The sequence below is a fragment of the Brevibacillus sp. AF8 genome, from assembly GCF_021270385.1.
GTDB lineage: Bacteria > Bacillota > Bacilli > Brevibacillales > Brevibacillaceae > Brevibacillus.
Window position 1 is genome coordinate 57,672 of sequence record NZ_JAGQDN010000022.1, and the last position, 53,088, is coordinate 110,759.

Consider the following 53,088-nt stretch of genomic DNA (forward strand, 5'->3'; position numbering starts at 1 on the left):
GTTTTTCACGGCGTTATGGTTGGAGCATCGCAATGAATGGAGCCGATCTGTCCTGTCCAATCGCCCAGGTGGCTTTTGGCTATGAAGAGCAGCCAGCATTTTATACAGAGGGACATCTCGCCTGTGGAATGTATACAGATTCATTGGAAAATGGGGCGAAAAGTGAGCAGGATGTCCCGAAATTTTCAGCAGAAGAAAGCGGCTACTACGTATCGTTTCCGCTGGATCGGGCAGAAATTGAGCCAGATGTCGTCGTGATTTACGGCAATGCGGCTCAGGTCATGCGATTGGTGGCGGGGATGCTGTACAAGCGCGGTGGATCGATTCCGTCCACCTTTTCCAGTCGGGCCGACTGTGCGGACATTGCGATCAAGCCGATCCAGACGGGACAGCCGCAAGTGATCGTACCGTGTTATGGCGACAGATTGTTTGCCCAGACACAGGATCATGAGATGGCCTTCAGCTTTCATTTCCGCGATGCCGCCGAGCTGGTGGAGGGATTAGCGGGAACGCAAAAAGGCGGAATCCGTTACCCGATCCCGTCCTTCTTGCGCTATCAGGCTGAGTTTCCGCCGACCTATCAAAAGCTTGCTGGGATGTTTGGAGAAAAAAACTAACCCTTCAGTCGGTTGAGCTGGAGCAGATGATGGCGATAGTGCATTTCTACCACGGCAAACCATTCCTTTGCGGTCAGCGAACCGAAGGCTGGGTGAGCCACCGTGTGATGCACAGGAATTTCGTCCAGAGTCGGTTCCAGCTCTTTCATTTGTGCGAGCACGCTGATGAGTCCATCACGCAATTGCTCCTTACTCTCTGGTTGTGCAGGTGTGTACTCAGGGGAGGCAGGGACTTTCACGCGAACGGGAAGCAAGGAGCCTTGAGCAAATATCGTCTGCCCGATTTCAGATTTTTCGGTACCTGCTTCGGTGACAGCAGGTCCTCCTTGTCTGCACTTCTCGACATTTCCCAGATGAAAATACCGGGCAGATTGGATCAAGTGAAGGTACATTTGACCGATCGACCATTCCTCTTCACTTGGTTTTTGCAAGAGTTGTTCCATGGTGAAGCCTTCTAGTTCATGCAGATAGTGGTTTGTCACGTCTTCGAATTTGGTTACGATTTCTTTTGTATTCATGGGCGAATCAGCTCCTCTTGGTTTTCTTGCTTTTATCATATAAAAACGCTACTGACAGCAGTATGTCAGTAGCGTTCGAATAATTTTTTGGCTTCTTCGCGTATTCGGCTGCGCAAGGATTCAGGCGTAAGAACAACCGCATCTGCCCCCAACCCAAGTACCCAAGACAATATTTCTTCGATTTGTCTGACGCGCAATCTAACGAGAATGCCGTCCGGATGCTCCGTAATCTCTTCGATAAAAAAATTGCCCGATTCTTTTACCCGATCAGCGATAGCTGCGCTGATGACGATCTGCACCTCCAGTGACCGATCATCGAGAGGCTGGTAATCAGCAAAATGGAAATGGTCAGGGAGGATAAAGCGGTCTTCCAAAACGATCAGGCCGCTCATGCGTGACAGGCGGAATCGACGAATATCCTGTCGCAGATCGCAATGAGCGAGCAGTATCCAAGAACCACGAACCAGCACGAGACCATATGGAGCAACATCACGCACTGTTTCACGATCATCACCCTCCCCAGGCGTGCCCCTCCGATAGCGGAACCGCACCTTCTGCTCACTAATGATCGCATCGTGGAGGAGCTGCGCATGCGCTTTTTCCTGTTCGCGCAGATCGTTTGCTCTGGGGCTTACGAGGCGAAAGGTTGAACGGATACGTCTGGTTTGTTCGCCTACATCCGCCGACAGAATCGCTTCGACTTTGCGTTGTACGGCTCTTGCGCTATTTCCAAAGTTTTGGTCAAATGCTTGCTCGACCAAGTCTGCTCCGATTAAGAGTGCAACGGCTTCTTCTACGGAGAAGCTGACGGGCGGCAGAAAATACCCTTCCATTAACGAATATCCCTGACCCGGTGCCCCAACGATGGGGACGCCGGCTTCGCTCAATGCCTGCATATCACGATAAATCGTCCGGACGCTTGTCTCGAAAGTCGCGGCCAAATCTTCTGCGCGTAGCGTACCTTTTCGCTGCAGTTCCAGAACGATCGCCAATAGACGGTCTGTTTTATTCATGCTAGGCTACTGACCTCCTCTCTATCCAGTTAAGCAACTTTATAAAAATGAATGGACTTCTTTAAAATTATTTTAGATTTACCCTACTTTTTATTTTAACAGTTTTCCCTATCCTACATGTGTAAGTGAAGGAGGAAGCTGTCAATGAAAAAGAGGGTTTTTTGGCTTGTCATTTTAGCGCTGTTCGGATATATCGTTTTTCAAAAAATAACAGAAGGACCACCTAATGTTGGCGGATATATCGAAACAGTGGGAGAGGCTACCGGTGTGGGTGTGGAGTACCAATCGATACAAATAACAAAAGATCAAATTTATCAGGGAGACCTTCTCTTGGTCAATAAAGACTATCCGGTTCATGAGGCAGGGGTAAAAAACGATGTGGTTCGGTTGTCTGAGCATGAAGAACTGTTACAAGGCTATACTTTGCTCGACCATAGACTCGAAGTGTCGGAGCGTGTAGCCAAAGAATTTTTGGAGATGGTCAAAGCTGCGCAACAAGATAACGTGAGTCACTTTATCCTGAACAGCGGTTATCGAGGTAAGGAAGAACAAGAGAAGCTGTATGAAGAAATGGGGCCAGCGATCGCGATGCCAAGCGGTTATAGCGAACACAATGTAGGTTCCGCGCTGGATATTGGATCGACGCAAATGAAAATGGAGCACGCCCCTGAAGGCAAGTGGTTAGAAGATCATTCTTGGAAATACGGTTTTATTTTGCGCTACCCAAAGGACAAGGTAGCCATTACAGGAACGGTATTCGAGCCTTGGCACTTCCGATATGTCGGTTTGCCGCATAGCGCGATCATGAAGCAGAATAACTTTTCGCTGGAAGAATACCTGGATTACCTACGAGAAAAAAGAAGTATCTCCGTGACAAACGATGGGAAGATCTACGAAATTAACTACTACCCTGTCGATCAAGAGATGACGATCAAAGTACCGATTTCGAGCAACTATGAGATTTCGGGTGACAACATGGGCGGCGTGATTGTGACAAGCTACGTGAACTAAAGAAAGAAGGAGTGAATCTAATGAGGAAATTGACTGTCGCGATTTTGTTTGGGGGATGCTCCTCGGAGTATGAAGTATCCCTTAAATCTACGAGTTCGGTGCTGGAGAGCTTGTGTCTGGAAAAATACGAGGTGATTTTGCTAGGAATTACGAGGGAAGGGCAATGGCTTCGATATACCGGCAACATCGAAAGCATTCGGAATGACAGTTGGCATCAAAGTGAGAAGTGTGTGCCTGCCTTTCTCTCTCCTTGCAGACAAGTGCGGGGAATTGTTGCACAGGAGAACGACGCCATGACGGTCACAAAGGTTGATGTGGTATTCCCGATTTTGCATGGCAAAAACGGAGAGGATGGAACGGTGCAAGGGCTATTGGAACTCGCTGGAATTCCTTTTGTCGGTTGTCACACGCTATCCTCCGCGATTTGTATGGATAAGGATATCGCCCACACGCTGGCGGAAAGCTCCGGTATCAAAACGCCAAGATCCGTTACCGTTTATCCAAATACGGACCTTGCAACTGTTCAAGCTGCCACCGAACCACTGGGATTCCCTTTGTATGTCAAACCGGCAAAGGCAGGGTCCTCCATTGGAATTACGAAAGCATACAGCCCATCAGAATTGTTCTTCGGGATAGAAAACGCCCTTTTGCATGATGAAAAAGTGGTCATCGAGGAAAACATCGCGGGATTCGAGGTGGGCTGCGCGGTACTCGGAAATCGTGAGGTCATTGTGGGGGAAGTGGATGAAATCGAATTGTTCCAAGGCTTCTTCAATTACACAGAAAAGTACTCATTGGAGACTGCCCATATCCATGTCCCAGCAAGAATCGACGACGAACTCGCCCATAAAATCAAGCAAACAGCCACCCATCTCTATCAGGTTTTTGGCTGTCGTGGCTTTGCTCGCGTGGATATGTTTGTCACACCAGACGGAGATATTGTGTTTAACGAAGTGAATACGATCCCGGGCTTTACCTCGAAGAGCAGGTATCCAAGCATGCTGCGTGCTGCGGGGATTTCTTATAAAGAGCTTCTTGATACGTTGATTATGCTAGCGTTGGAGGAGGTCTAACCGATGGTACAATCTCATGTCTTTACGGTTACGTTGAACAGCGACAATCTGCATCACGGCCATCTGATATTGGTGAATCGCCAGTATCCGATCCGCTGGCAAACAGACGACGGTATCCTGCTGAACCGCATGCGGCTGATTGACGGAGCACACAGCAATATGATGATGGAAAACACGGCTGCCCAGATGTTTGCCAAGCTGCTGAAAGCCTGCAACGCAGAGCATACAATTGTCCCTGTTAGTGGTTTTCGCAGCAAGACGGAACAAAAGTATATTTATGATCAATCCCTGCTCGAAAATGGACGGGTGTTTACCAGTCAATATGTAGCGCGCCCGAATGAAAGTGAGCATCAGACAGGGCTTGCGATAGATGTTGGGGAGAAAAAGGAAGTAATCGATTTTATCTGCCCTTCTTTTCCCGACCATGGCGTATGCCGAATGTTTCGCCAACGTGCCAGTCAATATGGGTTTATCAAACGCTACGACAAAGACAAAGAGCAGCTAACAGGGATTTCGGATGAGCCTTGGCATTTTCGGTATGTGGGCTATCCGCATGCTGTTTTGATGGAAAAGCTCCAGCTTTGTCTGGAAGAGTATATCGAGTATGTGAAAAACTATGAATTCCATCAGGAGCATTTGCTAGTAGATGATGAGAGCATTGAAATCTACTATGTAAAAGCTATCGATACAGATACGCACATCCCAGTTGTGGCTGGTGAGAGCTACGAAATATCAGGCAATAACGTGGATGGCTTTATCATTACGGTGTTTCATCAGGAGGCACGTAATGAACGCGGGTAATGAAAAGCAGTATGGTGGGCTGGATCAATTCCGAATCATTGCGGCGATTCTTGTCATCGCAATCCATACTTCTCCGCTACTGTCTATAAGCGAATGGGCTGACTTTACACTGACACGAACAATAGCCAGGGTGGCGGTTCCGTTTTTCTTTATGTGCACAGGATTTTTCTTTCTGCAAAAGCTTGGCACAGATCGCGACAGAAATGCGTCTATGCTAAAGCAGTTTTTATGGAAAGTAGGAAAGCTATATTTGTTTTCGATCCTTCTCTATCTTCCTGTGAATGTGTATGCGGGGTATTTTACAGATGGATTTACCGTATTTTCAGCAGTGAAAGATCTCTTGTTTAACGGGACCTTGTATCATCTGTGGTATTTCCCTGGCATCATGCTGGGGGTGTGTATCAGTACTTTTTTGTATACAAGAATGTCGACATGGAATACGTTTTGGGTGACCTTGCTGCTGTATGGCATCGGGCTGTTGGGAGACAGCTACTTTGGCTTGGCACAGATGAGTTCGTATGTGGATAGCATTTATCAATCAATGTTTACTTTGTTTGATTACACGCGGAACGGCATATTTTTTGCCCCTGTGTTTATTGTCATGGGAGGCATGATTGCCAATACCCGCAGACGGAAAAAGAAAAAGGTCGCACCGTATGCCATCGGGTTTGTTTTGTTCGGAAGCATGCTGGTAATGGAAGGCTTGCTTTTGCACGCTTATCAGCTGCAACGCCATGATTGTATGTATATTTTTTTGATACCGTGCATGTATTTTCTCTTTCAACTTTTATTGTTCTGGAAAGGCAAAAATCGCCCAACGTTACGAAAGCTGAGCCTGTATGTTTATGTCATCCATCCGCTGTGCATTGTGCTCATTCGCGCAGCAGCCAAAGTAACGGGACTGACAGGGCCGCTTGTTGATAACAGCTTGGTGCATTTTACACTGGTCACAGTGCTGTCGTTTGTACTCTCGGTGATGGCGATTAAGATGATGAAGGTGATCCGGCGCTTTCGAGTTGGGAAACCAGATCAAACCGGGCGAGCATGGGCTGATATCCATCTTCCTCATCTCCAGCATAATGTCAGGGAAATCCAGCGGGTTCTTCCCAAGGATTGTTCGATGATGGCAGTCGTAAAGGCGCAGGCATATGGCCACGGCGGTTGGCAAATCGCGAGGTTCTTAAACAAGCTCGGAATTGATCACTTCGCAGTTGCCACAATCGATGAAGGAATCGAACTACGGAAGAAGGGCGTAAAAGGGGAGATTCTGGTGCTTGGCTATACCGATGAGCGTCGGATACGCCAAATCGCCCGTTTCAAACTGACGCAAACCGTAGTAGATGACGAATATGCCCAAAAACTGAACGGCTACAACGTGAAAATCTCTGTTCATGTCAAGATCGACACGGGGATGGCAAGACTCGGGGAATCTTGGGAACACACGGAAAAAATAGCGGCCATGTATCGATATAAAAATTTGCAGGTATGCGGTACCTTTACGCATCTGAGTGTGGCTGACAGTTTGGAAGCTTCGGATATCGCATACACGAAAAATCAAATCGCCCGTTTCCAAAAAGTGATCGAACAGCTGAAAGAAAAAGGGATCGATCCACAGAAGCTGCACGTTCAAAGCAGTTACGGCGTGCTGAATTATGGGGAGCTGCAATACGATTATGCTCGGATTGGGATCGCTCTCTACGGAATGTTGAGCAAGCAGGGAGACAAGGTGAAAACAAGCATCGACTTACGACCTGTGCTATCACTGAAAGCCAGAGTTGTGCAGGTGAAACAAGTGGAAAAAGGAGCATCCGTGGGTTATGGACGCGCCTATGCAGCGCAGAAAGACAGTAAGATTGCCATCGTATCCATCGGATATGCAGATGGGGTTCCACGCATGCTGTCACAGGCGGGGGCTACCTGCTTGATCAAAGGAAAAAGGCGACCGATTCTTGGCTTTGTCTGCATGGATCAGCTTATTGTAGATATTACAGATATGGAAGCAGTGCAAAAAGGAGATATGGTGACCTTTATCGGCAGAGATCAAGAAGAGGAGATCACTGCTGAGGAAATGGCCCAACAGTGCAAAACCATTACGAACGAGCTGGTCAGCCGTTTGGGAGAACGTGTCAAAAGAGCCTATCAAGATTGAGCCTTGGACGAAAACGAGTGTAGGGAGTGGTTCATTTTTCCATGGTGAAGAGGAGACATAGTTTTCGTGCCAAAATGCTTGGGCTTCTTGGGCTTGGCATGCTTCTGGCCGGTAGCGTAACCTATCTGCTCTATAAAGTGCTCCAGTTTTACTATAAGGCGGGGGTTAAGTACGAAGATCGGCTCGCCCAGGTTCGCCAATTCATCAGGGAGATGGGGGATATCAATTTCTTTTTGATTGTCTTTGCTCCCATCGCGATCTTGTTTTTCTATCTCCTGACCAAACGATATGCTGGCTACTTTCGGGAGATTTCTACGGGCATTCATTTTCTCGCGAGTGGAGACTTTACAAGGCATGTCCATATTCCATCCAATGATGAGTTCGCAGATATTGCCAAGGATATCAATCAAGCAAGCGAGATGCTGCAAAAGGCGGTAGAAAGAGGAGATTTCGCCGAAAGCAGCAAGGATCAGCTTGTTTTGAATCTCGCGCATGATTTGCGTACACCACTGACATCCGTACTGGGTTATTTAGATTTAGTTTTGCGAGATGGGCAGATGTCACAAAAACAGATGCGGCATTATGCGACGATTGCTTTTACCAAGTCGCAACGATTGGAAAAGCTGATTGATGAGCTATTCGAAATTACGAGAATGAATTATGGCATGGTCAATATCGAGCAAAAGGTCATTGATTTGAGTGAATTGCTTGTTCAGTTAAATGAAGAGATGTATCCCTCTCTTGAGAAAAATGAGCTGGTCTCGCGGTGTACAATTGCGGCTCAATTAGTGATCGTGGGAGATGGGGAGCTTTTGGCGCGCGTATTTGAGAACATTCTGACCAACGCGATACGCTATGGGGGCGATGGTCAATTTATCGATTTGAACGCTTATCGCGAGGGCGATGAAGTGGTTGTGCAAATCTTGAATTACGGTGACCAAATACCTGAGGAGGCGCTGCCGCATATTTTTGAAATGTTTTTTACGTGCGACAAAGCCCGAACGCATCAAGGGGGAGGCACAGGGCTCGGCTTGTATATTGCCAAAAATATCGTCGAGAAGCATCGGGGAACGATTTCTGTTCAAAGTGATTTGATTCGTACATGTTTTGAGGTCAGGTTGCCAAACGGAAGCAGGGGCTATCCAGAAAGTCAGTGAGTACGACTTTCTGTAGACCAAGTAAGAGCCGTAATTCCATTTATCACGTGTCACGTTAATGATTTGTTTGTTTTTCACAGAGATAGATAGAAAATGGGCTAGGGAACCTCATTCCCTAACCCATTTTTTCATTCACTGCACTTAAATCAAATTCTCCGGGTTCAAGCCTTCCAGCTCTGGCAACACAAAGCGCCCATCTTTTCTGATCAGCACATCGTCAAACCAGATTTCGCCGCCGCCGTATTCAGGGCGTTGGATTTGGACCAAGTCCCAGTGAACGGAGGAGCGGTTGCCGTTGTCTGCAACTGTGTAAGCATTTCCTGGCGTGAAGTGGAAGCTGCCCGCGATTTTTTCGTCAAACAGGATGTCCAGCATCGGGTGGAGGATGTGCGGGTTGAAGCCGATCGCGAATTCTCCGATATAGCGTGCGCCCTCGTCCGTGTCGAGGATGTCGTTCAATGCTTTGGTATTGGAGCTGGTCGCTTCCACGATTTTGCCTTCTTTGAAAGTGAATTGCACATCATTGAAGGTAATACCGTTGTAGATTGATGCCGCGTTGTAGAAAATCGTTCCTTCTACGGAATCGCGCACAGGAGCGGTGTATACTTCGCCATCCGGGATATTGCGTTTGCCGTCGCACTTGATGGCATTGATTCCTTTAATGGAGAAGCGCAGGTCTGTTTTTGGACCGACGATGCGTACACGATCAGTGCGCTCCATCAGCTCTTTCAACGGAGTCATAGCAGCGGACATTTTCGCGTAGTCCAGATTGCAGACGGAGTAGTAGAAGTCCTCAAAGCCCTCAAGACTCATTTTGGACAGTTGCGCCATCGACTTGTTCGGGTAGCGCAGTACAACCCAGCGTTTGTTCGGAACGCGCTCGTTCGTATGTACAGGTTGATACAGGACGCGAGCGTAAATGCCCATTTTGTCTTCTGGTACGTCGGCATACTCGTTGATGTTGTCGTAAGCGCGGATGGCGATGTAAGCGTCCATGTCCTTCATCCGGTCATACTCGTATTTTGCCATCAGAGCCATGTGTTCTTCGCTCGTGCCTTGATAGAGTGCACGCATGACTTCCTGGTCTTTCAAGGTGACCAGAGGCAGAGCCCCAACTGCAAATGATTCACGCACAAGTGCACGAACGAGTTCAGGCTGCAGGCCTGTATTTTCGATCAGAACTTTTTCGCCTTTTTGCAAATTAAGCGAGTAACGGACGAGACGGCTTGCCAGTTCATTAATGCGTGGATCTGCCATGGTGGTAACCTCCGTAGTAAAATAATTTTGATTAATGATTAATTTGTATTATTACATAACTGAACGTAGGCTCGCCAGTGTGTTTGATGCTCAATTACAGGCAAGCCTCGTAGATCGCGATGACATCGGCTTCATTCAATTTTCGTGAGCTAGGCAGATACCCGATTCCGCGTCCGCCGATGCGAACCGCTTCTTCGGCCATTTGGGTCAGCGATTGTTTGGTCACACCGAAGTCAGACAGACGCTCTGTGATTCCCATGCGCTCATACCAATGGCGAACGGCTTCAATCGTTGCTCGTGCTGCTTCGCCTTCGTCCTCCACGGTAACGCCAAAGCAATGACGTCCCATACGGGCTAGTCTCTCGGGACGATCTTGCAATATCACTTGTTCGAAATATGGAAGGGACAGGATCGCCAGTCCGCGACCGTGAGCCATATCGTAGATTCCGCTCAGCGGATGTTCAACTCCGTGCAACGGCATGCCAGCACCACGACCGCCAGCAGCGAATGGACTGATGCCCAGCGTGCTCGCCCACAAAAGGGTTGATCGTGCTTCTGCGTTGTCTGGTTGCTGGATCGCTGTGATGGAGTGCTCGACAACGAGACGAATGAGCGTTTCGGAAATACCGTCCTGAACGTGGGTTCCTTCCGCGCTGATCAAATAGTTTTCAAACAGATGGGAAAAGATATCCGCGCAAGATTCCGCTGTGACGCGAGCTGGAACGGTAAAGGTCACAGACGGGTCAAGAATGGCAATCTTCGGGTAAAGTGCTGGACCGTTGATCGAAGATTTTTCATGCGTATCCCAATGAGTCAGGACGCTGATATGGTTTGCTTCCGAACCTGTAGCGGCTACTGTCGGAACGGTCATGATCGGCAGTGCTTCCTGAACAGGTACCAGCAATTGACCAGAGCCGCTCGGATTTCCCCGCATGTAATCGTAAATCGGGCGTCCGGAAACGGCTGCTGCCGCAATCGCTTTGGAGGCATCCATCACGGAGCCGCCACCGATAGCGAGGATGAAGTCACACTGATGCTCACGAGCAAGAGCAGCTCCGGCATCAACCGTTGCCGTACGCGGATTCGGTTCGATTTTGTCAAAAACAAGATACGCCACTTGAGCTTCCTGCAACAGAGCCTTGGCGCGGTCCAAAAGTCCTGTACGTTTGGCCGCATTGCCGCCTGTGACGAGCAATGCTTTTTGGCCCATCGATTTTGCTTCTTGGCCCAAACGCTCCAGTTCGCCTATGCCAAAGTAAATTTTGGTAGGAAAAGACACTTCAAATGGAAACATCTGAAATTCCTTCTTTCACGTATTGGTTGTACCACTGTCAAGTTTATCATAAACAAAAGAAAAGAGCCTGCCCGGAGGGGAAGGCTCATCTTGTTCAGGCAACGCGAAAGCGATCACTGATCTCTTGCAGCCGCTCAGATAAGGATAGAAGCTCCGTTGCCAATTGACGAGATTTTTCAATGGAGGTGAGCTGTTCGCGCGAGGCGACCAGCATTTCTTCTGTGCTGCATTTGGTCTCTTGTGAAATGGCAACAAACGCATCCAATGCCATGTCTACGGTGTGCAAGCCTTCCGTTATGTCTGATAACCCCTCATTGGCTATATGCAGCTCTCCCGTAGTCTGATCGACAGCTTGTCGAAGCTCAAGAAAAGCAGATGCAGCGTCTGAGAGTTTTTGCAGGCTTTGCTGAAGTTGTTCGGATGCTTGTGAGGTTTCGGAGGAAATCTCATGGGTTTGTTCCTGAACAGCGTCCATCATGCGCGTAATTTCTAATGTAGCGTTTTCCGACTCGCTGGCTAGCTTGGCTACCTCGTTGGCCACGACAGCAAATCCGCGTCCGTTTTCTCCAGCACGGGCTGCTTCAATACTGGCATTTAAAGCGAGAAGCTTGGTTTGCTTCGCCACGTTTTGAATCAGATGAACAACATCTCCAATGGACTCTGATTGTCGACGCAGTTCAGTCATGCGGGTGTCGATCTGTGCGTACGTGTGGGAGAAGCGATTGATCATCGTGTTCAAATCATCGATACGATTTTGTCCATGATGGGTGACTGTCTGCATCTTTTTACCCGCTTCAATCACAGAGAAAATACGCGCAAACAGTCCATCCATCGATTGCTTGATGTGCTGAAAGGAGGCGCTGGCGCCATCTGTTGAGGCAGCCGTTTGTTCGACGCCTTGATTGACTGTATCGAGACGCAGAGACAGCATCGACGAACGATCGCCTGCTTCATCGGCTGTTTGCCTGATTGCGATGCCGCCTTTGTTCAGTTCCACAATCATGAGTTGGATCTCGGCAATAATCTCGCACATTTGTTCTACCATATGGTTGAAGCTGTTAGAAATCCCGCGAATCTCTGGACCCTCGTTTTGCAAAAGGGCACGATGGGTGAGATCGCCCGAGCTGACCTGTTGCATGGCCGCAATCAACGTCTGAAACGGCGCGGTTATCCCCTTCACAACCAGCAAGCACAGCAACAAGGAAAGGACCAGACTAGCGAGAATGGTCATCACGATGATTTTGGTTATCTCATAGAGAGGACCTAGATAGGACTCCTGCAAAACGTCTATGACGTATATGTAGCTCTCCTCAGGAGAATGGGTAAAGGCCAGTGTATGTATGTGGTCAGCGACAGGGACGTGAATCACGCCGAAGCGCTCCGCTTCCATCCGTTTCGCAATATCTTGCGGGATTTCAATAGCGCCCTTTGTCACTTTTTCAATAGGATAAAAAGCTCCATTTTTGACCAAATATTGCTGGAGTATCAAGCCTTCTTGAGACAGATTACTTTCTTGCTGTTGCAATTCGTATTGAAGACGCTTTTGATAGGATTGATCGTCGCTAGCGAAAGTGAACTTCAAAAGTGAAATTTTTTCGGTAGTCTTGTCCGTCTCTGAGTCAAGGCGGGACTCCATTTGTGAAATCATCACCTGTTTTGCCTGGGTGTAAAAGGTCCAGCCAATCATGCCAGAGGAAACGAGCAGGATGAACAGTAGTGGGATCGTCAGCTTGGTACGGAGCCGCACTTGCCTGTGTAAGCGAGAAAAGGGAGTGAGTAAATGGCGAAAGATAGCGTGCATCTCCAGTTGCCTCCTGATAAGTGGATGGTCGAAAAGTCCCGAGACTAAGGACTATTGTAATCAGGAGATGTAAAGCCAGTATGGAGAACATGTAAACGAATGTTAACATCTACCGTTCGAAAAACATACAGTAATTCCCGAACGTTTGTCGAAGTCTATTCCAGCATTTTTCGTTGATAAATGCGTATGTTTGTGTTTTAATGTATTTGAAACGTTCGTGAATTAACCTAAACTCAACCTTTTTGACTGGGAAGGTGACTCCTACAGTGGAAAAACAGGAACAACTCTACGAAGGTAAGGCAAAACGTATTTATCGGACATCTTTGCCTGATCAGTACTGGGTAGAGTACAAAGACGACGCAACAGCATTCAATGGAGAGAAACGGGCGCAAATCACCGGAAAAGGCGAGTTGAACAACCGCATTACGGCAATCTTTTTCACCATGCTGAAGGAGCGGGGCATCGACAACCATTTTGTCCGTCTGCTGTCCGCCACAGAGCAAGTTGTTCGCAAAGTGGAGATTATCCCTTTGGAGGTAGTCGTTCGCAATATCGCAGCAGGCTCATTGGCCAAGCGTCTTGGCATGGAAGAAGGAACTGTGCTTCCGCAGCCCGTTGTCGAGTTTTACTACAAGGATGACGCACTGGGAGATCCATTGGTGAATGCCTCCCATATCAAAGTGTTGGGGATTGCAAGCGAGAGTGACCAAGCGACATTGGAGCGCATGGGTCTTGCTGTAAACGAGGTCCTCGTGCCTTACCTACGCGAGCGCAACATTACTTTGGTCGATTTCAAACTGGAATTCGGAAAAACAGCGGACGGGGAGATTCTCCTCGCCGATGAAATATCCCCGGATACATGCCGTTTCTGGGATTCGGTAACGAATGAAAAGCTCGACAAAGACCGCTTCCGCCGCGATTTGGGTAATGTGGAGGAAGCTTACAAAGAAATGCTTACGAGACTAGGAGGAGACGTACATGTTTAAAGCTGTTGTTTATGTAACATTGCGCGAGAGTGTTTTGGACCCGCAAGGACACGCTGTAAAAGGTGCTCTGCACACCTTGGGTTTTGATGAAGTAAACAATGCACGCATCGGGAAGTACATGGAGCTGGAATTGAACACTGCTGACCGTGCGCAAGCCGAAGAGCGTGTACGTGAAATGTGCGAAAAGCTGTTGGCCAATACGGTGGTAGAAGACTATCGCTTTGATATCGTGGAGGGCTAAGGATATGCGAGTAGCCGTTATCGTCTTTCCAGGCTCGAACGCCGACATTGATTTGTTTAACGCAGTTGAAGATGTAATGGGAGTGCCAGTGGATTACGTATGGCATTCCGATACGGATCTTTCTAAATATGATGCGATTCTCTTGCCAGGCGGATTCTCTTATGGAGATTATCTGCGCTGTGGCGCCGTCGCTCGTTTTTCACCCGTCATGGAGCAAGTGGTGAAGGCAGCAGAAGAAGGCAAGCTGATCATGGGAATCTGCAATGGCTTCCAGATTCTGACCGAAGTTGGACTGTTGCCAGGAGCACTCTTGCGTAACCGTTCACTGAAATTCCGTTGCAAGCTGTCCGAATTGCGTGTGGAAAACAACGATACCTCCTTTACCCGAGATTTCGCGGCAGGGGAAGTCATCCAAATTCCGATCGCGCACGGCGAAGGAAACTACTACTGTGATGAAGAAACGCTGGCGAAGCTTAAAGCGAACAAACAGATCGTTTTCCGCTATCATGGCGAGAATCCGAATGGTTCACTGGAAGACATCGCGGGCATTTGCAACGAACGTGGAAACGTACTTGGCATGATGCCTCACCCGGAGCGTGCCGTCCACTCTTGGATGACTTCCGATGACGGACGCCGCATGTTTACCTCGATCCTGAAGACTTGGAGGGAGCAGAACAGTGTCACAACTCACGCATAAAGAACCGACAGCCGAACAAATTGCCGATCAAAAACTGTACAAAGAAATCGGTCTGACTGACGAAGAATACCAGCGTGTCGTAGAAATTCTCGGCCGCAAGCCGAACTGGACGGAGACAGGTTTGTACAGCGTCATGTGGTCGGAGCACTGCTCTTACAAAAACTCCAAGCCTGTCCTGCGTCGTTTCCCGACAAAAGGACCTCGCGTTTTGCAAGGACCAGGGGAAGGTGCGGGAATTGTCGACATCGGTGACAATCAGGCGGTTGTTTTCAAAATCGAAAGCCATAACCACCCATCTGCGATCGAGCCGTACCAAGGAGCTGCGACTGGCGTGGGCGGTATCATCCGTGACGTATTCTCGATGGGCGCGCGTCCGATTGCGCTGCTCAATTCGCTTCGATTCGGGGAGCTCAAGTCTCCTCGCGTCAAATATTTGTTTGAAAATGTAGTAGCTGGTATCGCAGGCTACGGGAACTGCATCGGGATTCCGACTGTGGGTGGCGAAGTGAATTTCGACCCTACGTATGAAGGCAATCCGCTTGTTAACGCCATGTGTGTCGGCTTGATCGACCACGAGAAGATTCAAAAAGGGGTAGCGTCCGGTATCGGCAACCCTGTTATCTACGTTGGTTCCAGCACAGGGCGCGACGGTATTCACGGGGCGACCTTCGCATCCGAGGAGCTCACGGAAGAGTCGGAGAAAAAACGCCCGGCAGTTCAAGTTGGCGATCCATTCATGGAAAAGCTCCTGCTGGAAGCGTGCCTGGAGCTGATCGACACAGGTATCGTCGTCGGGATTCAGGACATGGGAGCGGCAGGCTTGACGAGCTCCAGCTCCGAAATGGCCTCCAAGGCGGGCAATGGTATCGAAATGAATCTGGACCTGGTGCCACAGCGCGAAGCTGGCATGTCTGCATACGAAATGATGCTGTCTGAGTCACAGGAGCGTATGCTCGTCGTCGTGGAAAAAGGCAAAGAGGCAGAAGCGATAGCGATTTTTGACAAATGGGGTTTGGCGTCCGCTGTCGTGGGCAAAGTAACCGAAGACAGCAAGCTGCGCTTGTTGCACCAAGGTGAGGTAGTAGCAGAGGTGCCAGTAGACAGCTTGGCTGACGACGCGCCTGTGTACCATCGTCCATCTGCGGTGCCTGCTTACTACGAAGCAAACGCGAATGTAGATGTGTTGGCAGCGATCCAAGAACCGAAAGATCTGAATGGTACGCTGAAAAGCTTGCTGGCTCAGCCAACCGTGGCGAATAAAGCTTGGGTATATGAGCAATATGATCATATCGTGCGTGCAAACACAGCTGTAAAGCCTGGTTCTGACGCTGCTGTTGTCATGGTGCGCGGTACTCGCAAGGCCCTTGCTATGAGTACAGATTGCAACGGTCGCTATGTGTACCTCGATCCAAAAGTGGGCGGTGCCATTGCGGTTGCAGAATCTGCGCGCAACGTCGTCTGCTCCGGTGCAGAGCCGCTGGCGATTACGGACTGCCTGAACTTCGGAAGTCCGGAAAAGCCTGAGGTGTTCTGGCAATTTGAAAAATCGTGCGAGGGCATGAGCGAAGCGTGCGTAGCACTCGATGCTCCGGTCATCGGCGGAAACGTATCTTTTTACAATGAACGCAGCGGTGACGCGATCTATCCAACCCCAACGGTGGGAATGGTCGGCTTGATCACTGATGTTGACCATATTACGACCCAGGATTTCAAAAACGAAGGCGACGCGATCATCCTGTTGGGCGAGACCTTCGCTGAGCTGGGCGGCAGTGAGTATCAAAAGATGGCTACGGGCAGCATTTCCGGACGTCCTCCACAAATCGATCTGACCAAGGAAGCGGCAGTACAAAAGCTGGTTCTCACAGCGATTCGCCAAGGTCTGGTGAACTCCGCACACGATCTGTCCGAAGGTGGTCTCGGCGTCGCACTGGCTGAATCTTGCTTCGGCAAAGGCGTCGGTGCGCAGGTGACTCTTGCGTCCGAGCTGCGTGCTGACGTGCTCTTGTTCAGTGAATCTCAATCGCGCATTTTGCTCAGTGCATCTGCAGAGCATGCGGCGGCGATTCTCGCATTGGCAGGTGAACATGGCGTACCTGCTAAAAACATCGGTACGGTTGGCGGCGATCGTCTGGTAGTGAACGTGAACGGTACAGAAGCGATCAACGCTTCGACTCAAGAGGTGAAAGCAGCCTGGAAGGATGCGATTCCATGTTTGATCGGCTAATCTGGGACAAATTGAACGAAGAATGCGGCGTCTTTGGCATCTACAACCACAAAGAAGCATCCCAATTGACCTATTTGGGTCTGCACGCCCTTCAGCATCGCGGTCAGGAGAGCGCAGGTATCTGCGCCTCCGACGGCGAGAAATGGTATAAGCACCGCGGAATGGGTCTCGTGTCAGAGGCTTTTGGCAAGGGTGATTTGGAGAAGTTTAGCGGTCATATCGCGATTGGTCATACCCGTTATACGACTGCTGGCTCGAGCAAGATTGAAAACGCCCAACCGCTCTTTTTCCGCTATGCACAAGGCAGCATGGCAGTTGCCCACAACGGGAATCTCGTGAACGCCGCTGTGCTTAGAAAAGAGCTGGAAGCAAAAGGCTCCATTTTCCAGACGACCAGTGACACAGAAGTGATCGCACATCTGATTGCTCGTTCCGAGAGCAAAGATTTGCCGGGAGCGGTGAAGGACGCTCTGCAATACATCAAGGGAGCCTATGCACTTCTCGTCATGAACGAGAATCAGCTCGTGATCGCTCTCGATCCGAATGGCTTGCGTCCGCTGTCATTGGGACGACTCGGAGATGCGATCACTGTCGCGTCCGAGACTTGTGCGTTCGATATCATTGGCGCGCAGTACTGGCGTGATGTGCAACCGGGTGAGCTGATCGTCATCGACAAGAATGGTATTACCGAGAGCAAGCATACAGAAACGACACAGCGTTCGATTTGTACGTTTGAATACATTTATTTTGCCCGACCAGATAGCGACATCGACGGAATCAACGTCCACATGGCGCGCAAACGTCTCGGCAAGCAGTTGGCATTGGAATCCGCGATTGATGCTGATGTCGTCACAGGTGTACCGGATTCGAGTATTTCTGCTGCTATCGGATTTGCGGAAGCGACAGGAATTCCGTACGAAATCGGCTTGATCAAAAACCGCTATGTGGGACGTACCTTCATTCAGCCGAGTCAGGAGCTGCGTGAGCGCGCTGTCTATCTCAAGCTGTCTGCGGTTCGCAAAGTAGTGGAAGGCAAGCGCGTCGTGATGATTGACGACTCCATTGTACGCGGTACGACGAGTAATCGGATTGTTCGCATGCTGCGTGAGGCTGGCGCCAAAGAAGTGCATGTGCGTATCAGCTCTCCGCCTGTTATGAATTCTTGTTTTTACGGCATCGACACCTCGTCGCGTGAGGAACTGATTGCGTCGACCAAATCGGTAGAGGAAATTCGTCAAATCATTGAGGCTGATTCGCTGTCGTTCTTGTCTATTGAAGGAATGATCGATGCAATTGGCCGCAGCGATTCGGCTCCCAATAGAGGACACTGCCTCGCATGCTTTAACGGAGAATATCCGACAGAGATTGAGTTCGAAGAAGCGCTACCTGCGCTTAAATGCTAACAGTGCTACTTATGAACAACCGCTAATACAAGCACCTCTTGCTAGGGGGAGAAACGATGAGTGAAGCATATAAACAAGCTGGCGTAGACATCGATGCGGGCAACGAAGCCGTCGAACGCATGAAAAAGCATGTCAAACGAACATTCCGCCCCGAAGTTATGACTGATTTGGGTGGGTTCGGAGCGCTGTTTCGCCTGGATACCAAAAAATACGAGAAACCGATTCTCGTTTCTGGCACAGATGGGGTAGGAACCAAGCTGAAGCTCGCTTTTGCCATGGACAAACACGATACAATCGGTATCGATGCTGTTGCTATGTGCGTCAATGACGTAGTGGTCCAAGGGGCAGAGCCGCTCTTTTTCCTCGATTATCTGGCAGTAGATAAGGTCATTCCGGAAAAAATCGAAGCGATTGTCAAAGGGATCGCGGAAGGCTGCTCCCAGTCCGGCTGCTCGCTGATTGGCGGGGAGACTGCCGAGATGCCTGGCATGTACGCAGAAGGCGAATACGACATCGCGGGCTTTACCGTAGGTGTCGTGGACGAGAGCAAAATGATTACGGGAGCAAACGTGGCGGCAGGCGATGTGCTGATCGGGCTGGCTTCCAGCGGCGTGCACAGCAACGGTTTCTCGCTCGTTCGCAAGGTTCTTTTGGCAGACAAAGGCATGTCCCTGCATGATCATGTTGACGTATTGGGCAAAAAGCTCGGCGAAGAGCTGCTGACACCGACCCGCATTTACGTGAAACAAGTGCTATCCGTTCTTGCGTCGCATGAAGTGAAGGCCCTGGCACACATCACAGGCGGCGGCTTTACTGAAAACATTCCACGCGTGCTTCCAGAAGGAATGCAAGCTGTGATCAATGTTGGTTCCTGGCCGGTGCTGCCGATCTTCGAGCTGGTACAAGAGTCGGGTAACATCTCTTACCCGGATATGTACAAAACGTTTAACATGGGCATTGGCATGATGCTTGTCGTGAAGCCGGAAGACGCAGTGAGTGTTATGGAAAAGCTGCAAGAGCTGGGTGAACAGGCGTATTTGCTCGGACATATTCAAGCGGGAGAGCGCAAAGTCGTATACAACGGGGTGGAATGGTGAGAAAGCTGGCCATTTTCGCCTCAGGCAGCGGCTCCAACTTTGAAGCGATCGTGCAGGCTGTACAGGACGGCAGGCTCACAGGTGTAGAAGTTGCCTTGCTCGTGTGCGACAAGCCCGGCGCCAAGGTTTTGGAACGTGCAGAGCGTTTAGGGATCGACACCTTTGTTTTTCAACCGAAGGAATACGCAGACAAGGCAGCTTTTGAGCAGGAAATAGTGGCGCAGCTCCAAAAACGTGAGATATCGCTGGTTGTGCTGGCAGGCTACATGCGGTTGGTGGGCGACACGCTTTTGTCATCCTACGAAGGAAAAATCATCAATTTGCATCCGTCGCTTTTGCCTGCTTTCCCGGGAAAAGACGCGATTGGTCAGGCACTCGCTTACGGGGTAAAGATAACAGGGGTAACGGTACATCTGGTTGATGCCGGTCTGGACACAGGGCCGATCATTGCCCAGATTCCCGTAGCGGTGCAAGAAGCAGATACGGCTGAGACTTTGGCGGCTCGCATCCATTCGGTGGAGCATGAGCTTTTGGTGAAGGTCATTGGCTTTTTAGCAGAAGAGAGAGTGAAGCTGGAAGGAAGGCTCGTCCAGCTGACGTAAATCGAGAGATAAAGTAGAAACCGACATCCTTTTACGATGTCGGTTTTTTTGTCATCCGTTTTAGAAATACTTCTTTCTCCAAAACAAGAGAGCTGTTACAGACGTAATGGCGGTGGACATGATCATAATGATCGTGAATGCGTGCGGATGACCCTGAAAAGGAAGCGCGACGTTCATCCCGTAGAAGGTGCCGATCACCATAGGCAAGGTGATGACAATGGTAATGGCGGTCAACAGCTTTAATACGCGATTCAAATTGTTGGAGATGACGGAGCCAAAGCCATTCATGATGTTCCCTAAAATCGCCGTATAGATTTCCGTCATTTTGATGGCCTGCTTGGTTTCGATTTTTACTTCTTCCAGCAGTTCCTTATCTTCTTCGTACATTTTCAAATAACTGCCGCTCCGAAGCAGGGAGATCAACAGACTGTTCGTTTCCAGGGACGTCGAAAAATATACGAGACTTTTCTGCAATTCAAGCAAGGTAAGCAGTTCAATGTTTTTCGTCGATTGTCGCAATGATTTTTCCAGTGTTTCTGTCTGCTTGTTGATTTTTTTCAAGTAATGCAAATATTCATGCGACGTATTCGATAAAATTTGCAGAACGAACCGGTTGCGCATATGCGTGTGAAAACTTTTCACTTTCCCTTGGACGAACTCATTCATGACAGCCGTTTCTACCAGGCAAACGGTTAAGATGTAATCTTCCATCACCATGATTCCCAACGGAACCGTCGTATAGTTGTTCTTCGTCCCTTCCTTCGTGGAGACTGGGATGTCCACGTAGAGCATCACGCGGTTTCCTTCCTTGTCGATCCGTCCGATTTCTTCGTCATCAAGGGCATCCTGCAAAAAATGAAGGTCAATCGCCAACTCCCTGACGACTTGTAGCTTTTCTTGCTCAGAAGGATCTGTCAGATGGATCCAGCAGCCTTTTTCAAATTGTTGCAGTTCTTCTATTTTTCCCATGGCATTCGTTTTGTAAATGTTCAACATGGTTTTCTCATCCTTTCGCATATAAGGATCGGAGGGATACGACCATGTTGCGCAAGCATGTCTACATAATAACTACTTACATACACTCGTCCCATAAAAAGGGAGAATGTCAAATAAGGTATGGGGAACATGCCGCAGCGCCACAAGGCCGTAAAACTCTCCGTACACAATCTTGATTGCAGGTATTCATTCGGCAACTTGGACTACTGTCCATCAAAACGTTCCCCCCTTTCGAAAATGAAAACCCTCTAGCGGGAATCCAGAGGGTTAGAAAAGTGCACAAAATAACACCGTTTTTCTCCCCTACCAGAGCTTTGGCACTATACAACGTAAAGGAAACATTCCTTAGCCACCTTAAGAAAAGCCTTAGTTCGGCAGTTCCTGTTCTACCCATTGGCATCTTTCGATATTTCCGGGCAGTGGCCTATTTTTGTATAGGAGCCTCACCTAACGAGGATGAATGATTGACTTTGCCAATCACGTTTTCTCGTCCTACATGCATGTTATTCATGTCCTATCAGACGGTGTCGGCTTCTAACTATGACCGACTTACCCTATTTTGCTGCTATTCTTCCGCGATTCATGACAAACCAAATTGGTCCGTGTGACATACAGTAAGAGAGGGATATTCCCACAAAGGGAGGGGCCGACTTGAGCGGAGATTTTGTTTCGAACTTGCTCGATAAGCTAAGCCAAAAAACAGGGCGGCAATGGACGCTTAACGATATTATGAAGCTCGCGGAAAAAATGCCGAAGGGCGGAGCCAATGTAGATGCGCTGCTCGATGAGCTGGGAAATATGGGATTCGAAGTGCCAGAGGAGACGAAAGAGCGCGTCAGGGATCGTGTAAAGGACGGCAACTCCATCTCCATGGAAGAGTTAGGGAACTTAATGCCCAAAGAAGTAAAGGCGAAGAGCCGCAAGTCGAAGAAGCCGATCAAGCCAATCAGGGCGACTGCCAAAAGCAAAACAGACTTACTGTCAGATCGCATCAAAAAGCTATCAGGCAAAGGCAAGAAAAAACGATAATATCATCCAAGCAAATGCAGATGCATGCAGTCGCAAGTGCCGAACAGGCACGGGCGGCTGTGTTTGTTTTCCTGACGAAGTTATTGATAATAGCGTACAATTATTTTATAATATATAAGTATTGTTCGTGTTTTGGTCGTTAGTTACTCATGTTTTCACTAAAATTCAGGAGGTTCTATCCGTGAGTGTGAAAAAAGCGTTGATCAGCGTTTCTGACAAGACAGGATTGATTCCGTTTGCCCGTCGATTGGTAGCCGCCGGGGTACAGATCATTTCTACCGGGGGTACGGCTTCTCTTTTAAAAGCAGAGGGAGTTCCCGTCATTGGCATTTCTGAAGTGACCGGATTTCCAGAAATTTTGGACGGTCGCGTCAAAACGTTGCATCCCAATATCCACAGCGGCCTCTTGGCTGTAAGGGACAGTGAAGCACATGTGCAGCAACTAAAAGACCTGGGGATTGAAACCATTGATCTGGTTGTCGTGAACCTTTATCCTTTCAAGGAAACGATAGCGAAGCCAGACGTGACATATGAAGACGCCATTGAGAATATTGATATTGGTGGACCAACGATGCTGCGTTCTGCTGCGAAAAATCACGCGTTCGTCAGTGTAGTGGTCGATGCAGCCGATTATGAAAAAGTAGCAGAAGAAATTGAAGCAAATGGCGATACTACGCTAGAAACCCGTCGCAAGCTGGCTGCAAAAGTTTTCCGCCATACAGCAGCCTATGATGCCTTGATCTCTCGCTATTTGAGTGAGCAGGTGGGCGAACTGCTGCCTGAGAGCTACACGGTGACTTACGAGAAAGCACAGGATTTACGCTATGGGGAAAATCCACATCAACGTGCGGCGTTTTACCGTGAGCCGTTGTCCGATCAGTTGAGCATCGGGAATGCAAGCCAACTGCAAGGAAAAGAGCTTTCCTATAACAACATCAATGACGCAGATGCAGCGTTGGCGATTGTACGCGAATTCGCTGAACCTGCTGTCGTTGCGATCAAGCACTCCAACCCGTGTGGAGTAGGGATCGGCACTGATATTCGCGCCGCTTACCAAAAAGCGTACGAAGCAGACCCTGTCTCTATTTATGGTGGGATCGTGGCAGCAAATCGCCCGATTGACCGTGACACCGCACTCGCGATGAAAGAGATTTTCTTGGAAATCATTATCGCACCGGACTTCACCGACGAGGCGTTGGCTGTTCTGGCTGAGAAAAAGAACCTGCGTCTGTTGCGTATCTCGGCGCTGAATGAACCAGCCAAAAAAGTGGACAATCTGTTCCGCGTGGCTCCTGTAGCAGGCGGGGCACTCATTCAAGACTTCGACTACAAGCAGCTCGAAGAAAGCGAGATTCAGGTGGTCACAGACCGCAAGCCTTCGGAAGAGGAACTGGCACAGCTGAAATTCGCGTGGAAGGTCGTCAAGCACGTCAAATCAAATGCGATTCTCTTGGCAAAAGACAATATGACCATCGGCGTGGGTGCAGGCCAGATGAACCGCGTTGGGGCAGCGAAAATCGCCATCGAACAAGCAGGTGCATTGGCAAGTGGCTCGGTTATGGCCTCGGATGCGTTTTTCCCAATGGGAGATACCGTGGAGGCGGCAGCTAAAGCAGGGATTACTGCTATCATCCAGCCAGGCGGCTCCATTCGCGACCAAGAATCGATTGATGCTTGCAACCGAGCGGGTATTGCGATGATCTTTACCGGCACGCGTCATTTCAAGCACTAAAAGAGGCTATTCGGGAGTAACTTTCGCTTTTTTAACACGTATGAAAGAGTGGATTACCTCTCACACAGGAGGAAATACGATGAAAATATTAGTGATCGGTGGCGGCGGTCGAGAACACACGATTGCCTGGAAGCTGTTGCAGAGTTCTAAAGTGACGAAGGTATACTGTGCGCCAGGAAATGGGGGCACCGCCCAAATCGCGCAAAACGTACCGATCGGCGTCCATGATTTTGCTGCACTGGTTCAATTCGTCAAGGATGAAGGAATTGATTTGACTGTCGTTGGCCCGGAAGATCCTTTGCTGGCGGGGATTGTTGACTTTTTCCAGGAGCGCAATCTGCCGATCTATGGCCCGAATCAAAAAGCGGCAATGATCGAGGGAAGCAAGTCTTTTGCGAAAAGTTTAATGAAACGCTACGAGATTCCGACGTCTGCCTATGAATCGTTTCTGGATTACGAATCGGCGAGTGCATACGTGAGAGAGCAGGGCGCTCCTATCGTTGTCAAAGCGGATGGCTTGGCAGCGGGGAAAGGAGTCGTTGTCGCAGAGACGGTGGAGGAAGCAGAAGAGGCACTCCGTCAGATTATGCAGGAAAGCGTCTTTGGTGAAGCGGGAGCTCGCGTGGTCATTGAGGAGTGCATGTTCGGCGAAGAGCTGTCGCTGTTGTCTTTCGTCGATGGAGAGACAGTTAAGCCGATGATTACTTCTCAGGATCATAAGCGAATCTTCAATGATGACCGCGGTCCCAATACAGGCGGCATGGGAACATACGCCCCGGTACCGCAAATGTCTGCTGAGCTGGTGGACGAGATCGTCAAAACGATTGTCCAACCGATGGCGTCAGGGATGGCCAAGGATGGCATTCCGTTCAAAGGCATTCTCTACACAGGTCTGATGATTACGGAGCAAGGACCAAAAGTGGTGGAGTTCAATGCGCGTTTTGGCGATCCGGAGACACAGGTGCTCTTGCCGTTGCTCGAAACAGATTTGCTCGACATTTTTGTCGGAACAATCAATGGCGAGCTCGATGCAGTCGATGTGACATGGAAAAAAGGAAGTGCTGTCTGTGTCGTCATGGCAGCGCCGGGTTATCCGGGAGAATATCCAAAAGGTACGTTGATTCATGGACTGGGTCAGGCAAACGAGGGAGCTACGGTGTTTCACGCAGGGACGAAGGAAACCGAGGAAGGCATCGTTACTAGCGGTGGCCGTGTGCTTGGCGTCGTGGCAACAGGAACGGATTTGGCGCATGCACGTGAGACAGCGTACGCGAAGGTGCAAGGGATCTCGTTTGATGGGGCGCAGTATCGCACGGATATTGCGGCACGAGCGATGAAGTATCAGCAAAAGGGATAAAAAAACAAGCTGTTCCTTCGGTAGAAAATTCTACTTAGAGGGAACAGCTTTTTTGGTTATTACATACCCACGTTTTCACTAGCGATTGCCGCTTTTTCCGCTTTGGCCGCAGCCACCTGCGAAAGGAAATAAACAATCAGAAACAGCAGCAAGCAAGCCGCCGACCAGCGGTACATGACAGAGTAGCTCGAATGTGTCGCGATGACGCCGAGGAGCATTGAGCCGACCGCAATCCCCAGGTCGATGGAATTAAAGAACAGTCCATTCGCCATGCCGCGTTGCTCAGGCGTGACGACCTTCACCATCCACGCCTGGATAGATGGCTGAATCATGCCATAGCCAAGGCCGTAGAAGGCAGCAGAGACGAGAAGCAAGGACTCTGTCGTTGTCAGGGACAGGAGCAAGAGGCTGACCCCGACGAAAATCGCACCGGGAGGCAGGACGGCGATGTGCCCTTTGCGATCATACAGCTTGCCGGAAAACGGACGAATCAACACCATCGCCAGTGCGTTCGTAAGGAAAAACCAGCCGACATTCTCAATGTGGGCTTCTTTTCCGTACAAGGCCAAAAAGCTGAGAATCCCGCCATACGTAATGGACAAACAAAAATTCAGTCCAGCTGGAAGCAGCAGCTTTTTATCATAAAATCGGCGAATGCCTGTGACAGTTTGTACGTTCCCGGACGACACAGGAAGCTGATTGTAGGCACGGATAAAATGCATCAGCGGAAAAATAATAGCAACTAACAATACGAGAACCATGAGCATCGAGCCGAACCCAAACCCATTTAACACTCCAAGTCCAATCAACGGGCCGAGTGCCATAGCCAAGCTGGTCGATAAGCCGAAATACCCCATGCCTTCACCGATTCGTCTGGCAGGAATCACATTGGAGACAATCGTCGGAAAGGTCGTGCTGCCCATCCCAAAGCCAATGCCGACTAAAATTCGCAGCAGAAGAAAGAAAACAATGCTTCCCGCCCAGTAATAGCCTGCGCTAAAAATCGCGACGAATCCAAGTGCTACGATTGCCAAGAGCTTACTGCTTTTCGTTTTCAATGCTTCTCCGGTAAACACCCTTGCGATCACTGCTGCAAGTGAAAACAAGCTAATAACCAGGCTGACGACAAAATCATTGGCCTGATACGCTTCCTTCACATAAGCAGGGAATGTTGGGGTCTGCATTTGAACGGTGAGAAACAACAACAAATTGCATACAGTTAACAGGACAAAATCTCTCGTCCACAGTCTCTCTCTACTCTCTCCCAATGCTGTCACTCCTAGTCAGTCGTTTTTCTATTGATGTTCTCGTTAATCTCCAGCAAGATTTCTCGCAAGAAGGCCAGCTTTTCAGGAGAAATCCCCTCCAAAATGTCTGCAACGGCCTGAGCCTCTACAGGAATCGCTTGCTCAATCCATTCTCGTCCTTTCGGGGAAAGCGTAATGATGTACGCACGGCGATCTTGTTCGCTCAAAGTCTTTTCGATAAAGCCTTTTTTGGCGAGTGTGTCTAAAATGCGTGTCATGGAAGGTTGATCCTTGGCAGAGCGCTGGGCCAGCTCTTTTTGATTGATGCCCTCTTCTTTTCGTAGCCGATACAGGACGGCAAACTGCTCCGTGGTCAAATCAAACTCCTTTAAAAAAAGGGAAACATAATGAATCATTCTCCGGTATGTATTTCCGATAAGAAATCCAACCGGTTCTTTTTGCCAATGATCGATCAGGGGAATGACCCTCTTTCGTTCAAAAATACTTGCAATGACAATTATATGTATAACAATTATTTTTGTAAATGGAAAAAACCGCCCAATGACAGGCGGTTAGTTGCTGCTCCTTTATTGACGATATCTTCCTCTTTTTCGCGAGGTGCGAAAGAAGTAATAACCCATTACGCCGATGACGCCAATGATCGTGGCAATAACAAAGAAGTTATGGGACATCCATTCATACATCTGGGAGCCGACAAGCATATGCGGTGCCTCCTCTTCTTACGTGTACGTGGGGTAGCGAGTGTTGCTGTTGTTATTTTCCTGGGAGCGAAATGAAATGATCTCTCTTGCCGCTTTTTCGAGAAGTTGATCCTCGGGAGTAAGCTTCATGTTTTGTTGATTGTTGATTGAATGCTTTTCCTGGTTCCTTGATAATTGTGGGCTTGCAGAATACTGTATGTTTGCTTTATTCGTTGTGGCTGAAGTGTTGCTCTCGTCGTCTTGGCCGGTGTTCGAGTCTTTGATGGGGGCAATATTCATGGAGCGGGTAAACTGGTTGACTGCCATCTGTACGCCTTTTTTCTTGAGCTGATCCATCATGCCTTGAATGCCATTTCCTTTTTTCGTATTGATGCCCATCGCTGCGTACATCGGACAAAAGCGAGTAGCTCCTTCTGCTACTTTCATTGCTGAAAAAGCCATGAGCAGCCATGGAGTGTTGGATGGGCGACGGCTCATTTTTCCGATGCCGTACGCCAAGCCTAACAGACCGCCAGTTATTCGAATCATAGCATCAGTTCTACCTACGTTTTTATGCATGAGAGTTGTCCTCCTGTCGCTATTACGTCTATTCCCTAGTGTGTAATAAAGGGCGACAAGACACCCGTGGGAATTGTTACTACCATCATCAAGCTTGCAGGGGAATGAATGATGGGCGGAGAAGGTGTAGAGAGCGATGAACGACCGTTCATTTTGGAAAAACATCGGGAGACCAGCGAGGAGAGAAGAAATGATGCGTGTACGAGCCCTATCAGATCGTGATTACTTGAACATGATTCGCGTGAGCAGACGTCAAGCACCGGCAAGCCTCTGGATAAAAGGCGCAAGCGTTCTAAATGTGTACACAAAAGAATGGCAAGAGCATCACGTCGTAGTGGCAGGAGAACGTATAGCTTATGTAGGAGAAAAAGAGCCGCTGGTCGATGACCAGACCGTAATCATGGAGGCGGCTGGGCAATATCTCGTGCCGGGTTACATCGAGCCTCACGCGCATCCGTTTCAATGGTATAACCCTTACACGTTGGCTGACTTTGCTTTGCAAACGGGGACGACTGGAATGGTGTCGGACACGTTAATGCTCATGCATCTGCCCTTTTCGCAAACGGCAGCGATCATGGATTCTTTGGCAGCACATCCCGTGAAGCAATTTTTCTGGGGTAGACTCGATCCGCAGACAGGGAAAGCTCATCCGTCGTTCACGAAGGACAATTTGGCGCGAATGCTGGAACATCCACGCGTGATCCAGGGTGGGGAGTTGACAAATTGGGGCGGCGTTTTGCAAGAGGATGAGACGCTGCTTTTTGGTTTGAAGCATACGCGGGACTTGGGCAAAAGGATGGAGGGGCATCATCCGGGAGCTTCTTACGAGACATTGAACATTGCCGCAGCATCCGGCATAACAGCTTGTCACGAGGCTATCACCGCAGCCGATTTGCTGTCGCGTATCCGTTTAGGCATGTATGCGACACTGCGCCATTCCTCTATTCGTCCTGATCTGCCGGAGCTGGTGAAGGGCTGGCTGGAGTTGGGGGTGCCGTGGTCTTCACGAATGATGCTGACATCGGATGGAAGCACGCCCCCGATGCATCGTGACGGGTTCATGGATAGTACGATCCGTGTGGCCATGGAAGCGGGGATGCCGCCAGAGGAAGCGTATGTCATGGCGACGCTGAACCCGGCTGTCTATTATGGGCTGGACGCGGAGATCGGAGGAATTGCGCCGGGTCGAATCGCGGATATGCTGTTGTTGACGGCAATGGATCAACCGACTCCATCCATCGTGATTGCGAACGGACAACGAGTAGCAGAAAAAGGAAACCTGCTCGTCCCAACCGTTCAGCCACAATGGGAGGAAGCTTCGTTACGTTTGACAGATCCATTGAAAAAACAGGCACATCCCGATTGGTTCCGTTTGCGCCCAGATGAGGACGGCAAGGTACCTGTGCTACAGATGCTGAATGCCGTTATAACCCGGCTGTCGATGGAGAACATGCCCGTTGATCAGGATGGATACGTATCCTTGCAGCATGATCCGCAGTTGGCAATGATCGCTATTATTGATGCGACTGGAGGCAATCGAACAATGGCAGTGCTTCATGGCTTCGGTGAGCATCTCGAAGGGCTGGCCAGCACCTATTCAGCCTCTGGGGATTGGATCGTAATCGGACGCGATCCCCAAACGATGGCACAAGCACTGGAACGTATTCGGGAAATAAAAGGTGGAGTCGTCCTGATCGATAAAGGAAAAATTATTTGCGAATGCCCATTGCCTCTTGCTGGAAAATTCGCGTCTGCACCGATGGAAGAAGTAATCAGCATGGGTGAAAATTTGGTAAATCAGCTTCGTTCCAAAGGATATGTCCATCTCGATCCGATTTATTCGATTTTGTTTTTTACGGCTACCCACTTGCCCTTTGCACGTCTAACGGCAACAGGCATTGTCGACGTGAAGAGTGGGCAAATCGTCGTTCCGGCACTTCCTCTACCTTGAGGGAGTGTTTATTTTTTTGTTTGTAAATAAATGATATATGAATATAAAATATATTTTACTTCTTGTAAATTATCAGATTTATTTTAAAATAAAAACAACCAAGCCTCATCTATCTTTATCCCCAAAGAGTCATCGTTTTTGAAAGTCGCAACCTGGCTAGCAAGGTAGATGGACTGGGTAACAAGAAAAAAGAATGATAAAAGGGGGATTCATTCTTAATGAAAAAGCGTTCTTATGTGGGGGTTTTATCTGCGGTATTGGCTGCGAGTATGGCATTAACAGGTTGCGCAGGAAACGGTAATTCAAGCGGCGGAAGTAACGCAAGCGGGGGGCAAAGTCAGCCAGCTCCAGGAAACAGTGGTGGAGGAACGACCGAGGGTGGCCTCATCAAAATTGCCACACAATCCCCTCTGTCCGGGAGCAATTCTGCTATCGGTGATGCGATTAAGACAGGAGCGGGTTACGCTCTCGAACAGCGCAAGGAAGAGTTTAAAGCACTTGGCTTTGATCTCCAGCTTTTCCCTCAGGATGATCAAGGCGACCCGAAAATCGGGGTATCCAATGCGGAGATGCTCATCTCTGATCCCGATGTGTACGGTGTAGTTGGGCATTATAACACAGGGGTTGCGATTCCATCGTCTGTAAAGTACGAGGAAGGCAAGCTGGTCATGGTATCCCCGGCAAACACAGGCGTAAAGCTCACGGAGGAAGGCAAGAAAACCGTTCATCGAATCTGTGCTCGCGATGATGCACAAGGACCAAAGGCTGCTCTATATGCAAAAAATACACTTGGTGTAAAAACGGCCTATATTATCCATGATAAGACAGCATACGGCCAAGGTCTGAGTGATCAAGTGAAGATGCAATTCGAAAAGGACGGGGTTCAAATCCTTGGCTTTGAGGGCATTACCCAGGGCGAAAAGGACTATAGCGCGGTACTTAACCAGGTAACGGTGAAAAACCCGGACATCATCTTTTTTGGCGGTCTTTATCCAGAAGGTGGAATTTTGATCAAGCAAGCTCGTGAAAAAGGATTTAAGGGTTATTTTATGGGTGGCGACGGCTTGGATTCTTCTGATATGATAAAAATAGCCGGTAATGCCGTCGAAGGAGTAGTCTTTACGTCAGTAGCTGGAGACGTAACGCAAACCGAAGAGGGCAAGAAATGGGCTGAAGAGTACAAGAAAGCCACAAACAAGCCTCTGGAAACCTATTCCGTCTATGGTTTCGACTCCATGAACGTCATCCTCAATGGTGTCTTGGAAGCTGCCAAAGCGAACGGAGGCAAAAAACCAACCCGCGAGCAAGTCCTCGATGCAGTCCACAAAACCAAAGATTTTCAGGGTCAATTCACCAAGGTTACCTTTGATGAAAAAGGTGACAACACAAATGCAGATGTATTCATTTACAAGTTTGACAAGGACAAATCCATTTTCGTAGGCAAGGCCGAGTAATCACACCACACAACGCGCACACACTCCCATGCCTCATACCAGGATAGGGGGCTGCACGCCGGTGTTGGCCCCTTTTCCACGAGAAAATAAGTCCAGTCAACGAAACGAATGCAGAAAATTTGTACAAGTCTACAAGGGAAATGAGGGATGGGAAAGCATGATCAATATTTTGCCTCAGGTGTTGGTTGACGGATTGACACTTGGATTTATGTACGCAGTCGTGGCTTTGGGCTACACAATGGTTTACGGGATTTTAGAAATTATCAACTTTGCCCATGGAGACATTTTCATGGTCGGAGCCTTTATCGGTACAGAGGTATTATTGATCTCTGATGCACTAGGGGCACTTGAAGGTATGAATCCATTTGTCGCACTTTTCATAACACTCATAATTGCCATGGTATTAACTGGTGCTTTGGGGGTAGGGATTGAGAGGATTGCCTATCGACCATTGCGCGGAGCACCTCGTCTTGTGCCGTTGATTTCGGCGATTGGCGTATCATTTTTGCTGCAAGACCTCGTACGTTTTACAGAAGCACTGGCTCGCAATGAGTTTTATCTGAACAGTCCCGCTCTTTTTACAGGATCGATTCCATTAGGAAGTATTGCTACGATTCCAACAAAAGGCTTGATCGTGATTGTAATTGCGATCGTCATGATGATTGCATTGACGTTGTTTGTGAATAAAACAAAGTGGGGAATCGCCATGCGCGCCGTCGCACAGGACCAGAGTACGGCTTCGCTGATGACCATAAATGTAAACAAAGTAATCATGCTTACGTTTTTGATTGGCTCCAGCCTGGGTGGCGCGACAGGCGTTCTGTTTGCGCAAAACTACGGGACGATCGATCCGTATATCGGTTTTATCCTCGGTCTAAAAGCATTTACAGCTGCCGTACTCGGCGGGATTGGGAATCTGCGTGGTGCGATGATCGGTGGCGTACTCCTCGGTCTTCTTGAATCCTTGTCCGGTGCCTTTATGGGGCCGTTGACCAACGGTGCCTTTGGTGCAGAGTACAAAGACGTGTTTGCGTTCAGTATTTTAATTCTCGTGCTTCTCTTCAAGCCAGAAGGACTGTTTGGCGAAGCTGTAAAAGAGAAAGTGTAGGTGAAATAAATGGCAAATTTCGCTTGGAAATCGTTCAAAGGCATTCCGCTCGTATTCACGTTGATTTGGATTGTAGCCTTTTCGGCTGCATTGTACTTGATGGATAAATCAGTCATTGCGTTTCTCGGCATTCTTTCTTCCATTGTGCTTGTCTATTACACCAATACCTCCAAATCGATCAAAATGACGATTGGGGCTATCGTTCTCCTCCTGATCATTCCATTGGTAGCAGGTGAAAACCGATACTACATGGAAGTAGCTTCACAGGTAGGCATCTACGTAGCGATGGCTCTGGGCTTGAATATCGTAGTAGGCTTTGCTGGTCTGCTTGACTTGGGTTACGTTGCGTTTTTTGCTGCTGGGGCTTATGCGTATGCGATTTTCTCGACCTCGCAAGCGAATGAGTTTATTGCAGGGAATCTGTTCCCGCTCTCCGGTGAGTGGTTTTGGCCATTTCTTATAGTTGGCTTGATTGTGGCTGCTGTTTTCGGAATATTGCTAGGATTGCCAGTTCTCAGAGTAAAAGGCGATTACCTCGCAATCGTGACTTTGGGCTTTGGTGAAATCATTCGCATTGTTTTCAATAACCTGGACAAGCCCATCAACATCACCAACGGTCCGCAGGGAATCACGCCGATTCCGTCTCCTGAGCTGTTTGGGATCAAAATGGGGACGCCATTTTACTTTTACTTCATTGTGTTGTTTGTGATTGCCTTTATCGTTTTGGCGAATATACGCTTTGAACATTCCCGTTTGGGACGTGCATGGATTGCGGTGCGCGAGGATGAGCTGGCTGCCCAGTCTATGGGGATTTCCCTGTTGAATACCAAGCTGGCTGCATTCGCATTGGGTGCCTCCTTCGCTGGTGTCGTGGGTGTTATCTTTGCAGCCAAGCAGACGTTTATCGATCCGACTTCCTTTACGCTGATGGAATCGATCGGGATATTGGTCATGGTTATTCTGGGTGGTAGTGGCAGCATTCCAGGGGTTGTGCTCGGTGCCGCTTTTGTCACGATCTTGCAGGTACAGCTGTTAAAAGAATTCTCCAACTTCCTGCACGGTCTGCAAAATTCGGGAATCATCAGTTTGCCGAACCAGCTGGACCCATCCAAGTTCCAGCGACTCATTTTCGGAATTATGCTCATTCTCGTTGCCTTGTATCGCCCTAACGGATTGATTCCGGCCAAACGGAAGAAAAACGATCTCGATGCGATCAAAAAGAGTGAGTTTGGCAAAGAAAAGCTGGGGATTCTCGGCAGACTGTCCCAATTGACTTCTGGAAAACAGTCGTAGCGGACGAGGAGGGAAATGAGCATGGCATTGTTAGAGGCAAAAAATTTAACGAAGCGCTTTGGTGGCTTGGTAGCCAATCAAGACGTCTCGATTGACATCGAAAAAGGAAGCATTACGGCGGTCATCGGTCCGAATGGGGCTGGAAAAACGACTTTTTTCAATATGATTACCGGATTTTACGAGCCAGACGAGGGAGAAATTCTTCTGAATGGCAAAAGCATCAAGAAGCTTCGTCCTGATCAGATCGCGAGTCGCGGTATCACCCGCACCTTTCAAAACATTCGTCTGTTCAAGGAAATGACGGCATTGGAAAATGTCATGGTGGGTGTGCATAGCCGTTTATCCGCTGGAATTCTCGGAATCTTGTTCAACTCCAAACGTGTACGCCAGGAGGAAGAGCGGACGCGCGTTGAGGCTTATCAGCTCATGGAGTATGTCGGGATCGCGCATATTGCCAATGAAGCGGCTGGGAGTCTGCCTTACGGACTGCAACGACGCTTGGAAATTGCCCGGGCGATGGCGACAAATCCACAAATCATTTTGCTCGATGAACCAGCGGCAGGGATGAACCCTCGCGAAACGGTTGAGATGACGGATTTTATTCGTCGGCTGAAAAAAGAGCTCGATTTGACGATTATCTTGATCGAGCATGATATGAAGCTGGTCATGGGACTAAGCGAATACATTCACGTGCTGGATTACGGGAGAAAAATTGCAGAAGGAACACCCGAACAAATCCGCAACAACCCTAACGTCATTGAGGCCTATCTCGGAAAAAGTGCGTCGGACGTGTCGTAGAAGGAGGAAAATCGATGGCATTGCTAGAGCTGACTAACGTTCATACGTATTACGGCGGCATCCACGCATTAAAAGGATTGAGTATAACGGTAAATGAAGGTGAAGTGGTGACGCTGATCGGTTCCAACGGGGCAGGTAAATCGACCACGTTGAAAACGATTTGTGGGCAGACTCGGGCCAAAGAAGGAAAAGTCATCTTTAATGGCAAAGACATTACGCAGCTGCGTACACATGATATTGCCTTAGCAGGAATCGCCCACGTTCCGGAAGGCCGCCGCATTTTTCCAAAGCTGACCGTACGCGAGAATTTGGAGATGGGTGCCTTTAGTGTATCCGATAAAAAGGTGATTGAAGAAGGAATCGAGCGTGCCTTTGCTTACTTTCCACGTCTGAAGGAACGGGTCAATCAAAAAGGTGGCACGATGTCCGGGGGCGAGCAGCAAATGCTGGCGATTGCTCGTGGACTGATGATGAAGCCAAAAATTCTCATGCTCGATGAACCATCGATGGGATTGGCGCCGATTTTGGTGGAGCAGATTTTTGACATCGTTACGGAGCTGAACAAGGAAGGCATGACGATTCTCTTGGTTGAGCAAAATGCGAATCAAGCGCTGTCTGTCGCGCATCGCGGTTATGTGATTCAAACAGGCGAAATTATTTTGCAAGACGATGCCCAGACATTATTGATGAATCCGCAGGTTAGAGAGGCGTATTTGGCGTAATATTGGTGTAATAGAAACGTGAGTACCGATGGGGATTTTTGCTCCCGTCGGTTTTTCATTTATTCAGCGAGGAGGATGTGGCTTGCTAGATATTAGTCCCCGCTTTGTAGAAGGGAGCGAGCCTCTCTATTTACAGCTTTATCGCTATTTTTGTACAGAAATCCAAGGAAGGCGCTTAATCTCCGGGACGCGTCTGCCTTCTGTTCGGGCATTGAGCGGATTTTTGCAGGTGAGTAAAACGACTGTCGAGAGTGCCTATCACCAGCTCATGGCAGAAGGCTACATCGAGAGTCGGGAGCGCAGCGGATTTTATGTGGTCGATGTGGACTGGGATGGGCCTGTACCTGCACCTATAGGGAAAGGGCAGCAAGCAGCTAAAACAGCTAAAACAGTTTACGTCCAAACCCCTCTGCCTACGTCCTCAGCAGTTCCGATCCAATATAATTTTCACCAAGCGCGCGTTGATGCCGAGCATTTTCCTTTTGACCGTTGGCGCAAGTACACCAACCAGTGCATGCAGGAAGAAAATAAGCAAGTGCTCTACTACGGCGACGGACAAGGCGAGCCGCAGCTGCGGGAGGAGCTCGCACGCTATCTCGGACGTGCTCGGGGTGTGCAAGCTACGCCAGAACAAATTGTGATCGGTGCGGGGACGCAGGTGATGATCAGCTTATTGGGGTTCTTATTCGGGACGCGGGGACAGGCTGTTGCGATGGAAGAGCCGGGCTATCACGGTGTTCGTGTCGTGTTTTCCCATTTGGGCTATGATGTGCGCCCGATCAAGCTGGCGGAGGATGGAATCGATTTGGAAGCGCTCAGTGAGAGTGGAGCGCAACTGGTTTATATAACCCCGTCTCATCAGGACCCGTCTGGAATTGTCATGCCCTATGCCAAACGGCTAAAGCTGCTACACTGGGCGAATCAGACGGGGAGCTACATCATGGAGGATGACTACGATGGTGAGTTTCGCTATCATGGCAAGCCGATTCCTTCGCTTCAAGGGCTGGATACACAGGGACGCGTTATTTATCTGGGGACGTTTTCCAAGGCGTTGCTGCCGTCGATTCGCATTAGCTATATGGTTTTGCCGCATGCGTTATTGGCGGTGTATCAGGAGAAAATGGCTGACTTTGACCAGTCGGCATCGCGTATTCATCAGGAGACGCTGGCCCTGTTCATGAAAAATGGCGATTGGGAGCGGCATATTCGCAGGATGCGGACGCTTTACCGCAAAAAGCATGGGGCACTGCTTCAGTGCTTACAGGAACACTTTGGGGCGTACATCCGGATTAAGGGTCAGGATGCCGGGCTGTCTGTGACGGTAGAAGTGAAAAGTGAGAGCACTTCGCAACAGTTGACGCAAATCGCGGCTGCATCAGGCGTTCGTGTCTATCCAACCGCACATAAATGGGTCCATCCGCAGGAAAATGGACTGCCGGCCTTTCAGTTTGGGTTCGGGGGGCAGACCATCGAGGAGATTGAGGAGGGCATTCGTCTGTTAAAACGTGCATGGGAGCCTTATTTGCACAAGGATATGGGCTAGTAATTTTAAAATCACCACGCACTCAGCATGATTTGAGTGCCGTTTTATATGGTCCCTTTAACGTTTGGCTGGCGGGATACTCTGTCATAAATGAATTTTTTTAATTAATCGGTGTGATAAGCAAAATGATCATTCCAATGAAAAGACAAGAAATCTTGGGAATTTACTTTTCCATAACGGCTTCATCGAAGATTTTTCTGTAATGGTGCAAATCAAATTGAGAGGCTAATGCGTCGATTCTAGCCCAAAATTCATCTTCATTGAAGCCAACAAAATCTATAACGATAAACTCTGAGAGATTATGGAAAGCATGGGCTATACGGAAATTTCTATAAAAGGTAGCCTAGTCAAAAGTACCACTGTTTTTTAGGTCTAGGAAAGCTTGATGAATTAATTTCTTATAAGCGATCTTCTTTACCTCAGTCATTAGATCAACTCCTTTAAACAAGCGAATACTACAGTTTGTTGGGGAATCCTGCAAAAGGATGAACAGTTGATTTAACAAACCACACGTTGAGTTGAATGGAACGAGTGGTAATATGAGGCTATTCACGGAAGAAACGGAGTGCAGCTTTATGATAAAAACAAAAAATGAAAAGCAGCATCCCAAAAAGGGAGTGCTGCAAATAATTAAGGGACGTACTGTTCTGTAACTTTTGTGATGACTCCATTCTTTACTTCAACGTGGAACGGTATCTGATAAGGAATCCCCTTGGAAAGCACAAACTTTTTAAAAGTATCGGCGTTTACAGCTTCATTCCAATGGAAATTCCCATCTTTTTGTGTAGAGTTGGTTTGAAGAGTAAACGAAGCCTTCGGAGAAACTTCAAACGTTCTAATTTTAAGATTGCTATTACGAATGTAATATGGCATTGGATAGTCCTCTTTTTCCAATGGATGATCTTGGCGATAAGCTTTTACTGCTGCCTCACCGAAAAACCATTGAACATAGTCAAGCGAGACGATTAACTTTCCGTTTTTCACTTGTAACGTTTTCACATAGGCCATTGATTTTTCAAGGGTATTTCCTTGTTTATCCTTGATGCTTGTTGGAACAATTACTTGGGGAGGAACAGGCGCAACTGTTCCTTGCTGTGAAGCTGCATGCGCGTCAGGAACAAGCAAAGCACAGAATAACAAAGAAGAAAGCAGCAAATATGTTTTTCTCATAGGGTGTCATTTCCTTTCTGTTTACACGTAATACGATTCACAATTAGTAGGACGAAAAACAAACGAGACCGTTACTCCTCAAGATGAAAAATTTAACATAACTATATTGAGTGTAAAATAGGTGAACGGATTGAGCCATTACAATTGGCAAAACAAGTGAGTCAGCAAAAAGAGCAACCTCCTGTCATCAGAGCAGACTGATAAACAGGAGGTTTTTTCATGGCAACTCAATCTAGCTTCAAGACATTCGATACCCTAACTGAGCCGACATCGCACGTACCGTCGCTAGCGTTTCTTGTAAAATCTCTTCTTGTTTTGGCATTACGCGGTCGGAGGGACCGATGACACTGACGGATGCAGTGACGTGTCCAGTTGAATCAAAAATCGGGGCAGCGATTCCGGTCACACCTGTATTGCGTCGATTCGAGCTGATTTCATAGCCTCGCTTGCGGATTGTCACCAAGTCCTCTTTGATTTCCTCAACCGACGTGTATGAATGAGGTGTGTAACTTTTCAGTGGATGTTCCTGCAAAATCTCATCCTGAAACTCCTCTGGCTGATAGGCAAGCAAAACCCTAGCAGCGGAAGTAGAGTAAAGAGGAAAACGCCGGAAGGATTCTACGGTAAAGCGAATGGGATGAAGCGAATCCTCTTTGGCTACATAAATCGCGTCCTTGGAATCTTGTACACATAAGACCGCCAATTCGTTTGTCCGTGAGACAAGCTGTTCTAAGAACGGCTTGGAAAAATCAACGATATCGTGATTCGTGAGCACCTTAGTGCCCAGCTCCAAAAGCGTGTAGCCAAGCGTATACTGCTTGGTTTTTTCATTTTGGCGGATAAAGCCTTCAGACTCCAGCGTGGACAGGAGCTTGTGAACGGCTCCCTTGGACAGCTGGAGTTTTTTGCTGAGCTCGGTTACCCCGAGTTCCTTTGGCGAATCGAGAAATATTTTTAACAGCCGACAGCCATTTCGAACAGAAGACAATACTTGGTCCATACAAACGTCTCCTTTAACGTACAGTAGCCCCTCTAAAAGAAGAGTCTCGATTGAAGTAATTTTACCATTAGAAAGAATGCTGGCAAGCCTGTAATTGGGGCAATGATGCTTCTAGTACGACTACCTTGAATAGTCAGTATCTTTGTGCTAGTATAACATTACCGTTCCCAAATAGGAAACGTTGTTCTCTATTTGTGAACAATACAGACAATCGGGGGTCGAACTTACATGAAGAAAAAGGCATTATCCGTCTTGTCCATTTTCGCTTTGACTGGTTCCTTGCTGGCTGGATGTGGCTCCTCCACGCCACAAACATCTGCTCCTGCACCGGCTGCTGGCAACAATAGCGGCACCGAGGCACAAGCTCAGCTGGAAGACACACTGGTAGTAGCAGGGAACGGCGCGACCGTTGAAAAGATGATGAAGGATGAAGTGTTCAAGAAGTTTAACGAGAAGTATCCGAATGTAAAGCTGACCTATGTTTCTGGTGTTTCTACGGAGATCGTAGCGAAGGTTAAGGCACAGAAAAATGCTCCGCAAATCGACCTGACAATCGTTGAAGGCGGCGAACAAGAGAAGGGACGTCAAGAAGGCTTGTGGGAAACGGTATCCGCAACAGATATCCCGAACATGAAAAACGTACCGCAAGATTTGCGAGTGACGGAGGATAGCGGTGTAGTTGTAAACTTCACACCGATGGGGATTTCCTACAATGCGGACCTGGTAAAAGAAAAAGGCTTGCCTGTACCGAAGTCTTGGAATGACCTGGCCAAGCCTGAAGTGAAAGGCTACATCACGATGACAGACGTAGCGAGCAACTTCGGACGCTCTGCAATGATCATGTTGGCGTACGCAAATGGCGGGTCTGAGAAAGACATCGAACAAGGTTTTAAAAAAATGGAAACGATTGCAGGATACATGCCGACCTTTGCAAAGAGCGCAGCACAGCTTCAGCAAAATCTGCAAAACAAGAGCGCAGCCTACACTACTTGGACAATGGCGCGTAGCTTGACACAAAAAGAGGCAGGCGTACCATTGGAGTTCGTTTTCCCTGAAGAGGGCGGAAACATCGTACCGAACGTAGCTACGCTGGTAAAAGGTTCGAAGAGTCCAAAAGCAGCAAAAGCATTCGTTGATTTCCTTTTGACGGATGAAATTCAAACGATGTACGCAACGAAGCTATACTACAATCCGGCAACATCTGTGAAGCTGCCAGACGATGTAGCGAAAACATTGGAATTCGATCGTACAAAGGTTGTCAACTTCGACTATAGCGTAGTGAGCAAGGAAACATCTGCTTGGCTGGATCGCTTTAACAAAGAAATCGCACCTAAAACAGGAAAGTAGGTATTCACGTGACCAAGGTGATTGACGTTGAACTGCGCGGCATCATGAAAAAATTTCAAAGCAATGTCGTGGTTCAAAACTTCAACCTGCAGGTGGAGCAAGGCGAATTCATCTCGTTTCTCGGCCCATCTGGTTGCGGTAAGACCACGACCTTGAATATGATTGCCGGTTTTTTGGACCCGGATGGCGGAGACCTTTTGATCAAAGGGCAGCGAATGAATGGCGTGCCTCCGTACAAACGGGAGCTGGGCATGGTATTTCAGACGTACTCGTTGTTCCCGCATATGACTGTGGCGGAAAACATCGCCTACGGCTTGAAATTGCGCAAAGTGAACAAGCAAGAAATGCAAGAGCGTGTGAATCGTGTACTTGGGCTGGTCAAGCTGCCAAACGTAGCAGACCGCTATCCGAAACAACTCTCCGGCGGACAACGCCAGCGGATTGCGATTGCACGGGCGCTTGTTATTGAACCGTCTCTCCTGCTTTTGGATGAGCCGCTCAGTAACCTGGATGCCAAACTTCGTGAAGAGCTGCGCGATGAGTTAAAGCGCTTACATCACGAAATTGGCGTTACGACTATTTTCGTTACCCATGACCAGGAAGAGGCGCTAGCACTCTCTGATCGCATCGTGGTCATGAATCACGGATTTGTGGAGCAAATCGGTACACCGCTGGAGATTTACAATCAGCCCGCATCTGAATTCGTGCATACTTTCATCGGTAAGACGAACCGTTTGGAAGGGGAAGTCATCGGAATGGACGGGGATGTACTCACGCTGCGGACGACTGGTGGAATGCTCGTAAAGGCGGCAAAGCAACAGCGAACCGTGGCACTCCATGAAAAAGTGATCATTTTTATCCGACCAGAGAAAATCAAGCTGACCGATACAATAGTCAGTGAGGAAGCGAATCGGGTAAAAGGACATTTGCAGCTTGCCTCCTTCCTGGGCTCGTACACAGAATGTGAGGTCAAGGTCGGGGAGCATACGCTTTCGGCAAAAGTCCAAATGACCGATAGTTCGGTGGACCGCCAAGAAGGTCAAACGGTTTACTGTCAATGGAACGCGGACGACGTACTGGTCATGCCCGCGGGAAGGGGATGACGGATGAGCAAGCGTCTCTCGGTTACATTGTTGACAGCACCTGCGATGATTTTGCTGCTTGGCGTATTCATCCTCCCCATGCTGATGATGCTTTTGCTCAGCTTTCAGGATGAGAATCAGGCGTTCTCTTTGCACAATTATTCATTATTTATACAAGATCCGTACTACTTGGAGATTCTTTGGCGGACGATTCGCGTGAGTCTCTGGACGGTACTAGTAAGCCTCTTGCTCGGATTTCCTGTAGCGATGTACATGGCGCAGGCTACAGGGAAAATGCGTGGAATCGTCACGATGCTGATCCTGGCCCCTCACCTTATCAGTGTGGTTATTCGCAACTTCGGTTGGGTAGTGGTTTTGGGGGAGAAAGGGTGGATCAATGAGACGTTGATCAGTCTGGGTCTGATCGATCAACCGTTGCGGCTTTTGTATAACGAGCTGGGTATTGTGATCGGTCTGACGGATTCCTTCATTGCCTACATGGTTCTGGCGATTGCAACCAGCTTGTATGCCATTGATCCGTCCTTGAATAAGGCGGCATCGATTTTGGGGGCTTCCCGCGTACGTACGTTTTTCAGTGTGACATTGCCCTTGTGCTTGCCGGGGATTATTGCCGGGACGACACTGGTGTTCAGCTTGTCGATGAGTGCCTTTGTGACACCTGCCCTGATGGGGGGAACGTCCGTGAAAGTCTTGCCTGTCATTGCCTATGAGCAAATCATGGCTACACTGAACTGGCCTTTGGGTGCGGCACTTGCCTTCCTGCTCTTGGGCAGCACCATCCTATTGGTGACTTTGTATACAAAGCTGATTGAAACCAAGCGGTATAAAGAGGTGTTTGCGTCATGAAAAAAATAAACGTACTTGGACTCATCACGTTCTTTGTGCTTGTTTTGGTCAATCTGCCATTTCTGGTCATCATCCCGAGCTCCTTTACGGCAGCCGGATACCTCGCTTTTCCGCCCGAAGGATTTTCGTGGCAGTGGTATGAAATGATTTTGGATCGGCCGGAGTTCATCGATTCGTTGTGGATCAGTCTGAAGCTAGCTACGATAACGGCGATTTTGGCGACTTTTTTAGGGACATTGGCTGCATTCGCGCTGTCCAAATACAAGTTTCGTGGGAGCGGCATCATCAACGCACTGATGCTTTCACCACTTACCGTTCCTTCGCTGATTATCGGGATTTCCGCGCTGCTGTTTTTCACGCGAATTGGTATCGCGGGGACGTTTACAGGACTTTTGCTGGCGCACATGCTGATCTCGATTCCGTATGTCGTTAGGCTGGTGCTCACAGGGCTTAGCTCGTTCGATTATACGTTGGAAAAAGCGGGATACATGCTGGGTGCCCATCCGTTTCGGGTGTTCTGGGATATTACGTTGCCACTGTTGCGTCCGGCTATCGTGTCGGGGATGATCTTTTCGTTCTTGACGTCGTTTGACAATGTGACGGTTTCTTTGTTCTTGGTGGCACCGGATACGACGACGCTGCCACTCGCGATTTTCACCTATATGCAGGAAACACTTGACCCGTTGGTGGCTTCGATTTCCTCGGTGGTCATCCTGCTGAGTCTGGTGTTCATCGTCTTGTTGGAAAAAGTGTACGGACTAGAGCGCCTGTTCGGACTCAATTCACAATCTCACTAAGGAAGAGGCACTATGTCAATCCACACTTATGTACAAGAGAATATGCCCCACTATCTACAGCTACTCGAGGAGGCAGTCAACATGGACTCGCCTTCTCGTGACAAACAGCTGGGCGACCGGATGGCGGGCTGGTTCGCTCTGCAGTTTCAACGGCTGACAGGGGGAGTAGCAGAGCTAATCCCGAATAAGACGTATGGCGATCAGGTGCGTTGTACGCTAGGCAACGGGGAAAAACAAATCCTCATCATCGGCCATTACGATACCGTATGGCTAGAAGGAGAGGCGGCTCGCCGACCGTTTGCGATCCGGGATGAGAAAGCGTACGGGCCGGGCGTATACGATATGAAAGCGGGCGTTTTGCAAGCAATGTTTGCCATGCGGGCATTGGTAAAGCTGGATCGCCTGCCAGCAGATAAAAAAATCGTGCTCTTATTAAACAGTGATGAGGAGATCGGCAGCCCGACTTCTCGCCGACTGGTAGAAGAAGAAGCCGCGCGTTCGGTGGCGAGCTTTGTGTTGGAGCCGCCGACCGAACCGAGCGGCGCACTCAAAACATGGCGGAAGGGAAGCGCCCATTTTACCTTGGCAGTCAGCGGAATTTCCTCACACGCGGGCGTCGATCATCAAAAAGGTGTCTCTGCTATTGAAGAGCTGGCGAGACAAGTGCAATTTCTGCATGCCTTGACCGATTATGAAAAAGGAACGACCGTCAATGTGGGCGTCATCAAGGGCGGTATTGGCTCCAATGTCGTAGCCGACTCAGCAGAAGCAGAAGTAGACGTGAGATTTATCTCGATGGAAGAGGCATTACGCATTGAGAAGGTAATGAGCGAGCTCACGCCAGTGCTCGTCGGTACAAACATCAGTGTAAAGGGAGGCATTCGCCGACCACCGATGGAACGAACCGAAGAGACAGGCAAATTATTTTCCCTTGCACAATCGATTAGCATCAATGAACTAGGGATGGCTTTGGAAGAGTCGGGGACAGGTGGAGTCAGCGATGGCAATTTCGCTGCTGCTTGCGGAGTCCCGACGCTGGATGGACTTGGTGTAAAGGGTGGCTACGCCCACTCGCCGGATGAATGGATCGAACTGGGAGAAATATCGACGCGCGCTACCTTGTTGGCGCGGTTGATAGAGGAAGTATAGAGAGAAGCAAGAGAAAAAGAGAAGAGGCACCTGCCTGATGCGTAAGATGGTTGCATCAGGCCAGGTGCCTTTTTGTGCGGATAAGGAGAGGTTATTGTTTCGAGGATGTATTCAGCTTTTTCACAAAGCTGTTGAGGTAGTTCGCTCCGCGGCTGGTGAGGATACCAGCCAGCACGGCAGAAACGTAGTAGCCGCTGCCCTCAAGACCAAAGGGGTTGACTTGAAAAGCGAGGGAGAGCGAAATGCCGATGAGGATGGAGAGGATGTAAGTGGAGCGGTCTTTTAGTACGGGGAAGGCATTCTTTAAAATTTCGGTTACGGCTTCAATCAAGATCGCCATAAAAGTAAGCAGACTCAGGCTGTGAATGAATTGGTCAATGTCAATCAAAGGTTGATCCTCCTTTTGCTAGTAGAGCGGGGCGTACTTCGGGGAAAACATCCAGCCGTCATTCATTTGTGAGGGAGTTAATTAGCGAGGCGAGATTTCGCCCAAAGGCAGGTAGGTGTCACTTTCGTGGATGATGACTTGTGGAGGAGGTACGGCTGGATCGGCAACATCTAGGAAATCCTTGCTTGCATGTAGGTTTTGAGTTCGGTTTCCAGTTCTTTTACACGAAACTCCAGCTGTTGCCTCTCTACTACCAGCGTCGTGTATTTATCTCGCCACTCCTGTACGATGGTTTCAAGCTCCATGCAACGGTTGCGCCAAACATGGAGTTCTTCCCGAAGCTTGTCCATTTCCTGACGAAGCTCCTGGCGAATTTGCTGGTTCTCCTGCGAGATTTGTTGCCTGTCTGTTATCATCAACTCTTTCTTGTTGTTGTGGCGAGCAACCAGATACGTAACGATTGCGGTCAGTACACTGGATACTACCAAGGGGAGAGTGGAAGAGTTGAGTAGTGTTTGGATCATCCGTTTATTCACCTGCTTTCTCTTGTGAGGTCTATATATAGAGTAGACAGTTTGGGGAATTTCTCACGGTGGTTTGAGAGCTTGTCTTTTACCATAACTGCTTAATTTGGAAGTAAGTATAAGCGGGGAGGGCTTCTATGACGCTGTTGGCAAAAAAAGAGTAGCCGAAAAGCTCTACGTAGTCGCCGGGCTTTAGCTGAACGATGCTTGAACCGTTTAAACACCAGGAATGGTTGGAATAGGAGACGATGCTGCTGAGTACTTTATGGAGTTCACCATTGATTCGTACTTCTAGTTGTAGACCATTTGGTGAGGTGGTTGGGCTTTTGATTCGTGCTGAGCCAACGATTAAGTAGTCGCCAAGTGCTTTTGCAACAAAGCGGCTTTGGTTTTTATCGAACTCTTGGAGGGCGTCGTGGGTGGTTGTATTGAAATTGATTTTAGTGAAGGTGTCAGCTGCGTTTAAGATCTGGTCGGCGGACATGGTGGCGGTTAGGCTTGTGCCTGTTTTAGCTGGATTAAGTAACAGGTTGGAGCTGGTCAGGGTATAACCAGAGATGGCAGGGGATTTCACGGAGCCAGAAGGCGAGGTAATGACTGCTTTTACCCGTAAATCAGCATAAAGAGGGTTCTTAAAGGAATGTTTGCGTCCGAGGACTGCTGATTCCCAAGTAGCGCCGCCGTCGTTGGACAGATACCAGTCTATCGAGCCTTCTTGAAGGGTTTGGTCAGCGGTAAGCGAGGCATGGGCAATGGGAGATACGGAAGGGAGCTTGGTGCTTACAAACTCTTGGATGACTTCCCCTGAAAGAGTTCCTGTAACTATACGATAACCATACAATTCAGGAGTTAGATTTATAGTTGGCGAGTCTAGTCTGGCTCGTAAAAGCAGGGAGCTAGAGAGGGTTGGGAATGTAATTTCTTCTCCTGGTATAGCATTGAGCCACTCTAGTCCGTTGTTGTTGGTTACCTCTAAAGTCACAGTGGATTTGGACGCTCCGAAGGTGTACTCATCGATGGCTTGGTTAGTGTCGTACCTGGAGGTTAACGACAGTGTTCGTAGGACTCCGTTGCTGTCTTTGAAGGGGAAATGCTTGCCTGCAAAGGCCGAAACGGTTACTGAAGTATCGATGATGGATAAGTCGGAAGCTTTGAAGGTAGCGAGATAGTATTTGTTTAGCTCTGCATATGAGGAGTAAACAAAGTGGTAATTGGGGCCGTCAGCGATAAGTCTGGAAACCCAATTGGCGTTGATGTTTATCGCTGAAGTGGACTGAACAAGCGTTTCTGGGTGAAGGGAATACAGTTTAACTGTATAGGAATTAGTACTGCCCGTATAAATAGTTTGTATGGCGATGTACTTATCTAAGGCGGGGTCATACATCATGTCAATCGAGATGTCTTTTCCTCCGTGTGCTAGTTGTATATTTCGAACGTTCCGAAATGAACTGTCGAAAAGAAATACTTTGAAATAATTTCCGTTTACCATACCTAGAGCAACTTGGTTTCTTACTGGGTCATAGGTTGAGCACAAGTAATCCGTTGGACCTGTTGAAAGAATATTAATCAAATCAGTAACTAAAAGACCATCACTATTAAAAACATGGAATCTCGTATAAGAAGAAACTGAATGAAAGACCCATACCCTATTCTGATTATCTAGAGTCAGTGATGTTGCAATAACTGTTCCAGCGCCCAAATAAATGGAATACCAATCCCTGAAGGTGGAGCCGTCGCTATTTACAACACCGACTGCACCGTCTAGTGATGAATGTGAAATAGAGAACCAGACACGATTGTTATAGTCTACGACGTAATCTATCGATTGGAAAGGAAGAGTATGGGTAGTTCCAGTAAAGGGCAGGATCGTTCTCTCGAAAGACAGACTGCCATCAGGATTTGTTACTCTTGCATGAATCCCTGTACCGTTTACAAGTGCGACCTTCCAAGTACGATTCGTGCGGTCTGTAAATCCCATTGGCTGTGAAAAGATACTTCCAGAATAGGAAAAGCGAGTAGCTTCTGAGAAAGCGTATGTGCTGGGTTCGTTAACTACAGCGTTAATGGTTACTTTGTTTGTACTTGGGATAGTAATCGGTTTTGAATAAAAAATACCGTTTTTAATCCCAGATGAATTTCTGATTAGACGGTTAGTTGTATCTACCGTGACTCCCATAGAATTTACGTCGTCAAAATAGTTCGTGGTGCTGAAGTCTTCGGTAAAGTCAGGGGTAACCGTAGGAGTTACTCTTCCCTGTACAACTCCAGCTGTTGTCTTTTCAGAGTCGACATAAGTTAATGTATCAAATTCTTCAGAGAAGGTGCTGGAGACAGTACTTCTGTGCATTTCAAGTTCTTCTACTCGATTTGCAAGAGCGGGATCAGATGCTGTGATTGGGACTACACTTTCACCTGTTCCGACAAAAAGTTCATGGGTATCAGTTGTAAAAAGAGGCTCCCCCGCTGATGCAGCGAAGGGGAGATTGGCTTTTAAACCGCGTTTTAGTTTAATTGGTAGTGTCATTAGAATGTACCTCCATCTACTTCGGTGATCGGGGAGCCACTGCTACCGCCAGAGCCTACGTTTATTTTGTAATCTCCATCTGAGAATAAGAGGACTCGCAGATTGGTATTTCGGTTATACCCGTATTTGTAATCGACTCCGGGCATCGCCATGTCCCACGAATCTAGTAAGTCTACATCCATGGTAAGGGAGTCTAGGCTTGTTTCATCAGTGGATGATGACTGTTCGAAGTAGAATGCGCATCTTAAGTTTTTAGCTTGGCCGATCTTTTCGTCCCATTCAGAAATGTTGTTGAAATCGTCTATTGTCATTGCTTTTGCTTTGAAATCAATGGGGTTAGTAATATCAACAGTTGTCCACGAGCCATTCTTTTGTTTTGCTTCCCATGTTGTTCCACTGTCTGTACTTATTGCAACTCTTAGGACGCCTTTCTCTGTACCTGATAAGGTTAAATAGTTGATTTTTGATGTGTTGAGAAAGCTTACATCATTTTTCATTTTTATGATCTTTGGTACAGGAACTCCAGTAAGATGAGCAACCGTGGGCTCTCTTTTAGGTTTCGAAACAAGAATTTTGAGGTTGGATTTTTCTGTTAAATCTTTCAAGTATGGGGCGCATGTAGAGAGGTCGAGCATGCCTTTATTTTGAAACATATCGTCTGTAGGGGGAGCAGCACCGACGGTTTCCCAGCCGGAAGGAGTGTATGTTTTCACGTCTGTACCGTCTAGTATGAGAAATCGATTATTGTTGAATGACTCAATCAGCAGAGCAGGACGGAAGCCTCGGCCTGGAGTTGTTAGATCTGTTGAACCAGATGTCCAGTTTTTGAGACCGTTATAACCTCGAATCACACGGGCCTTTGAATTAGATTGATCGGTCGTACTGGTCCATGAACCGTGATTTACATTATTCCAGATCTGGTCATCGGTAATGTACTTATCCCATTCGTTGTCTTTATCCGATGCATTTACTCCACCTGTCGGTAGTCGCAATGCTATTTCTCTATCAGAGGATGTGAACAATTGGACAGTATAAAAGCCCACATAATAAAGTCGGTTCCATACGTAACGTTCTGATATTCTGATGCGATATTGTGTATAAGTTTTATCATTTTTGAATGAGAAGGTCTTTTTAAGACCGTGCCAGCTTGATACTTCATTTCCATTATGCAAGATATCCCAAGAAGTTCCATCGTTAGAAGCTTCGAAGAACCATTTTTTCGGACTATATATGGCATATAGATAATACGAAGTAATTCTTGTTGGTGTTGAATACTCGATCTTTAAAATCTCTTCTGTTGTTTCAGTAGCAGCAGTACTTGTCCAGTACGTTGACTCTGATCCGTCAAAAGCCTTCCATGCATGATAATTTGCTGTGTCATACTCTGTTGAAGCAGATACTTTACACGCTGCAGAAGAATACCCAGACAATCCTGGAATGGTGTGAAGGTTTTTAATTGGCAGTCCGCTTCCACTTGCAATCCCTGCTGTATTTAAGGCATCCCATGAAATGGTTTGGATATTGCGGTCAGCCATCAGCAACTTATCACCCTTGTGATTTGTACCGTACATGATGAAATACCCATCACCATTTGCACTTGTTGCAGGAGCATTGGGAAGAAGTCCTGCCATTTCTTTTCCGATAGATATGGTTCCAAACGTACCAGCAGGTGCCAAGTAGTTAAAACGAATACGTTTTCCTACAGTTAAATCTTTTACATCTACTACTTCATCAGGGTGGAGAATCCTACCATCGGCATCAATATCAATGGCATCAATCTGTATGTTCTTCACGTTCACGTTATTTGGGTCAAAACCAATACTTCCTGCATATGAAGGAACTGTAATCTCTACAGTATGCATTTTATTCTCTAACCCTATCTTTTCGTACTGTAATGCTTGAAACTTTAAATCCCCATACTGACTGAATGTTTCAGTGGTACCATCAATCGTTATTGGAACATTAGGGAATTTATTTTGGTACATGTTACCTATAATTCTGATTTTAGTGCCAATAAAATTAAATTTAATCTTAAAATCTGCACTTGTTGCATAGTTGGAGGCTCCTCCATAAAAGCTTTGATTTGATTCTCTTACGAAAGTTCCAAAGTACTTTATAGCTGGATTACCGTCGTCATACCTTTTCCACCCTTGAGCTGGTGCAGTTAATTGACCCCCGATAGGAAATTCAATAGATCCTGTATCATCTATATCAATGGCATCAATTCCAAGATAATCTGTCCCAGAATTCAATTTCAGCTCAACACGGTGCTTGCCTTCAGAGAATCCCATTTTTTCAAATACGATGACTTGTGGAGTATTTGAAGCACTTGAAGTACTTCTTTCACTAAATGTATGGGCGACCCCATCAATCGTGATTTTCGCATCTGCCGTGAAGTTGTTCCAGAAAAAAGATATGATACGAATTTTTGTTCCTACAAAGTCAAACGTTGCCGTGTCTCCTGTTGTTGAGGTGTAGGTATCTGTTAATTCATAACTACCTGCATATCCTGTTCTTTTCGCCCATGTTCCGTTATATGCAATAGACGGATAAGTGTTATCATATCGCTTCCATCCTGCCTCTGGTGCAGCTAATTGATCTCCAATTGTAGCCATGTATTACACCTCCCTATATTCAAACACTGGTCGAAAACCTGTACTCTCATAAGCTATTGATGTTTTACTCATCCCTAAGCCTTTCCATATCGGAAAATTATCCTCACTTCCCCTTCCAACTCGCCAAGTATTGTCTTGAACTTCAATAGTTCCTGTACTTGATATACGAGAACCTGTCATAGTGGTATCTTGCGTAATTGTAAAACGTACTTTGTAATGAAATACATCATCTACTGTATATCCATCTTTTATCATGCTTTGAGGAAATCCCATTAAGTACTTATCATATTCGTTGTTCACAGGAAAGCATGTTCCATTGCTCAATCTGGCATCTAAGGTTTTATTTTCATTTGCATCTGCATAAGCTACTCCACCTGTGAGAGATCGGAGTGTACCTGAAATATTCTCACTCGAAGCATAGCCTTGTGAGATATTCGAGCTTGTACTAAACGAATAGGGATTCCCTTGTATCACCTTCCCTGCATTCAGGGCATCCCAAGAGATGGAGTGTTGACACACCCTATCAGCGATCAGCAATCCTTTGGCAACTTTCACAAAATAAAATAATTTGGAGTTGTTAGTAGTGGACTCTCCTGTTACTGGCTTTTCTTCAGCCGTAGAGAATGTATCTGTCCCTAACCCAACTAATATCCCTGCTGGACTATCAGACAGGCTCCCGCTACTTCCATGGAAGGAGTACCAACACTTTACATAGTCACCGATCTGCATATCTGAAACTTTTGATCGTAACTGTCCGGTTGTTGCTGGAATGGGCATTTTTTTCACCTCAACAATTCATTGAACTTTTCGTAATACTAAACTGAGCTCTCATCGTATTCATATTCAATTCACCTTGATTTTCTCAATACTCGAATATTGATTCATATCAAGAGTCAATGAGTACACACTGTTACCAGACGGAAGCACAACGTCTTCTGTCAATTCAATCGAGTACTCAGTTTTAAGCCGTAATGTACCATCTAGCTCCATATAGTTGTCATGATCAAAGTTAGGGGCTTCGTTACTAGAAAAGGATGCAATCCCGAGAGAATAATTGTGTTCACCGGGGGCAAATTTCAAAACCTCAATAGGGGGTATTTTATAATCAGCAGTGTAGGGGATGGTGATATTTACTTCAGAGGGAGAAATAGGTGAGGCGGTAACTCCATACTTTTCTACTTGAATCATTGAAACACCGTTGCCAGGTACGTTACCCCCTGAACTACCGCCTACCGTATCTGTATAGGTGGGGAGAGTGTCTTTGTCATACCAAATGCAGCCGATGCTGTTAAGGACTGCTTTATCACTAAGGTTGGCTCGAATGACAAGAGAATTACCTGGCAAGAAAGTGTTTAAATCAACTAGCTGATTCAATGGAACACCTGCTGTGAACGTGGTTCCTCCATCGAGTGACAAATCAATGCGGATATTGCCCTCGTACTCTGCATCCAGCACAAGATGGGTTGGCGCCTTTGCCAATGGAATCGGTTTGGAAACCATGACAGGATTTTTATCAGATGTTTGCAGTATTTGTATTTCAGTAACGGTCATGTATGTGCTTTTATTCCATACGGTTACTTTAACTTCATTAATTAGATAGCCCAGGTTGACAGGGTAGTGCCATGAACCGTCACCATGTACTCCTGTATCGTTATTTGAAGCGAGATTAATTCTTGGGGTAACTGCTTCCCATTGACCTGTTGATGGATTTTTGACAAAAATTTGATGATCGCAATAATCGTGTCCGCTCTGTCCTGAACTACCATTCATCCAAAGTATGATTTTATATATTTCTACGGGTGTCACCCATTTCATGAATAAGTCAGCACTTGCACCACTCTGAAGCCAGCAATCAGTATATCCACCTGATGTTGCAATGGCATTATCATCTGCAATTTTTTCAACAGAATAGTTAACTGTCGTGCTATTTGCTTTGAATGGTCGATAGGAAGAATTGTTGTTATTATAATCTCCAACGGAAGAAGCGGTCTGTACACCAAGTGTTTGCCAGCTATAAATAGCGCCTGCAGATTTGATGACAGTTCCATTGGTTATTTGAAAGGATTCTGACTTAGATTCATCAATTCCCGACGTATCCTTAAAACAATCTGCATACAGATTGTGCCGAACAGATGCCCCTTGATTTTCCTTTTCCAAAGTACGATAAGCATTACGCAAAATATTAGTAGCAGCAACAACGTCTACTAACGGTTTGGTACTGCTACGATCCCCGCCTCCCCCTTCTTTGCTTGGCATCTCAACAAGCATACTATCGTCATACCAAGTAAATCCTAACGATTTTAAACTGCCTGTAGACGGAATGTTAGCTCGTAATTGGAGGTTTGTACCTTTTAGTGAAGAGGTATCGATTAGCTTGTTTAAATCGATGTTGTTTACCCAAGTTGTTCCATCAAGGGTCAGGTCGAAGGTGACCGCGTCAGTATACTCCGCAGTTGTAATAATCTTCTTTGGAGAGCGGCCAACATTAACTGCCTTAGTCACGAGCGTAACAGCGTCAATAGCTTCATAGAATTTAATCTCGTGCCAACCGGTATAAATCACTGGGTATGCCCTGAGATAACTGCGAAGCTTGGCCAGGCGGTAATAGCGGTATGCAGAAGTATTGGTGAAGTTGTGTTCTGTTTCTGAATCAGTGTTTACAGGAGATCCTGCGTATATATCTGTCCAATTCGTATCATCGTTTGAACCTTGAAGCGTAAACGAGGCAATACTGTACTGTCCACTGGAAATTCGAAGAGGTTTAATTGCGAGCTTAGTAATAATTTTGGGGACGAAAAAGTCAATTTGCCACCAATGACCTTCTGCCGGAGGAGTCGCTCCATTTGAATAATAGTAATCAGTTACATTTCCGTTGATTCCCATCCATCCAGGGTAAACAGATGTTTCACTAGACGAGGTTACGTGATAAGGGGTGGGTTCAGTTGGACTGGACATGATGATGTTTGTATCGTAAAGCCCGGGTGAGACAGTACCATTTATAATGGCAAAAGAAGATGACTTTTCGGTATCAATTCCTGAGGAATCGCTAAATACATCTACATACATGTTGTTTTGACGATAGGCGGGTCTGTTATGTGTTTCCGCATCACGGAAGGTATTCAGCAAAATATTGATTGGGGTCTGTAAATCAAAGGAACTGCTTGATGCTCCCCC

46 protein-coding genes and 1 riboswitch (1 of these 47 cut by a window edge) are annotated in these 53,088 nt (G+C 47.7%); of the genes, 28 read left to right on the forward strand and 18 right to left on the reverse strand.

Features of this window, described 5'->3' with window-relative positions:
* Nucleotides 1–617: the 3' portion of a DUF169 domain-containing protein gene (locus KB186_RS23290; RefSeq protein ID WP_221866771.1), read on the forward strand. 160 nt of this gene lie to the left of the window's left edge; the window shows 617 of its 777 coding nt (coding positions 161–777); its start codon lies beyond the left edge, outside the window; the stop codon is at nucleotides 615–617.
* On the opposite strand, the gene KB186_RS23295 is transcribed toward KB186_RS23290, so the two are convergent.
* Together KB186_RS23295 and KB186_RS23300 are read right to left on the reverse strand one after the other, a co-directional pair.
* Nucleotides 614–1,135 (reverse strand): DinB family protein, encoded by a 522-nt coding sequence (locus tag KB186_RS23295; RefSeq protein WP_221866772.1) that lies wholly within the window; start codon nucleotides 1,133–1,135, stop codon nucleotides 614–616. The two genes, KB186_RS23290 and KB186_RS23295, sit on opposite strands and share 4 nt — an antisense overlap.
* 65 nt (nucleotides 1,136–1,200) lie before the next feature.
* Nucleotides 1,201–2,148, reverse strand: a complete 948-nt coding sequence (locus tag KB186_RS23300; protein ID WP_221866773.1) for a helix-turn-helix transcriptional regulator — start codon at nucleotides 2,146–2,148, stop codon at nucleotides 1,201–1,203.
* Between the two features lie 144 nt (nucleotides 2,149–2,292).
* Here KB186_RS23300 and KB186_RS23305 point away from each other — a divergent pair, with 144 nt between their 5' ends.
* From KB186_RS23305 to KB186_RS23325, 5 genes are read left to right on the forward strand one after another with little or no spacing between them, the layout of a single operon-like run.
* Nucleotides 2,293–3,159 (forward strand): M15 family metallopeptidase, encoded by an 867-nt coding sequence (locus KB186_RS23305; protein WP_232774446.1) that lies wholly within the window; start codon nucleotides 2,293–2,295, stop codon nucleotides 3,157–3,159.
* A 20-nt stretch (nucleotides 3,160–3,179) separates the two neighbouring features.
* Entirely contained in the window at nucleotides 3,180–4,232 is a 1,053-nt protein-coding gene (gene vanG / locus KB186_RS23310) for a D-alanine--D-serine ligase VanG (RefSeq protein WP_232774447.1), read from the forward strand.
* A gap of 3 nt (nucleotides 4,233–4,235) precedes the next feature.
* Complete coding sequence (locus tag KB186_RS23315; protein ID WP_232774448.1) at nucleotides 4,236–5,033, forward strand: M15 family metallopeptidase; 798 nt, start codon at nucleotides 4,236–4,238, stop codon at nucleotides 5,031–5,033.
* A complete protein-coding gene (vanT, locus tag KB186_RS23320; RefSeq protein WP_232774449.1) occupies nucleotides 5,020–7,182 on the forward strand; it encodes a serine racemase VanT catalytic subunit in 2,163 nt (720 codons plus the stop codon). Before KB186_RS23315 ends, vanT begins: the two co-directional genes overlap by 14 nt.
* Before the next feature lie 41 nt (nucleotides 7,183–7,223).
* Nucleotides 7,224–8,339, forward strand: a complete 1,116-nt coding sequence (locus KB186_RS23325; RefSeq protein WP_232774450.1) for a sensor histidine kinase — start codon at nucleotides 7,224–7,226, stop codon at nucleotides 8,337–8,339.
* A gap of 141 nt (nucleotides 8,340–8,480) precedes the next feature.
* On the opposite strand, the gene KB186_RS23330 is transcribed toward KB186_RS23325, so the two are convergent.
* The 3 genes from KB186_RS23330 to KB186_RS23340 form a co-directional block, all read right to left on the reverse strand.
* The gene (locus KB186_RS23330) at nucleotides 8,481–9,596 is read right to left on the reverse strand and encodes an aminopeptidase (RefSeq protein WP_173610689.1); all 1,116 of its coding nucleotides are present in this window, start codon (nucleotides 9,594–9,596) and stop codon (nucleotides 8,481–8,483) included.
* A 94-nt stretch (nucleotides 9,597–9,690) separates the two neighbouring features.
* Entirely contained in the window at nucleotides 9,691–10,890 is a 1,200-nt protein-coding gene (locus tag KB186_RS23335; protein WP_232774451.1) for an iron-containing alcohol dehydrogenase, read from the reverse strand.
* 94 nt (nucleotides 10,891–10,984) lie between these two features.
* Nucleotides 10,985–12,691: a methyl-accepting chemotaxis protein gene (locus KB186_RS23340; protein ID WP_232774452.1), complete on the reverse strand. Its 1,707-nt coding sequence runs from the start codon at nucleotides 12,689–12,691 to the stop codon at nucleotides 10,985–10,987.
* A 266-nt stretch (nucleotides 12,692–12,957) separates the two neighbouring features.
* On the opposite strand from KB186_RS23340, the gene purC reads away from it, so the two are divergent.
* The 7 genes from purC to purN are packed head-to-tail and all read left to right on the forward strand — an operon-like array spanning nucleotide 12,958 to nucleotide 19,941.
* The gene (gene purC / locus KB186_RS23345) at nucleotides 12,958–13,677 is read left to right on the forward strand and encodes a phosphoribosylaminoimidazolesuccinocarboxamide synthase (RefSeq protein ID WP_012684340.1); all 720 of its coding nucleotides are present in this window, start codon (nucleotides 12,958–12,960) and stop codon (nucleotides 13,675–13,677) included.
* On the forward strand, nucleotides 13,670–13,918 hold the full coding sequence (gene purS / locus KB186_RS23350; protein ID WP_232774453.1) for a phosphoribosylformylglycinamidine synthase subunit PurS: 249 nt from the start codon (nucleotides 13,670–13,672) through the stop codon (nucleotides 13,916–13,918). The genes purC and purS overlap by 8 nt, the downstream gene beginning before the upstream one ends.
* A 4-nt stretch (nucleotides 13,919–13,922) precedes the next feature.
* Entirely contained in the window at nucleotides 13,923–14,615 is a 693-nt protein-coding gene (purQ, locus tag KB186_RS23355; protein ID WP_017249709.1) for a phosphoribosylformylglycinamidine synthase subunit PurQ, read from the forward strand.
* Nucleotides 14,596–16,839 carry a phosphoribosylformylglycinamidine synthase subunit PurL gene (gene purL / locus KB186_RS23360; protein WP_232774455.1) on the forward strand — a complete coding sequence of 748 codons (2,244 nt, stop codon included), beginning with the start codon at nucleotides 14,596–14,598 and terminating at the stop codon, nucleotides 16,837–16,839. The genes purQ and purL overlap by 20 nt, the downstream gene beginning before the upstream one ends.
* Nucleotides 16,824–18,242 carry an amidophosphoribosyltransferase gene (gene purF, locus KB186_RS23365; protein WP_173610685.1) on the forward strand — a complete coding sequence of 473 codons (1,419 nt, stop codon included), beginning with the start codon at nucleotides 16,824–16,826 and terminating at the stop codon, nucleotides 18,240–18,242. Before purL ends, purF begins: the two co-directional genes overlap by 16 nt.
* 56 nt (nucleotides 18,243–18,298) lie before the next feature.
* Complete coding sequence (purM, locus tag KB186_RS23370) at nucleotides 18,299–19,339, forward strand: phosphoribosylformylglycinamidine cyclo-ligase (protein WP_173610684.1); 1,041 nt, start codon at nucleotides 18,299–18,301, stop codon at nucleotides 19,337–19,339.
* Nucleotides 19,333–19,941 (forward strand): phosphoribosylglycinamide formyltransferase, encoded by a 609-nt coding sequence (gene purN, locus KB186_RS23375; protein WP_173610683.1) that lies wholly within the window; start codon nucleotides 19,333–19,335, stop codon nucleotides 19,939–19,941. The genes purM and purN overlap by 7 nt, the downstream gene beginning before the upstream one ends.
* Before the next feature lie 60 nt (nucleotides 19,942–20,001).
* Here purN and KB186_RS23380 read toward each other — a convergent pair whose 3' ends face one another.
* Entirely contained in the window at nucleotides 20,002–20,937 is a 936-nt protein-coding gene (locus KB186_RS23380) for a magnesium transporter CorA family protein (RefSeq protein ID WP_173610682.1), read from the reverse strand.
* A 294-nt stretch (nucleotides 20,938–21,231) separates the two neighbouring features.
* Nucleotides 21,232–21,399, reverse strand: a riboswitch (M-box (ykoK) riboswitch).
* A 189-nt stretch (nucleotides 21,400–21,588) separates the two neighbouring features.
* On the opposite strand from KB186_RS23380, the gene KB186_RS23385 reads away from it, so the two are divergent.
* From KB186_RS23385 to purD, 3 genes are all read left to right on the forward strand, one after another.
* Complete coding sequence (locus KB186_RS23385; protein WP_232774456.1) at nucleotides 21,589–21,966, forward strand: hypothetical protein; 378 nt, start codon at nucleotides 21,589–21,591, stop codon at nucleotides 21,964–21,966.
* A 181-nt stretch (nucleotides 21,967–22,147) separates the two neighbouring features.
* Nucleotides 22,148–23,698 carry a bifunctional phosphoribosylaminoimidazolecarboxamide formyltransferase/IMP cyclohydrolase gene (gene purH / locus KB186_RS23390; protein WP_173610680.1) on the forward strand — a complete coding sequence of 517 codons (1,551 nt, stop codon included), beginning with the start codon at nucleotides 22,148–22,150 and terminating at the stop codon, nucleotides 23,696–23,698.
* A gap of 79 nt (nucleotides 23,699–23,777) precedes the next feature.
* Nucleotides 23,778–25,055 (forward strand): phosphoribosylamine--glycine ligase, encoded by a 1,278-nt coding sequence (gene purD / locus KB186_RS23395; RefSeq protein WP_232774457.1) that lies wholly within the window; start codon nucleotides 23,778–23,780, stop codon nucleotides 25,053–25,055.
* Nucleotides 25,056–25,114: 59 nt separating this feature from the next.
* Here the strand turns inward: purD and KB186_RS23400 are convergent, their stop codons facing one another.
* The 4 genes from KB186_RS23400 to KB186_RS23410 all read right to left on the reverse strand — a co-directional run bounded on the left by KB186_RS23400 (nucleotide 25,115) and on the right by KB186_RS23410 (nucleotide 27,582).
* Entirely contained in the window at nucleotides 25,115–26,323 is a 1,209-nt protein-coding gene (locus KB186_RS23400; RefSeq protein ID WP_173610678.1) for an MFS transporter, read from the reverse strand.
* 11 nt (nucleotides 26,324–26,334) lie between these two features.
* Nucleotides 26,335–26,718: a MarR family winged helix-turn-helix transcriptional regulator gene (locus tag KB186_RS23405; RefSeq protein ID WP_173610677.1), complete on the reverse strand. Its 384-nt coding sequence runs from the start codon at nucleotides 26,716–26,718 to the stop codon at nucleotides 26,335–26,337.
* Nucleotides 26,719–26,889: 171 nt separating this feature from the next.
* Nucleotides 26,890–27,024, reverse strand: coding sequence for an EYxxD motif small membrane protein (locus tag KB186_RS28325; RefSeq protein WP_012684353.1), 135 nt, complete (start codon nucleotides 27,022–27,024; stop codon nucleotides 26,890–26,892).
* A gap of 18 nt (nucleotides 27,025–27,042) precedes the next feature.
* Complete coding sequence (locus KB186_RS23410; protein ID WP_173610676.1) at nucleotides 27,043–27,582, reverse strand: YgaP family membrane protein; 540 nt, start codon at nucleotides 27,580–27,582, stop codon at nucleotides 27,043–27,045.
* Between the two features lie 193 nt (nucleotides 27,583–27,775).
* Between KB186_RS23410 and KB186_RS23415 the strand changes: the two genes are divergently transcribed.
* The 7 genes from KB186_RS23415 (at nucleotide 27,776) to pdxR (ending at nucleotide 36,451) form a co-directional block, all read left to right on the forward strand.
* A complete protein-coding gene (locus tag KB186_RS23415; RefSeq protein WP_232774467.1) occupies nucleotides 27,776–29,533 on the forward strand; it encodes an adenine deaminase C-terminal domain-containing protein in 1,758 nt (585 codons plus the stop codon).
* Between the two features lie 218 nt (nucleotides 29,534–29,751).
* Nucleotides 29,752–30,987, forward strand: coding sequence for a branched-chain amino acid ABC transporter substrate-binding protein (locus KB186_RS23420; protein WP_173610675.1), 1,236 nt, complete (start codon nucleotides 29,752–29,754; stop codon nucleotides 30,985–30,987).
* A gap of 61 nt (nucleotides 30,988–31,048) precedes the next feature.
* Nucleotides 31,049–32,095: a branched-chain amino acid ABC transporter permease gene (locus KB186_RS23425; protein WP_082910039.1), complete on the forward strand. Its 1,047-nt coding sequence runs from the start codon at nucleotides 31,049–31,051 to the stop codon at nucleotides 32,093–32,095.
* 9 nt (nucleotides 32,096–32,104) lie between these two features.
* Nucleotides 32,105–33,388 carry a branched-chain amino acid ABC transporter permease gene (locus KB186_RS23430; protein ID WP_232774459.1) on the forward strand — a complete coding sequence of 428 codons (1,284 nt, stop codon included), beginning with the start codon at nucleotides 32,105–32,107 and terminating at the stop codon, nucleotides 33,386–33,388.
* Between the two features lie 21 nt (nucleotides 33,389–33,409).
* Entirely contained in the window at nucleotides 33,410–34,186 is a 777-nt protein-coding gene (locus tag KB186_RS23435; RefSeq protein WP_007717354.1) for an ABC transporter ATP-binding protein, read from the forward strand.
* 14 nt (nucleotides 34,187–34,200) lie between these two features.
* Nucleotides 34,201–34,908, forward strand: coding sequence for an ABC transporter ATP-binding protein (locus KB186_RS23440; RefSeq protein ID WP_173610673.1), 708 nt, complete (start codon nucleotides 34,201–34,203; stop codon nucleotides 34,906–34,908).
* 82 nt (nucleotides 34,909–34,990) lie between these two features.
* Complete coding sequence (pdxR, locus tag KB186_RS23445; RefSeq protein WP_232774460.1) at nucleotides 34,991–36,451, forward strand: MocR-like pyridoxine biosynthesis transcription factor PdxR; 1,461 nt, start codon at nucleotides 34,991–34,993, stop codon at nucleotides 36,449–36,451.
* A gap of 630 nt (nucleotides 36,452–37,081) precedes the next feature.
* Here pdxR and KB186_RS23450 read toward each other — a convergent pair.
* Nucleotides 37,082–37,621 carry a hypothetical protein gene (locus KB186_RS23450; protein WP_173610670.1) on the reverse strand — a complete coding sequence of 180 codons (540 nt, stop codon included), beginning with the start codon at nucleotides 37,619–37,621 and terminating at the stop codon, nucleotides 37,082–37,084.
* A 238-nt stretch (nucleotides 37,622–37,859) separates the two neighbouring features.
* A complete protein-coding gene (locus KB186_RS23455; RefSeq protein ID WP_106785379.1) occupies nucleotides 37,860–38,621 on the reverse strand; it encodes an IclR family transcriptional regulator in 762 nt (253 codons plus the stop codon).
* 228 nt (nucleotides 38,622–38,849) lie between these two features.
* On the opposite strand from KB186_RS23455, the gene KB186_RS23460 reads away from it, so the two are divergent.
* The 5 genes from KB186_RS23460 to KB186_RS23480 are packed head-to-tail and all read left to right on the forward strand — an operon-like array spanning nucleotide 38,850 to nucleotide 43,863.
* Complete coding sequence (locus KB186_RS23460) at nucleotides 38,850–39,968, forward strand: ABC transporter substrate-binding protein (protein ID WP_232774461.1); 1,119 nt, start codon at nucleotides 38,850–38,852, stop codon at nucleotides 39,966–39,968.
* A gap of 8 nt (nucleotides 39,969–39,976) precedes the next feature.
* Nucleotides 39,977–41,071, forward strand: a complete 1,095-nt coding sequence (locus KB186_RS23465) for an ABC transporter ATP-binding protein (protein WP_221866791.1) — start codon at nucleotides 39,977–39,979, stop codon at nucleotides 41,069–41,071.
* Nucleotides 41,072–41,074: 3 nt separating this feature from the next.
* Nucleotides 41,075–41,917: an ABC transporter permease gene (locus tag KB186_RS23470; RefSeq protein WP_173610662.1), complete on the forward strand. Its 843-nt coding sequence runs from the start codon at nucleotides 41,075–41,077 to the stop codon at nucleotides 41,915–41,917.
* Nucleotides 41,914–42,714 (forward strand): ABC transporter permease, encoded by an 801-nt coding sequence (locus tag KB186_RS23475; protein WP_173610661.1) that lies wholly within the window; start codon nucleotides 41,914–41,916, stop codon nucleotides 42,712–42,714. The genes KB186_RS23470 and KB186_RS23475 overlap by 4 nt, the downstream gene beginning before the upstream one ends.
* A gap of 12 nt (nucleotides 42,715–42,726) precedes the next feature.
* Entirely contained in the window at nucleotides 42,727–43,863 is a 1,137-nt protein-coding gene (locus tag KB186_RS23480) for a M20 family metallopeptidase (protein WP_173610660.1), read from the forward strand.
* A 91-nt stretch (nucleotides 43,864–43,954) separates the two neighbouring features.
* Here the strand turns inward: KB186_RS23480 and KB186_RS23485 are convergent, their stop codons facing one another.
* The 6 genes from KB186_RS23485 to KB186_RS23510 form a co-directional block, all read right to left on the reverse strand.
* A complete protein-coding gene (locus KB186_RS23485) occupies nucleotides 43,955–44,251 on the reverse strand; it encodes a hypothetical protein (protein WP_106652499.1) in 297 nt (98 codons plus the stop codon).
* 170 nt (nucleotides 44,252–44,421) lie between these two features.
* On the reverse strand, nucleotides 44,422–44,775 hold the full coding sequence (locus KB186_RS23490; RefSeq protein ID WP_047072301.1) for a hypothetical protein: 354 nt from the start codon (nucleotides 44,773–44,775) through the stop codon (nucleotides 44,422–44,424).
* Between the two features lie 88 nt (nucleotides 44,776–44,863).
* Nucleotides 44,864–47,299, reverse strand: coding sequence for a hyaluronate lyase N-terminal domain-containing protein (locus KB186_RS23495; protein ID WP_232774462.1), 2,436 nt, complete (start codon nucleotides 47,297–47,299; stop codon nucleotides 44,864–44,866).
* Nucleotides 47,299–49,914, reverse strand: a complete 2,616-nt coding sequence (locus KB186_RS23500; RefSeq protein WP_232774463.1) for a hypothetical protein — start codon at nucleotides 49,912–49,914, stop codon at nucleotides 47,299–47,301. Before KB186_RS23500 ends, KB186_RS23495 begins: the two co-directional genes overlap by 1 nt.
* 3 nt (nucleotides 49,915–49,917) lie before the next feature.
* Nucleotides 49,918–50,691: a hypothetical protein gene (locus KB186_RS23505; protein ID WP_173610657.1), complete on the reverse strand. Its 774-nt coding sequence runs from the start codon at nucleotides 50,689–50,691 to the stop codon at nucleotides 49,918–49,920.
* A gap of 66 nt (nucleotides 50,692–50,757) precedes the next feature.
* On the reverse strand, nucleotides 50,758–53,088 hold a 2,331-nt coding region (locus KB186_RS23510), incomplete at its 5' end, for a discoidin domain-containing protein (RefSeq protein ID WP_232774464.1).

Coding starts and splice junctions, on each gene's coding strand:
- KB186_RS23450 (WP_173610670.1), bottom strand. CDS start 37,621: ATGAGAAAAACATATTTGCTGCTTTCTTCTTTGTTATTCTGTGCTTTG.
- KB186_RS23380 (WP_173610682.1), bottom strand. CDS start 20,937: ATGTTGAACATTTACAAAACGAATGCCATGGGAAAAATAGAAGAACTG.
- KB186_RS23415 (WP_232774467.1), top strand. CDS start 27,776: ATGCGTGTACGAGCCCTATCAGATCGTGATTACTTGAACATGATTCGC.
- KB186_RS23405 (WP_173610677.1), bottom strand. CDS start 26,718: ATGATTCATTATGTTTCCCTTTTTTTAAAGGAGTTTGATTTGACCACG.
- KB186_RS23470 (WP_173610662.1), top strand. CDS start 41,075: ATGAGCAAGCGTCTCTCGGTTACATTGTTGACAGCACCTGCGATGATT.
- KB186_RS23420 (WP_173610675.1), top strand. CDS start 29,752: ATGAAAAAGCGTTCTTATGTGGGGGTTTTATCTGCGGTATTGGCTGCG.
- KB186_RS23455 (WP_106785379.1), bottom strand. CDS start 38,621: ATGGACCAAGTATTGTCTTCTGTTCGAAATGGCTGTCGGCTGTTAAAA.
- KB186_RS23475 (WP_173610661.1), top strand. CDS start 41,914: ATGAAAAAAATAAACGTACTTGGACTCATCACGTTCTTTGTGCTTGTT.
- purN (WP_173610683.1), top strand. CDS start 19,333: ATGGTGAGAAAGCTGGCCATTTTCGCCTCAGGCAGCGGCTCCAACTTT.
- KB186_RS23300 (WP_221866773.1), bottom strand. CDS start 2,148: ATGAATAAAACAGACCGTCTATTGGCGATCGTTCTGGAACTGCAGCGA.
- purD (WP_232774457.1), top strand. CDS start 23,778: ATGAAAATATTAGTGATCGGTGGCGGCGGTCGAGAACACACGATTGCC.
- KB186_RS23410 (WP_173610676.1), bottom strand. CDS start 27,582: ATGCATAAAAACGTAGGTAGAACTGATGCTATGATTCGAATAACTGGC.
- KB186_RS23460 (WP_232774461.1), top strand. CDS start 38,850: ATGAAGAAAAAGGCATTATCCGTCTTGTCCATTTTCGCTTTGACTGGT.
- KB186_RS28325 (WP_012684353.1), bottom strand. CDS start 27,024: ATGCTTGTCGGCTCCCAGATGTATGAATGGATGTCCCATAACTTCTTT.
- KB186_RS23325 (WP_232774450.1), top strand. CDS start 7,224: ATGGTGAAGAGGAGACATAGTTTTCGTGCCAAAATGCTTGGGCTTCTT.
- vanT (WP_232774449.1), top strand. CDS start 5,020: ATGAACGCGGGTAATGAAAAGCAGTATGGTGGGCTGGATCAATTCCGA.
- KB186_RS23295 (WP_221866772.1), bottom strand. CDS start 1,135: ATGAATACAAAAGAAATCGTAACCAAATTCGAAGACGTGACAAACCAC.
- KB186_RS23305 (WP_232774446.1), top strand. CDS start 2,293: ATGAAAAAGAGGGTTTTTTGGCTTGTCATTTTAGCGCTGTTCGGATAT.
- KB186_RS23490 (WP_047072301.1), bottom strand. CDS start 44,775: ATGATCCAAACACTACTCAACTCTTCCACTCTCCCCTTGGTAGTATCC.
- purF (WP_173610685.1), top strand. CDS start 16,824: ATGTTTGATCGGCTAATCTGGGACAAATTGAACGAAGAATGCGGCGTC.
- KB186_RS23340 (WP_232774452.1), bottom strand. CDS start 12,691: ATGCACGCTATCTTTCGCCATTTACTCACTCCCTTTTCTCGCTTACAC.
- KB186_RS23500 (WP_232774463.1), bottom strand. CDS start 49,914: ATGGCTACAATTGGAGATCAATTAGCTGCACCAGAGGCAGGATGGAAG.
- KB186_RS23480 (WP_173610660.1), top strand. CDS start 42,727: ATGTCAATCCACACTTATGTACAAGAGAATATGCCCCACTATCTACAG.
- purM (WP_173610684.1), top strand. CDS start 18,299: ATGAGTGAAGCATATAAACAAGCTGGCGTAGACATCGATGCGGGCAAC.
- KB186_RS23440 (WP_173610673.1), top strand. CDS start 34,201: ATGGCATTGCTAGAGCTGACTAACGTTCATACGTATTACGGCGGCATC.
- KB186_RS23430 (WP_232774459.1), top strand. CDS start 32,105: ATGGCAAATTTCGCTTGGAAATCGTTCAAAGGCATTCCGCTCGTATTC.
- KB186_RS23435 (WP_007717354.1), top strand. CDS start 33,410: ATGGCATTGTTAGAGGCAAAAAATTTAACGAAGCGCTTTGGTGGCTTG.
- KB186_RS23505 (WP_173610657.1), bottom strand. CDS start 50,691: ATGCCCATTCCAGCAACAACCGGACAGTTACGATCAAAAGTTTCAGAT.
- purQ (WP_017249709.1), top strand. CDS start 13,923: ATGCGAGTAGCCGTTATCGTCTTTCCAGGCTCGAACGCCGACATTGAT.
- purS (WP_232774453.1), top strand. CDS start 13,670: ATGTTTAAAGCTGTTGTTTATGTAACATTGCGCGAGAGTGTTTTGGAC.
- vanG (WP_232774447.1), top strand. CDS start 3,180: ATGAGGAAATTGACTGTCGCGATTTTGTTTGGGGGATGCTCCTCGGAG.
- KB186_RS23495 (WP_232774462.1), bottom strand. CDS start 47,299: ATGACACTACCAATTAAACTAAAACGCGGTTTAAAAGCCAATCTCCCC.
- KB186_RS23315 (WP_232774448.1), top strand. CDS start 4,236: ATGGTACAATCTCATGTCTTTACGGTTACGTTGAACAGCGACAATCTG.
- KB186_RS23330 (WP_173610689.1), bottom strand. CDS start 9,596: ATGGCAGATCCACGCATTAATGAACTGGCAAGCCGTCTCGTCCGTTAC.
- KB186_RS23335 (WP_232774451.1), bottom strand. CDS start 10,890: ATGTTTCCATTTGAAGTGTCTTTTCCTACCAAAATTTACTTTGGCATA.